We start from the raw sequence: 57671 nt of genomic DNA, 5'->3' as shown, positions 1-57671 counted from the left end.
GTTTTATTTGTTTGATAAGTGCTTGTTCATCTTTAAGATCAAGCACATGTATTAATAAGTAGCGTTGCGTTGGCTCTTCACCCTCAAGTAACGATTCAGCAATTGGGTAAACCTCTGCACTCACAGTACCAGGTGTAAGCGATACACAACTGGCCAATATAGTAATTGGCATATCATGGGTTAAATCTATCGGTACTTTTATAAAGGCCGGACGCAAATTTTTAGATGGCCCAAGTATAAGTAAAGCCACTTGTAAATTTGCTACAACAATATCGTACAGCACAATAAGCAACTGCTTGAGAGCCAAGCCCGGCTTTAAAATTAGCGGCTGAGGCTCGCGAAGCGAAAAACTTAATATCGGGATAAGTATTGCAAAAATAGTCGCTAATACTAAGTGCCCTACCGACACGCTATTATTTAACAATAGCCAAACCATAAACAAAAATAAGCTACGAAATGGCGTTGGTAACCAACGAAAACGGGCTTGTAATCTCATCACATGCCTCCTTTAAGTACAGCATTAATGCCGCCGCTTATGTCATGTAACTGCACAGCAGCACCCAACATATATTCACTAATGGACCCGCCAAAAATTACTAATAATGGTGAACACGCAAGTAAACCTATAATTACAATTACTTGCAATGGGTTCGCATTTACACACTCAGCATTTTCGCTATTTTTACTTTTATGCTCCCAGAACAAGGTTGTGCCAGCGCGCGAAAGCGCTACTAACAACGCAAAACTTGTTACTAAATATACTGGCCAAAATAGTAAAGCTTGCTCACTGTTTAATGTCGCTTTAAGTATCCAAATTTTACCTACAAAGCCTGATAGTGGCGGCATACCAACTACCGTTAAAGCCGCAATAATAAAGCACACACCTAATAAAAATGGCTGTTTAACAGAGCGACCCGCCACAAGCCTATCGCCAACTTTACCGCGCTGGATTGAAACTAAGTCTGCTAGTAAAAATAGAGCGGCACTAACAAGTGTTGAATGCACTAAATAATATAAAAGTGCAGCAGTGGCATTTACATTTTGCAATGCAATTAGCGCAACCAACGTACCTACCGATACTAATACTAAGTTAGCCGTTAGTTTACGTAAGTCTTGCGCTGCCATAACACCAATGGCACCCACTATAATGGTGGCAATTGCTAAGCCCCAAAGCCAAGGCTGCGCCATATGTTCAAGCGCTCCGGCTTGTTCGCCAAATATCACAGTGTAAACTCTAAGCATGGCGTAAACGCCTACTTTGGTCATAATCGCAAACAATGCAGCAACCACAGGTTTAGCACTTGCATACGTATTTGGAAGCCATAAATGCAGAGGTAATAGTGCGCCCTTTAAAGCAAATACAATGAGTAATAATAAACCACCTGCTTTTGCTAGGTATACATCATCGCCCGAAAGCTCCGATACCTTTTGCGCCATATCTGCAATATTGAGCGTACCAAGTACACCGTACAAAATACCCAAACCGATTAAAAATACGCTTGAGCCAACTAAATTTAATATCACATATTGCAGCGCAGCACGGGTGTTTTGTTTATCACCTGCGTGCATTAACAATGCATATGATGCAATCAGTAATACTTCAAAAAATACAAATAGGTTAAATAAATCGCCAGTTAAAAACGCGCCATTTACACCCAATATTAAAAAGTGAACAAGTGGGTGATAAAAACTGCCTTTTTCATCATCGCCAGCACTACCATATAAAATAGCGCCCAAACCTAAAAGTGAAGTTAACGTAACCAATAAGGTAGACAACATATCGGCTACTAAGACGATTCCAAATGGTGCAGACCAATTACCAATAGCGTAAACGTTAATACCCGTATTATTAATATGTACAAGTAAAAATACACTAATGGCAAAAGTAGCTATTGCCATTACAATTGAAACTAAGCGGCGTATTTTAACGCTTTTACCACATGGTGGCAGTAATAAAATAACGGCCGTAAGCATAGGTAATAAAATAGGGAGCGAAGCTAAATGTTGGATCATTTTTGCTCCTTGTTATCTGCTGAGGTATTAGGCACATAACCATCAACATGGTCGCTACCTAAATCGGCGCGTCCACGTATTGCCAAAATAACCACGAATGCGGTCATCGCAAAACCAATAACAATAGCTGTAAGCACTAAAGCTTGAGGTAGAGGATCGGCGTATTCTGTGCCAGTACCAAGTACTACCGCTTTATTAATAGTAAGACGACCTGCTGAAAACAAAAATAAGTTAACAGCATATGAAATCATAGTAAGCCCAAGTACTACAGGGAACGTACGAGCTCTTAGCAGTAAAAACACACCGCAACTGACCAATACTCCAACGCAAGATGCGTACAATAATTCCATTAAATATTTACCTCTTTTTTCTGGGTATCTGCCGTCATATTACCTAAGCTTGCTAAAATCATTAGCGTAGCGCCTACAACCGTTAAGTAAACACCTAGGTCAAATGCAATCGCGCTGGCAAGCTCTGTTTTACCGACAAACGGAATATCAAAGTAGTCAAACCAAGTTGTTAAAAATGGCTTATCAAAGAACCAGCTACCCACACCTGTAAACAGTGAAATACCAATGCCTGAAGCTATGATTTTACGATAATTAACATCAAAACGTTCGTTTATCCATGCCGTACCATGCGCCATATATTGTAAAATAAACGCGATTGACGTTACCAGTCCTGCAATAAAGCCACCACCAGGTAAGTTATGCCCTCGTAAGAAAATATACGCCGACACCAACAACGCAAGCGGTAATAAACTTTGTGAAATACTCGCCAATAATATTGGATGACGTTCTTTAGCCCATGGGCGGCCTTCGCTGTCACTTGCAGGCATAAATAATGGAATTCGAGAAAGTACTTTAAATATACCTAATGCGGCAATGCCTAATACGGTAATTTCTCCAAGCGTATCAAAGCCCCTAAAGTCGACCAAAATAACGTTAACTACGTTAGTACCACCGCCACCAATTTTAGCGTTAGCAATAAAGAAGTCTGAGATTGAATCTAATGGGCGTGTGAGTAACGCGTAACAAATACTTGCTATAACTACACCTAACGTAGAGGCTATTGCTAAATCTCGAAGTACACGTAATGAACTTGATTCTTTTGGCGTATGTTGGGGCAAGAAAAACAATGCCAGCATAAGTAAAATAATAGTAACCACTTCAACGGTTAGCTGCGTAAGCGCTAAATCTGGAGCAGAAAAACGTGTAAATACAACCGACACCATTAACCCCACAATTGAGAGCATTAACAACGATACCATTCGAGAGCGATGCCAAATAACGGTGGCAAGAGCACCAATAATCAATAAGCCTGCACCAATTGCATTGTGCACATCAACAGGCGTAAGTGGCATGCTACCGGCAAGTTGTTGCATTTCAAATAATGGCCAACCCGCACACAGTAATACTACCGCTAACATAATTACAAGGTAGCGCTGCAGCGATCCATTTTCTGTACTGCTTACCTTTGACTGACACCAAGCAATAACGCTTAATATTACACGTTCAAACGTTTTTTTAGCGTTTAGAGGTGGTAACGATGCTTGAAATTGAAATAGATATTTACGATTAACATAAATAAATAAGCCGCCAACAACAGCCATTGCACTCATAAGTAAAGGTAAGTTAAATCCATGCCAAATAGCTAATTCGTAATGTGGCATCTTTTGCCCTAATACAGCTAAGGATGCCGCAGATAAGATGCCATCAATTGCAAAGTGCGGAAACATCCCTACTAATAAACAAATGACAACGAGTATCTCTATTGGTACACGCATATAACGTGGTGGTTCATGAGGTATTCGTGGTAAATTAATTGGATCACCGTTAAAAAACACATCGTGAATAAAGCGTGCGGAATACGCAACCGCAAATGCGCCTGCAACAGTTGCCAGTACTGGTATTAGCCACGACATAGAACCAAGTACTTGCTGATGCAGCGTTTCTGCAAAAAACATTTCTTTAGATAAAAACCCATTAAGTAATGGTACACCCGCCATTGCAGCCGCCGCGACCATCGCAAGCGTTGCAGTGTATGGTAAGTATCGCCACATACCATTTAATTTACGCATATCGCGCGTGCCTGTTTCGTGATCAATAATACCAACGGCCATAAATAACGACGCTTTAAACGTGGCATGGTTAATGATGTGGAATATTGCCGCAACAGTTGCAAGCTCAGTATCAAGCCCGAGTAACAGCGTTATTAAACCCAAATGGCTTATTGTTGAATAGGCTAACAAGCCTTTTAAGTCATGTTTGAATAATGCTATATAAGCACCAAACAACAGCGTAGCTAAACCCGTTAACCCAACGAGCAAGAACCACGTATCGGTGCCGGCTAAAGCAGGGTGAAAACGTGCTAACAAAAATATGCCGGCTTTTACCATAGTTGCAGAATGTAAATACGCGCTCACTGGCGTAGGTGCAGCCATTGCATGAGGAAGCCAAAAATGAAATGGAAATTGTGCCGATTTAGTAAATGCACCCAATAGCACCAATACCAATGCTACTTCGTATAAATCGTGAGATTGAATTATTGCTTTACTCGCTAGAATAACATCTAAGTCATAACTACCAACAATATCACTCAATAACATTAAGCCAGCAAGTAATGCTAAACCGCCAGCACCAGTCACAGCAAGCGCCATGCGCGCGCCCTTGCGTGCTTCGGACTTATGCCACCAAAAGCTAATTAATAAAAATGAGCTGATGCTGGTTAATTCCCAAAACAACCACAGTTGAATGACGTTGTTAGACATAACAATACCAAGCATTGCAGTCATAAATAGCATTAAGTAACTATATAACTTGGCCATTGAATCGTTAGCGCTTAGGTAGTAACGCGTGTAGAGGATAACGAGCAAGCCTATGCCTAAAATCATAAACATAAACAATAAACTGAGGCCATCTAACCGCAGAGATAAATCGAGTCCTATTGACGGGATCCAAGCTAATGAATAACGAATGGTTTCGCCCGCTAAAACTGCAGGTGCATGGTATAGAGTAATCCCCAAAGCCGTCAAAGGCGCGAGAGCCGTTAAACTAGTGCTTAAATTGCGGGATAACTTACCTGTGCATGCAGAAATAACACTGCCAATTAAGGATAACAAGGGTATCCAGAGCAAAGTCATAATGTAGGGCCTTTTATAATCATAAGTTTATCAGGGCGTCACTCTTTTAGGATTAAGTGATGCTTTTACTGCCTGTTTTTTAACGACATTAATAGTTATAGTTATACTGAAAAACACTAATTTTGTCTATATAAAGCGGGGTTATATGAATGTTTTCAAAACAAAAACTAACAATTTTTTCAAGCTAAAAAATCAATATAGCATTGCTGACGATTGTTAATTTAATATAGCCTTATTTATAGACGTAAGCTCATCTGAGTGACGATAGAAGTCCCCTTTAGTCATATCTAAATACTTCAACCAAAGTTCCCTGTATTGCGTTGAGAGCCCTAATTGTTGATACTGCATAATAGACCACTTTTCACTTGGCTTATAAGCAATACCTCCTTGTTGACAACTTTCACTTTTATGCCAACCTTCTGGTGCAGGTTCACCATGTGTAATATATAAATTTGGTGCTACAAACCCACTTCGTGCGCACAACCATGCTTGTTTTGATATAGGCAAAGTATACTCATCCTCAAAACGGTTAAAGTGCATAAGTTCGTGTAAAAATATACTGTAGTTTGCCTGTGAGTTAATAAGCATTTTGCCTTTACTGACATTTGCAGTGCCATGCTTTGGCATCATTACTAAAAAATCATAATTGCTAAAAAGCTCATTTTTAAATCTAGAGGCCTGCCAATCACATTGCGCAGCATTATTGATATTGCTTTTACAATTGAGCGCAGTCGCAACATACACGGGCTTTGAAAAACAAAATATATTTTCGCGTGGCTCTGGCTGCCGATTGTATGTAGTTATAAAGTCACCTAATTTATATAAACCATTTCGGTGATCGCTCATTACAATTACATTAAACATACAGTGCTTTTTAGGCTCATCAATATCCTCTAAAAAAGAAAAGCCCAAATTTTGTATAAATTCACGCGGTATATTATTTTCCGCTATAGATAAATGCAACCTGAGGTGATTAAAAACATCCCCTTCTGGTAACTGCTTTATATCGGCTAAAAGCTTTAAATCATCCCAACGTGATTGAGCTAATAACTGAACAGCTAACTCTTTACGCTCAATTGCATTTAATTTATTTATACCTGCCAACCAAAATTGTTTAGCCGTATCACTGTCGTTATTATTTAAAAGTCTTATTGAATAAGCATATTGTGCAGAGGGAATGTGATTTCTAGCCAATATAGCTAGGGAGGTATCTGGTAGTTGCGGTAAATGAACCGCAAAATAATTAGGGAAGCGTCTATAGACTTTTAACACACTGGCCTTTGTGTTCAAAACATGCCAAAAGCCAATCGCGTCAAGGTGATTACCAGAGCCTGTTATTAAAAGGCTACACAGTAATACACCTGCCAATTTTAATGCCTTAACTTGCGTCGTCACCAGCCATTAACTCAAGTTCTAAACGTGCATATTTATACTCAATAAACTCATGTACATTAGTTGCTAGAGCTAATCTAAAATAATCAGCGGCTAAGTATTTATCACCAGCAGCCTGATGCAATTTAGCTAAGTAAAAATAAGCTTCACATAAACGCTGAGCATATTCTTGTTCCGACTTAACACCCTCACTAATGCCAGATAAAAAAGCATGCTCGCTCATATCACCTGCAAAAAGCGAAATTAGTTGAAACGCCCATTGTGAATCGTCAAGTGCTGTTGCATTGGTTTTAAGTTCAACAAGAGCTTGCTCCTTATTTACCTTAGCATCAGCTAAATAAACCCATAATACACGATAAGGGTCATTTGGAGAGCGAGCTAAAAATGCACTAAAATCGGTTTTAGCAATACCAGACCTATCACCATAATAAAGTGCAATACCTCGATTTAAATAAGCATATTCATGATCTTCATCAAGCTCAAGAGCCGAATCGAAAAATTCATAGGCTTTTTCATATTGTTGCATTAGCGTATGTTGAATACCCAAAAAATTATATACTTCAGCTAAATCAGGCTTAAGTTTTACAGCGCGGTTAAAATCAATACGCGAAAGCGTAGTCATGCCTAAGCTATCAAATAACACACCACGGTCATAATATAACTTCGCTTGTTGATCAGGGCTTAAATCTGCTCTATTCAATAACTCTGAGTAGCGTGCAATAGCAATTTCACTTCTAAAGTCAGAGGCTAAAGGTGCAGTAAATGGCACATTAACAATCGGGGTTGGTTCTGATTCTGTTGTAGTTTGGCAAGCGCTTAAAGACAAAATAGCGAAAGATGCCAAAGCTAAATGTTTGAGTATCATTAAAATCCTTAATACCAAGATAGGTAGCAATATGACAGACGATGTTTCAATAGGTTCATAGCAATTGATGAACTATTATTGCTCTAGATAAACTGCTCAGTAATTAGGTAAAATTATGTTGTGAGTTTGTCACTTTTAAATTTGAACACTATTTATGAGTAATTTAGCTTCCTTGAATAATCTTTGTTTAAATTTAATTAGCCTCATTAAAGCATAAAAAAAGGGGCTAAACAGCCCCTCTTTTATATTATCCAGTAAATATCTGGATGAAGTATTAGCAATTACGCGTCAGTTGGCGCGTCAGCTGCAGGTGCTGCTGATTCCATTGCTTCTTTAATACTTAGACGTACACGGCCTTGGCGATCTACTTCTAGTACTTTAACTTTAACTTCTTGACCTTCAGAAAGGTGATCAGCCACGTTATTAACGCGCTCAGTACTAATTTGAGAAATATGTACTAGACCATCTTTACCAGGAAGAATGTTTACAAACGCACCGAAGTCTACGATACGTACAACTTTACCTTCGTAGATAGTACCTACTTCAAGTTCAGCTGTTAATTGCTCAATACGGCTAATCGCATTAGCTGCACTTTCGCCATCAGTAGCGGCAATTTTAATTGTACCGTCGTCACCGATTTCAATCGTTGTGCCAGTTTCTTCAGTAAGCTGACGAATAGTTGCGCCACCTTTACCAATAACTTCAGCGATTTTCTTCTGTGGGATTTTCATTGTGTATATGCGAGGAGCAAACATTGATAGCTCTTCAGAAGGAGCAGAAATCGCTTCATCCATCACTTCTAAGATATGTAAACGTGCAGCTTTTGCTTGTTTAAGCGCAATTTGCATGATTTCTTGAGTGATACCTTCGATTTTGATATCCATTTGAAGTGCAGTAATACCCGCAGCAGTACCGGCAACTTTAAAGTCCATGTCACCTAAGTGATCTTCATCACCTAAAATGTCAGAAAGAACAACGAATTTATCGTCTTCTTTAACTAGACCCATCGCAATACCGGCAACAGATGCTTTAATTGGTACACCCGCGTTCATAAGTGCTAGAGAAGTACCACAAACAGACGCCATTGAAGAAGAACCGTTTGATTCAGTAATTTCAGATACTACACGGATTGAGTAAGGGAACTCAGTAAGTGTAGGCATTACAGCTGAAATACCACGCTTAGCAAGGTTACCATGGCCGATTTCACGACGCTTAGGAGAACCAACAAAACCAGTTTCACCAACACAGAATGGAGGGAAGTTATAGTTAAGCATAAAGTGGTTTTTATGAGTACCCGTTAAATCGTCGATTAACTGTGAATCACGTTCTGTACCAAGTGTCGCTGTTACTAACGCCTGAGTTTCGCCACGAGTAAAGATAGCAGAACCGTGAGTACGCGGTAATACGCCAGTCATTACGTCTAGTGCACGAATCATATCTGGTTCACGACCATCGATACGTTTTTCGCCAGCAGCGATACGGCCACGAACGATTTTCTTCTCAAGTGAACCGAAGATTTTGCCAATTTCTTGCTTGTCTAAAGACTCGCCTTCAGCAAGTTCAGCTGTTAATACTGCAACAACTTCATCTTTAGCTTCACCAAGTGCTTCTTTACGCGCTACTTTATCAGTGATTAAGTAAGCTGCGCCTACTTTATCAGCAGCAATAGTTGCTACTTTATCTTCAAGTGCAACATTTTTCTCAGGTGCAGTCCAATCCCAAGTAGGCTTGCCTGCTTGCGCTTTAAATTCTTCGATTGCAGTGATGATCGCTTGAGATTGCTCATGACCGTATACAACAGCACCAAGCATTACGTCTTCAGCAAGTACGTTAGCTTCTGACTCAACCATAAGTACCGCTTTATCAGTACCGGCTACCACTAAATCAAGTTGGCTTTCTTCAAGCTCTTTTAATGTAGGGTTAAGTACGTATTCGCCGTTGATGTAACCAACGCGAGCTGCACCAATTGGGCCACTGAACGGGATACCAGAGATAGCAAGTGCTGCTGAAGTACCAATCATCGCAACCATATCTGGTTGGATTTCAGGGTTAACAGAAACAACAGTTGCAATAACTTGTACTTCGTTTACAAAACCGCTTGGGAAAAGTGGACGAATTGGACGGTCAATAAGACGTGCAATAAGTGTTTCGCCATCGTTAGGACGACCTTCACGCTTTAAGAAACCACCTGGGATACGACCAGCAGCGTACATACGCTCTTGGTAGTTTACCGTTAATGGGAAAAAGTCTTGACCTGGTTGTGCTTCACGCTTGCCTACAACAGTTACTAAAACTGAAGTATCGCCAATGCTTACTAGTACTGCGCCGTCGGCTTGACGAGCGATTGCACCAGTTTCTAGTGTCACTGTGTGTTGACCTAGTTGAAATTCTTTAATAATTGCTTGCACTTAAAATATTCCTTAAATGTATTCTAATAAGTTGTCATCAAAGTACCAATTACAGTACATAATTGTATTCAGTTGGAAATCAATTAAGTACTACAATTGGCAATGATGTGGATAAGCGTAGATAAACCTTTTTATCTACGCGCATAGTATATACCAAAGCTACTTCAAAATGCGAGTCTAGGGTGTGTTGTTCTTTGCGGATTGAAATTTGTTCAATCTAACTACTCGATTTCAGCTGGGCTTATTTAGCGGTTAAATACAATAGCTCTTGGTAAGCTATGAAATGGGGGTTTTATATTGCAATTCAATAGGTTTAAGAATTTTCTTAATTTAAAAACACAAATTTCAGGCACAAAAAAAGGAGCTAAAAAGCTCCTTTTTCTATAATCTAGTTCTTAGCGACGTAGGCCAAGTTCTTTGATTAGTGCAGTATAACTAGTGATATCTTTACCTTTAAGGTAATCAAGTAGTTTACGGCGAGTGCTTACTTTACGAAGCAGACCACGACGTGAGTGGAAGTCATGCTTGTGATCAGCAAAGTGACCTTGAAGCTTGTTGATATCATAAGTAAGTAATGCTACTTGTACTTCTGATGAACCTGTATCGCCTTCTGCACGTGCAAATTTAGCAATGATATCGATTTTTTCTTGATTGCTTAGTGACATAGTAACTCCAAAAATTAAATTTAAAAGGTGTCTTAGCCGATCACTAATTCAGCCAAAACGATTAAGCGGGCGTATTCTACCAACTGTGGGAATAACTACAAGTTAATTATCCCCATCTACAACTAATAAGCCACTACTGGGCACATTAGTTGCTTATTCAGGCTTTACGTAATCATCTTGCTGGCTAGCAAGACCACGTTTAACCTTTAAATGTCCATTTGAGTTGCGCTCACCAGTACCAATAAATATATTATCCGCAACAACTTTAATTGCACCATCAGGTAAAGCGATTGGTAATTCTACAGCTTGCCCGTGACTAAAAACTCCCCCTTGTTCTTTTGTGATTTCAACAACGGGTAAATCAGTTAAAGCAGTGTCTATAGGTAATAACAACGAGTCTAAATAAGTTGAAGGCGCAAGCTCTTCTTCTTTCGCTTTAGCAAGTAATGCTTCAATTTCATCAAGCGATACCATTTTATCTGCCGGATACTGACCAACAGCGGTTCTGTGGAGCATAATAACGTGTGCACCGCAGCCTAGGTTTTCGCCTAAATCGTCAACGATTGTACGAATGTACGTCCCTTTAGATACATGAGCCGTCATTTGTAATACGTTGTTTTGTTCATCAAATTCGTCAAACGATAAGCTAAACACGTTTATTTTTCTGCATTTGCGAGGTACTTCAATACCTTCGCGAGCGTACTTATATAACGGTCTACCTTGATACTTAAGTGCCGAGTACATTGACGGATATTGATCAGACTCACCAACAAAAGCAGCAATTTCTTTTGTTAGCTGTTCACGCGTTACGTTCACATCTTTAGTGCTAACAATTTCGCCATCAGAATCTGATGTTGTTGTACGCTCACCCAGTTGTGCACGAACGATATAGGTTTTATCTGTATCGAGTAAAAACTGCGTAAACTTAGTCGCTTCACCAAAACAAATTGGCAGCATACCTGTAGCAAGTGGATCTAAAGCACCTGTGTGCCCAGCTTTTTGCGCAAAATAAACACCTTTTGCTTGCTGCAGAGCTTTATTTGATGAAATGCCTTGCGGTTTGTTTAACAACAAAATACCGTCAACTGCACGGCCTTTACTGCGCTTTGCCATCTGTATCAGTGCCTTCTTCGCTATCTGTATCGTCTACGTGCTCAGTACTTTCTTCGCTATCTAAAACTTCATCAGCATCAACACTTTCTACGTCTTCATCAACATGCTTTGCGTTATCTTCGCGGATAATAGAATCCACTAAATTAGAAATACGCATACCTTCCATTAATGAGTTATCAACAACAAACTTTAACTCAGGCATTATACGTGCACGAATACGCTTACCAAGTAACGAGCGAATATAACCCGTTGCTTCATTTAGTACTTTTGCGCTTTGCTTTGCTGCATCTTCATCTTGTGTGTTAAACACAGTAATGAAAATTTTGGCATAAGATAAATCGCGCGATACTTCTACCGCTGACACTGTCACCATACCTAAGCGTGGATCTTTAATTTCGCGTTGTAAAATTACAGCAATTTCTTTTTGGATTTGCTGTGCAACACGATCAGTGCGAGAAAATTCTCTCATTATACTTGTCCTAAAATAATAACTTATTGAAATTAAATAATAAGTTAACTAAATAATGGATATGCAAATGGGGGCTAAGCCCCCATTTAAAATCTTAGCGTAGAGCGTGTAGAACGCCCGGGCGTTAACCTTAAGCGTTCAATACACCCTAGTAACAATTATAGAGTACGTTGTACTTCAACTGTTTCAAATACTTCGATTTGGTCACCAACACGTACGTCATTGTAGTTCTTAACGCCGATACCACATTCCATGCCGTTACGAACATCAGCAACATCGTCTTTAAAGCGACGAAGTGACTCAAGCTCACCTTCATAGATAACCACGTTTTCACGTAGTACACGGATTGGAGCGCTACGTTTGATAACACCTTCAGTAACCATACAACCAGCAATTGCGCCAATTTTTGGAGACTTAAATACGTCACGAACTTGAGCAAGACCAATGATTTCTTGTTTAAACTCTGGCGCTAGCATACCTGACATGGCTTGCTTAACTTCTTCGATTAAGGCATAAATTACGCTGTAATAACGAAGGTCTAAGTTTTCAGTATCAATCACTTTACGAGCAGAAGCATCAGCACGAACGTTAAAGCCAACTACAATTGCGTTAGACGCTGCAGCTAGAGTTGCATCGGTCTCAGTAATACCACCAACACCTGAACCAACAATCTTCACTTTTACTTCATCAGTAGAAAGCTTAGTTAGTGAATCAGAGATTGCTTCGATAGAACCTTGAACGTCTGCTTTAAGTACCACGTTAACTTCAGAAACATCGCCTTCAGTCATGTTAGTAAACATGTTTTCAAGCTTAGCTTTTTGCTGACGTGCTAGCTTAACATCGCGGAACTTACCTTGACGGTATAAAGCAACTTCACGCGCTTTACGCTCATCTTTAACAACAGTCGCTTCGTCGCCCGCAGCTGGAATACCAGAAAGACCTAAAATCTCAACTGGAATAGATGGACCAGCAGATTTAATGTCTTTACCGTTTTCATCGCGCATTGCACGAACACGGCCATACTCAAGACCACATAATACAATGTCACCTTGGTTAAGCGTACCAGATTGAACAAGTACTGATGCTACTGGACCACGGCCTTTATCAAGACGAGATTCAATAACAACACCTGCAGCCATACCTTCAGTAGGTGCAGTTAATTCTAAAAGCTCAGATTGCATAAGCACAGCTTCAAGAAGGTCGTCAATACCTAAACCAGTTTTAGCTGAGATATGAACATACTGCGTATCGCCGCCCCACTCTTCTGGAATAACGTCAAGTACAGCTAGTTCGTTTTTAACGCGATCTGGATCTGCGCCTTCTTTATCCATTTTGTTTACAGCAATGATTAAAGGAACGCCAGCTGCACGTGCGTGCTGTACCGCTTCTTTAGTCTGTGGCATAACGCCATCATCTGCTGCAACCACTAGGATTACGATATCTGTCGCTTTAGCACCACGAGCACGCATTGATGTAAATGCAGCATGTCCTGGTGTATCTAGGAACGTGATCATATTGCCGTTTACATCAACATGGTATGCACCAATATGCTGTGTAATACCACCGGCTTCGCCTGAAGCAACTTTTGCAGAGCGAATATAATCAAGAGTCGATGTTTTACCGTGGTCAACGTGACCCATAACAGTTACTACTGGAGCACGTGGCTCTGACTTACCATCTTCATGGCGGTCATTAAGTACTGTTTGCTCTAATTCGTTTTCTTTAACAATGATAACCTTGTGACCCATTTCTTCTGCAACTAATTGTGCAGCTTCTTGGTCAATCACTTGGTTAATGGTAACCATGTCACCCATTTTCATCATTGTTTTTACAACTTCAGCGCCTTTAACAGCCATGCGTGATGCAAGCTCAGCTACTGTAATTGTTTCGCTAATACGCACTTCGTTTTTAACATCAACAGTTGGTTTTTGGAAACCATGCTGCAGCGATGCTGGTGCTTTTAACTTAGACTTGTTACGGCCTCTTGACGCTGCAAATTTATCTTTTGCTGGCGCTTTTTTCTTTTTCTTAGCACGGCGTGTACCTTGCTCATCACGAGCATCGGCAACATCTTCTGCTTCACGTGCGTAAGTAGAAGTCGTAAGATGGTGATCCGCTGTTTCTTCGCGTTTCTTACGCTCTTCTTCTTCTTTCTTCCAGCGTGCCGAGTTTTCTTCAGCTAGCTTTCTTGCTTCTTCTGCTTGACGTTTCGCTTCTTCTTCAGCTTTCTTCAATGCGGCCTCTTCTGCTTCTTTTTGCAGACGCTCAGCTTCTATGCGATCTTTCTCAGACTTAGCACTTTGCTCTGGGGTCATCTGCTTTTGTTTCGCTTTACGCTCTGCATCTGCTTTGCGTTTAGCTTCTTCTTTGGCTTTACGGTCAGCGTCTTCTTTCGCTTTGCGCTCTGCCTCTTGTTTCGCTTTTAATTCTGCGGCTTCTTGCTCAGCTTTTTGCTGCTCTTCAAGACGTACTTTTTCTTCAGCGGCTAGGCGTGCTTGCTCTTGCTCTTGTTCCATTGCGCTTTTTTTCACGTACGTACGTGTTTTGCGAACTTCAACTTGAACAGCTTTAGCTTTACCCGTAGAGCCAGTCACACTTAATGTGCTTTTGCTCTTACGTTGTAAAGTCATACGCGCTGGACCATCTGAACCTGTACCGCCATGATGCTTGCTTAAATGATCAAGTAACGTTGCTTTTTCAGCTTCTGTTACATTATCAGTTGCTTGCTTAGTGATACCTGCTTGTGAAAACTGCTGTAGCAATTTATCAACAGTTGTACCTATATCGCCGGCTAGTTTTTCAACATTTACTTCTGCCATAGTGTGTAATACCTCCGTTAATAAATTACTCGTCTGCAAACCAACAAATGTTTCGTGCAGCCATAATTAGTTCACCCGCTTTTTCAGATGAAAGTTCTGTAATATCAACTAATTCGTCAATACCTTGCTCTGCCAAGTCTTCAAGTGTAACAACACCCTTGCTTGCCATAACAAATGCTAAGTGACGCTCTAAGCCTTCAAGCGCAAGTAAGTCTTCAGCCGGCTCTGCGCCTTCTAAGCTTTCTTCCGTTTTAAGTGCTTTAGTTGTTAATGCATCTTTTGCACGTGAGCGCAGCAGATCAACTGTTTCTTCGTCTAAGCCATCAATTTCTAAAAATTCAGATGCTGGTACGTACGCTACTTCTTCAAGTGTCGAGAAACCTTCATTTATAAGTAATGATGCAAACTCATCATCAATTTCTAAATTTTCAGTGAATAAGTTAAGCAACTTATCTGATTCAGCTTCATTTTTAGTACGCATGTCTTCAACAGTCATTACGTTTAGTTCCCAACCTGTTAGTTGGCTTGCTAAACGAACATTTTGACCATTACGACCAATCGCTTGTGCTAGGTTATCTGCATCAACTGCAATATCCATTGAGTGAGTGTCTTCATCCATTACGATTGAAGCAACTTCTGCAGGTGACATTGCATTAATAACAAACTGCGCTGGATTATCGTCATAAAGAACGATATCAACACGCTCGCCGCCAAGTTCTGACGATACAGCCTGAACACGTGCGCCACGCATACCGACACATGCACCAATTGGGTCAATGCGTTTGTCGTTAGATTTAACTGCAATTTTAGCGCGAGAACCTGGATCACGCGCAGCTGCACGTAACTCAATCATTTCTTCGCCAATTTCTGGCACCTCAATGCGGAATAGCTCCATTAGCATTTCAGGCTTAGAACGCGTTACAAATAATTGTGCGCCGCGAGCTTCAGGCTTAACTTCGTATAAAAGGCCACGGATACGGTCACCCGGGCGGAAGTTTTCACGTGGAAGCATATCATCACGGTAGATAACAGCTTCAGCGTTATTGCCTAAATCAAGAACGATAGAATCACGTGTTGCTTTTTTAACAACACCGGTTACTAACTCACCAACTTGATCTTTGTATGCATCGACTACTAAAGCACGCTCAGCTTCACGTACTTTTTGTACGATTACTTGCTTAGCCATTTGCGTAGTTATACGGTCAAATTTAATTGAATCTATTTGCTCTTCAACGTAATCGCCCATCTGCAAATCAGGTTCTTCAACCTGCGCAGCTTCTAACGTAATTTCGCTGTATGGGTTCTCTAAAGAACCATCTTCTAATACTGCTGCAATCTGCCAACGACGGAACGTATCGTAATCGCCGGTCTTACGGTCAATTGCTACACGTACTTCAATTTCGCCATCATGCTTTTTCTTTGTCGCTGTCGCTAATGCGAACTCTAAAGCTTCAAAAATCTTTTCTTTTGGAACCGCTTTCTCATTGGAAACGGCTTCAGCAACCAATAATATCTCTTTTGCCATGGGTAATGCCTCGCTTGCCCTATTCCTTCGCACTCGAATTTAAAACTTAGCGATTAAATTCGCACGTTCGATGTTACTAAGCATGATTAGATGCTCTGCACCATCACTAGATAGTGTGATCATATCGCTGCTAACTGCTACTAAGTCGCCCTTAAAATTACGGCGACCATCCTGTGGAAGTTTGGTACGCACGCGTACTTCCTCTCCTTGCGCCTGCTCGTAATGATCTTGTTTGAATAATAGACGATCAACACCAGGAGACGATACTTCCAAATCATATTCATTTGTAATTGGGTCTTCGACGTCTAAAATCGCACTAATTTGGCGACTTGCATCCGCACAGTTATCAACTGAGATCCCATCCTCATGAGCAATATACACTCTTAAGGTAGAATGGCGACCCGCTTGTACAAACTCAAGACCATGTAATTCAAAGCCTAACATTTCTACCGCTGGCGATAACATGGTTACTAAATCTTGTTCAAGTTTTGTCACGAAAATCCTCCATACAAACAAAAAAAGGGCTTATAGCCCTAAAATACTGAGTTTAAGTTTTGATTTGATGACAAAAGCCATAAATCGAAAGGTGCAGATACAACAACGCCCCGAACCAAGCGGGGCGTCACACCAATAAAGCATAAAACTGTGTGGCCGAGGGCCGAGCTTGGTTGCGAGTCAGTAACTGACCAAATTAAACTACATTAGCCTAAACGCAAAACGCGCATTACTTAGAATGCGCGATATAAATTAATAAGCTTACACTTATTAGTAGAATTGGTTGCGGGAGCCGGATTTGAACCGACGACCTTCGGGTTATGAGCCCGACGAGCTACCAGACTGCTCCATCCCGCGCCAATAGATATTAAATCTTAATTTAATATCGCTGTTAGCGGTTATACAACACACTAAACAATGGCGGCTATTATAAGGATGTGCGGGATAATTAGCAACCATAATAACTAATAAGTTTATAAAATTTGCAATTCGTCAAGTTGTTAATTTAATGTATTACAAATTAACATTTGTTGTAATAACCTTTAGGGCCTCATTATCTTGCGAGCCTAAATTTAAAGCACCCGTTTAGCTTCTACACAAGGCTGTGTCGATCATGTGTGGTTATTCCTCACAAATAAGCGATAGCACAGCATAAATGCCAAACATACGCTGTCCTCAGGTAAAACAGATTTAATCCTCAAAGATCAATAACCCCAATCGTAGCATTGAAGTAAATATTAAACAGCCATCCCAATGAATAGATAATCAATCTCATTAACAAAAACAAAATAAATAAAATCAGTGACTTATTAATTAAACCCTCTATTTAAGCCAATAAACCCGTGCGGTTTCAACTTCTCTAGCTATAATAAAAGCAACGAAAGCAATAACAATCACAATCACACTTAATGCAAAGAGGCATTTAATGAACACAAACCAATCAGTATTATTAAAAAGCCTACAGATTGTTAAGCCGAATTTCCATGCTTTTACAGCACGCTTTCATCGTAAATTAGCAGAATCAGGTATTGTAATGAATTACCCAACTGCAAATCAATTCAACGAAAAAAGTTATACGTTTTACTGCGTGCTAGAGCGCATAATTAAACATTTAGATAATCCATCTTCTGTCACTCCTTTTTTAACACATTATTTAGAACACCTAAATAAACGTAATATTCAGCAAACTGATATTAAAATATTGTGTGATATTTTTTACGCTACTTTAGAAGCTCATCTTGGTCAGCATTTTTGCTTACAAAGCCAAACCGCATGGCAAGAATTTCTAACCTTTTTTGAAAACTGCACTAACAGTTCACTTTTCAATATAAGTAACGTTATTTCACTTCAACAACGAATAAGCAAAACAAAAAATAATACCAATTAGAACCTGTATTTATTGATCATTCTTTTATAACAAATGCGCTTATATATAAGTAGGTATTGAAATACATATAAGCTAAGCATAACAACACTCAAGTTTATAATGAGCCGGTTAAGCTTCATTAAGTAGTAAAAAAACAGCCCCTTATAAAACCAGCAAAGCTCAATACCTTTTTAGAATTAGCTCATCGAGCATTAAAAACACCAGCTATTGTAAAACTCCACGCATAATTAAGCGGTACTACAACACCTTTAAAAGATCGTTTTACGACACTTTGGCGTACTAAACATATTTGGTTCTAAGTATGAAACACTATAAAACACTCAGGCTTATTTTGGGCGACCAACTAAACCCATCGCATTCTTGGTTTAAACAAAAAGATAATGAGACCCTTTATATTATTGCTGAACTTGCACAAGAAACTCATTATGTTAAACACCATATCCAAAAATTATGTGCTTTTTTCCATGCTATGGAAAACTTTGCTTCAGCGTTAAGCCAGGCTGGTTTTAATGTATTGCATTTAACCTTAGATGAGACTTGTAACGACAACAATTTACCCGATTTGCTTAACCGTATTGCAAAACAATACCAATGCTCGGTAATAGAGTATCAATACCCTGATGAATTTAGACTTCACTCGCAATTAGAACAATTTAAAAAAACGCATATGCTAAGTGTGAGGGCTGTGGATAGCGAACATTTTTTGTTCCCCTTTTCACAAATTAAAAAACGCTTTGTAAAAAATAAACATGTAACGATGGAGCATTTTTATCGCGATATGCGCAAGCAGTTTGATATTTTAATGGACTCCGGTAAGCCTGAAGGAGGTAAATGGAATTTTGATAGTAACAACAGAAATAAATTTTCTAAGAACGACATACACGACATCCCCTCTCCAAAGCTATTTACTAATGATGTAAAGTCAATTATATCTCGCTTAAACAAACATAAAGTCGCTTATTTTGGCAGTATAGATAATCAACTCACTTGGCCAACAACGCGAAAGCAAGCAATTAGTAGCCTTGATTACTTTTGTGAATATTTGCTCGTTAATTTTGGCAAATTTCAAGATGCTATGACTGACCAGAGTAAGCATAATACTAGCCTTTACCATAGCCGTTTATCATTTGCTTTAAATACAAAAATACTACACCCGCTTTATGTAATTAAACGCGTAATTACTGAATATAAACAAAGACCCAGCGAAATATCCATTTCACAAGTCGAAGGTTTTATAAGGCAAATACTGGGTTGGAGAGAATACGTACGCGCCATCTATTGGGTTAACATGCCCGACTACGCAACTAAAAATCAACTACAAGCCAATAATAAGATGCCATCCTATTTTTGGACTGGCTCTACTAAAATGAATTGTTTAAGCCACGCACTTACACAAAGTTTAGAAACCTCATACGCGCATCATATTCAGCGCTTAATGGTTATTGGAAACTTTTGTATGCTCACGGGAATTAATCCTGATGACGTAGATAATTGGTATTTAGGTGTCTATATAGATGCAATAGAGTGGGTAGAAATGCCTAATACTCGAGGAATGAGCCAATTTGCCGATGATGGCATTATTGCTACAAAACCCTACGCAGCAAGCGGAAACTATATTAATAAAATGAGCGATTATTGCAAGCGTTGCCAATACGATGTTAAACAAAAAGTGGGAGAAAAAGCATGCCCCCTTAATAGTCTGTACTGGAACTTTATGCACACCCACCGCAGTAAATTAGAGAAAAACCCGCGTATAGGAATGGTTTATAAAAACTGGGACCGACAAACCGAAGAGCAAAAAACAGTGCTATTAAAACAAGCTGCTGCGCATTTAATTGATTTAGAAAGTTTGTGATATATAAAACAGGTAAAATTGTTAATTAAATGTTTAATTCTTCTGTCATTGTAATGTAATAGCGCTATCTTTTAATAGCGTTAATTTTTAAATATAGCAATGAGATAAAAATGAAAAAAATATTAACGTCGGCAATTATATTACTTACAAGTATCAACCAAGCACACGCATTTAGCCAAGAAACCCATAAGCGGATTGTTATTGACGCTGTAAGTTATATGGAGCAAAACCCACAATCAACGCAATATGCAGCACTGTCGCAATATGCTTTACAAAATAAAATGTCAGTCTCACAACTGGCTGAGCTACTAGGGCAAGCAGCCTATGATGTTGATGATTTTGAAGATACTTTTTTATGTGGTGCCATTACAGGCTCTTGTGTCCAAGCTCCTCTTTGGGGCGCGGCTGAAAGCATTGTAAAATATACTAGCTATTGGCACTTTCAAAACCATACGCAAGGCGCTGATCAGCATGGTAATGATTTTGGCGGCTATAACTACGACAAACTCACTGTATGGGGCACCATTGATAGCTTAGCTGCGGCTTGGTTAAAAGGAGACTATTTAGATGATGGAAAGGGAAGAGAAACGGGCTGGTTTAATGCTGACTCTTCAAAATATAATAGTTATGACATTACCGAAGCTCATTACCGAATTGATAGTCAATCAAACTATAGTATGTATAATGATTTTGAAAAAATCCCTTTTCAACCAATCGATAACTTAGGCCAATACTGGTTTCAAAGCTATTTAGACAGTGGTAATCCACAGGTACTGGGCTTTGTATTTCATACAACTGATTTACTTCAGCCGCATCACACATGGACAACTTCAGATTTAAATCACTCTAGCTGGGAAGGCTGGATAAAGGATTATTATGATCAAGAACAACTCAATGATCCTAGCTTAATACGTCAAGCAATAAATACCTTTTCACCGTTAGATAAAGCCTCAACGGATGTACGTCCATTGCTAACCCAAGGCGGCTCTTTTTCGTACGCTCAAGGAGGTATTGTGCTTAATTCGGAAGATCATTACGACCGTGTTGATACCGCAAAACAAGTTATCCCTCATGCTATTGCAATGGTTGTACATTTATTAAATCATGCCATGGTTGCCCGCTAATGAGGTATTTAGTCTACCTATGTGTAGTAATGTTTGGGCTGCTTTACAGCAGCCAAGCATTTACGAGTGTTGAAAAGTACACACCCGCTGAAATACAGTTGATGCATCAAATATATCAACAGCAAAATAGTGACATTAGTCTTTCGCAAACACGCTATCGTTTATACGAAAACCAATTTTTACTAAGTGAAGCAAAACGCCTAATGCCCAACAAGGTAGCGCGTTTGTCTGATGTCGGTTTTACCACCGGTTACCATGTAGAGCGCTACCTAAATAACCTTTTTATAAATCAACTACATTTACCACCGAGCATCGAAGCTTCTAATAATGTTAAACATTTTACGGCCAGCTGGCTTACAAACACATTAGGTGAATATCCTGCAAATGGACAATATTCTGAAACGAAAAAAAACACATTAAATTTAGTAAAACTTGAAAATTTTGCGTTTCCTGCAATGTCTGTTTATGACTTCATTAAACCACTTTCTATGCAAATACGGTTTAGATTGCATCAAGGCGATAACCAGTTATTTCATACAGAAATAGCTAAAAAGCATCAATATTTTATAAATTTAGAAAAAGCGACCAACGCGTTTAAAGCAAAAGATATCAACATTGATAATTTAATAAGCATTGCTCAAGGTGACATCTTGCGCCCTTCGATTCAAAGCTGGCTTGGCGTAAAAGACATGATGCATGGACAAAGCCCGATACTCGAACAATTAGAAAAACAAGTTTCCGAACAACAAATAAATCAGTATTACCAAAAGAATAAAAGTCGCTTCAAATATTTATACCAAATAACAGCCCAAGGTGCTGAATTTAAAAACAGAAATGACGCGGTTAAATTTAAAAATGAAGTGGCAAAGAGTACTTTCAAAGTTGCTTTAAAAGCGGCTAATATGAATGATATTTATAGTAAATTTAATAATAATATCAATCGAGAGCATAAAAAAGAGTGGGTAGTACAACTTGCATTTACGCAAAATGAGAATGAGCTTTCTGAAGTCATTCGTTCGCCAACGGGATTATGGGTTGTGGTGTTAACTAGTGACTATGAATATAAATATTTTGCAGCAACGGGCCAAACAGTTCGCTATCAAGCGATTAAGTCTGTGGCGTTACAAAATGCGCATCAGCAATACCAGCAAAAGTGGGCTGCGTGGCACACACAAAATGAGATTAAGTTATGAAAATAAAGCTCCCGGCACTCATTATAATGTCTTTAGGCATCACCCTCATATACTACTTATCTGGCTCCACCGAGCAGAAAAAAATGGTACTAGCGACTAAACAACCAACAGATGAGCGTCCTACAATAAAGCAAACAGTACACACCGTAAAAAAAATTGAAGATGTACATTCTTCAAATATTAAAAAAAGTACCTTGAATGAGCATGCTCAACAGGCAATTACCGAACCGAATTACTTACCCCCACTAAATAAAAGTAAACTAAGCAGTGTTCAATACAAGGGGGATTTAGACGACTATAAAGCCTACGAACAATTTCAACAAGAGAAGCGGCGCGCACTAGAAAGTAGCTTTGTAAGTGCTGTTAATAGCAAAGTAGCAACGCTAGAAAACTTACTTGCTAAAGGGCGTAAACAAGGAATGAAGCAAGAGCAGCTTCAAGAAGCGATTGATAAAATTGCTCTGCTGAAAAAAACACAAAAGCACTTAATTAGCCTGAACTCTGGTCAAGATATTTACTAACGTATTGAATAATAGTGATATTTAAATTTATTTTCTCTAGCAAGAGATTTTCAGTGAAAACAAGGCGAATTTACGCGTCAATAGCTAGCCTATTGCCAGTAAATTCAACGTAGTTAGCGCTGAAAATAGCTGCTTGAGATAGATTTATTATCCAGAGTTCAGGTTAATTAGCCAAGACTAAGAGAACGCTCTAGATTCAAGACCATTTAAAACTCTATTGCATAAAAAAAGCCGTCTCAAGCGAGACGGCTAAACAATCAGGGGAAACTAAGGTTAAACAGGGTTTATTTATCTTCGATTAAATGACCTTGCCCTATCTGAATTTTACGAGGTTTAAGTGCTTCTGGGATTTCACGCTGAAGCTCTATGCTCAATAAGCCGTTAGCTAAATCTGCACCAAGTACTTTTACATGATCGCCAAGCTGAAATTTACGCTCAAAGTTACGCTCCGCTATACCTTGATGAATAAACTTACGTTCATTATTCTCATCTTTATTAGCCTTAGTACCGGCGACTTTCAACGTGTTGTTTTCTGACTCAATGGTCAACTCGTTATCACTAAAACCAGCAACGGCCATAGTAATTCTGTATTTGTCTTTATCGAGCGCTTCAATGTTATAAGGAGGAAAACTTGGCTGTTTGTCTGTACTTGCTGCCGCATCCATAAGTGATGCTAAATGTTCGAAGCCGATAAATGAACGATAAAGTGGTGATAAATCTACTGTACGCATAATAATATCCTCATATTTAAGCGATATTTTGCATGTGCTTTTCTATTGAACAAGCTCAAGCAAAGTATAATTAATAATATAAATTTCAATTGTTTAAGTTTAATTTAGGACCCATCAGGCGTCCTACTTAACTATATATGGACGGTAAAATTGTTTTCAAGTAAATTTATTAAAAAATAAAATATAAATTTAAGCGCGCTATTAAACACGCCTAAATTTATGCATAACAACTTAAGAAAATGTTCCTCTAATAGGGTAATCATTTTCGCGTGTATATTGAATACCTGAAAGTAACTGCTGCATATCAGGGCGTGAAAACGGGCTGTTTGATTTATCTAAAACTTGCACTTGATTTTGCTCGTTTAGGACAATAATTGCAGGCTCTGCAAACGGATGATCTGTCTCAGTGTTACTTCTTGGCTCACTGATATACAAACCTAATTCAGTCATTTGCTCAAGCGTTAAATTATAATAAAGAGGAAAATTAACGTCTAGCTTTTCAAAGTGCGCTTCCAACTGAGCATGGCTATCACCACTTACAGCAACAACTTCAACACCAATATCTTTAAAATCTTGAGTCATTTTAGCCAAAGCATTTAATTGCTTCGTACACATAGGGCAATGCTGACCTCGATAAACAACTATCATTTTCCATGGAGCATCTGTTATACGCTGCGTAATATCAACCTGTTCTCGCTCTGTATTACTTACAATCAGCTCAGAGAGTTTTGATGCGGGTTTTACTGTGTTATTACTCATAATGTTCTCCTTAAGAAATGTTATAAACCATTTACCAAATAGAGCTTAGGGCAGATAACTAATTTTCAAGAGGATAAATTGTAACCAAGATTGAATTATCGACTCTAATAACATCAATACATACATAATCTATTTAAATAAACTTAGCTAAACGCATTATAAAAATACCTCTGAAGCTTTGCAGCTAATTCAAAACATTTTCTGCATCGTGTAATTAATTATGCTTATGGCACGCTTTATAAAGCTTCAAATATAGCCATTAATGGTAAAGCTAAAAGAAAGGTTGGTATTAGACCCAAAGGTCGTTTTATTGGTAAGCAGATTTATTTTTGGTAACAAATTTATGACGATTTTTAATGCGCAATATGTCATTTTATTTTGTACGCTAAAATTAACGATTGAAATTTTGGTAAACTGTAACTTTATGTCAGCTTATTCGGATTCATTGGGCTAAAGCTAATCAAGTGAAGTATATGCCGGCATAAAGTTACAAACAAAGCTTTACAAAGTTAGATTCCTGAAAGCACAATCGACTGGTACGGACTGCGCTATGCACCATGAGAGGACGTTGGCAATGTTAATTGCTTGTTATATGCCCATCGGTATAGGCTTTAACTTAGCTGATAAATACAAAGGATGAGCAGGCTCCCCTGATTTATTTAATTTTAAATAATTTAAGTTAGGCATTAGTTCCAAAATTTGTTTAGAACGCTTTAAAAAAGAACCGTCATTACCCCATGCACCAATAACTAATTGTGCATCATTGGATAATTTTGTAAGCCAAGCGTCATTATTTGAACCAATAGGATCTTTAGCTGATTTCATATCTCGTGGTTCGGTTGCTCTGTATGCAAATAAATTAGACATGCATACACCACCGTAACCCCAAAATTTAGCAAAATTTATACAACGAATTAGTGTTGGATCATCATTATTTTCATCTGCCGTCGATGGATTTAAACCAATAAACATAACTATTGGTTTTGTTGTATCCCATGTTCTCCATAGTGCATATCTGTATTTACGGCATTCAGAAAGTTCAGCAGTATTCTTCATGTCTGGAACCTCTAAGGGTATATAACGAGGCTGTAGAATAACTCCAACAGCAAAATCCAATTAAAAATCGAGTTCCTGTAATTAACGCTAAGCGCTTTTAAAGCATTAGGTAATCATATGGAAACCATAAAACAGGCTTTTTTCTTAAAAAGAGTAATTCTACAGCCTCCATTGGCATTTAAGTGGATACGAATCCTATTTAGATGCTGGAAAACACATACGCCCTAAGATGAATCAACTTACTTAACCGCATTGAAAAGTAAGGGATCATCGCTGTTAAAATTTGCGGTGGAAAGTGAGCTTTAGCGCTTGCTGTCCACCTCAGGGCGTGTTGTTAGTTTTTTATTAACGCTTCAATATCAAAGTCTTCAGAAAAATAATCTTTATAGACTTGAACTTCAGCTTCGGTAAAACCAAATTCATAAATGAATTTCTCTGCTATTTTTTCAGGATTAGGGTCTAATATTTTAATTTTTGGTTTGTTAACTCTTTTCATGAATGACTGTATAAAAAGCTGAGTACTCTTTATATCTGTTTTAGGAAATGAATAGCCAATAAGAATTATCTCATCAGCCTTTTGAATTGCTTCTGATGTTTTAGACCAAAGTGAACCAAACAACTCTCCATATTGATCATATTTCTTTTGTTTAACAGGAGGAATAATCAATGGAATTGTCGGCACGCCATCTCGAGGTGCTTTCCCTTTTTCGAAGTGCGGTTTAGGTTGGCTAACAAATTCAATTTTTTGCCCATCTGGATCATATGCGACCATATCTAAATTTACAGGATAATACCCATAAGAAAAACGTCCATAACCTCCCATAAAGCGTCCTCGGTGGCATGGATAAGGCTCCTCTGTCGACTCATATACATATACGTCTTCGGGTTTCACAAGTCGATTTAGAGTTGTAAAACCATCAAGCATATTTGGATGAATTGTTAACCAATTTGTTGACCCATGAAGTTTTAACAATTGAACCATTTCATTGTTTGATCTGTTAACTGAGTCGTCCCAACCGTTCCTATAAACAGATTTAGGACTGAAGCTATACCCTTGATTCACATTCCAATTTGATGTGTGCTCTAGAGCTCGTTCAATTAATGTATCCCAGTTAAATGTAGCTATCACGTCATTTTTGGAAACTGATTCTACTAGTTTTAAATGAGGCTTTGAAATAGGTCCATTTTGAATCTCATTAATCACAAATGAAAATAAATAAATTAACTCATTATAAGACATTTGGTGAAACATTGATTCATTTTTGTTTCCTGCATCAAGTTCAATTTGTATATCTTCTTCAATAGATGAATGAAAATCTTCTATATCTATACCTTTACGAAGATAAGAATATGGATCAATACCATACTTATTCGTAATATATAAATGAATTTGCCCCTGTAATACCCATAAATTATTTGGTATCTCTAGCTTGTCATATGTTTCAAAAAAATCACAAGCAATTGGCATTCTTATTCCTGTTTTAGAGTCTCCATACGCTTTGGAAGCACCAGCACCTAATATAAAAAGTTTCACTATAAACTCCCAAAAAAACTAACGAGCCTGTAGATTAACTCGTTTTTTATTTATTTTTATTGATAAATAGACCATAGCTGAGTTCCTATTTTGGTTCAATTGATTACTGTATTTTTACGTAACATATAAAAAAGTGTTTGGTGTTGTTTTAATTGGCGTTTTGGACGGGATTACGGGTGTTTTAGTGGCTTTATTTTGGGTTAAAAGGGCTTCCCCTTCTTAATGCATCGTGTTTTGCAGCTTTTCTATATTATGAACAAGGTAATACAGTTGCCGCAGCGTAAACTAAAGGCATTCACTTTCATTTGACCCCGCAAGGTCAATTTATTCATCCCTTTATTTACTGTAATATTCCGCTTTTTATTCAAAGGAAAGTCGATTCAATACAGCCGAGTCGTTTGCTATTCTTTAATAAACAGCTATCGTCGTCCAATTGGGCTGTCTATTTTTACTTTCATTTTGTCTACATAGCTCAGCTTTTTACGTGATTCGTTATTTATAAAAATACACTCTTCATACTGTTTTTGTTGGCTTTTTTCGCAATAATTAGGATGGGTATCATCCTAATTATTTGTGGTATCACCAGTAAAGGCCCTTGTAAAAAGCTCAAAAAAAAGAAATTAACATTGCGCTAGGCAATGACTACTTAGCTTCACAAGGTATAGCGTCATTGAGAGATATTTGGATCGGTATTCATTACTGGAGATGAACCGCTCATTGCGGACCCGCATGATGGGAGGTGTGGGCGCTGGAGGTTAGAGACCTCCGGCTACCCGATTATAAGCGAAACCATTTTATTTGCATATTTTTTCAACCTCTTCGTATGCAACAACAAAGTCTGGTGAAATTACAACCTTTTTAAGCAAATTATCCTCGCTTAAATAAGACCAAAGTATGTGATTACTGTCTTCAGATTTTTGAGTAATACTATCTTTATTTTCTCTCAAGTCTTCACAAGAGGGAATATTAGAATACTTATTAAGCAAGATTATTTCTCTTTTTATTATATCTTCATTGCGATCGTCAGATATGCTAGTTGCATATAAATATCCAACAGTTCCGCCAAAGAGAACTCCTAGAGTTAGATAAATTAGTGCTTTCATAGATTATAACTCCTAAGCCATATCAACAAATACCGGAGTATTCATAGGTGACCAACTAAATAATTTTTTTGCATCATCTTCACTTAGGCGAACACAACCATGAGATCCTAATGATTCAATACCAACGACTTTTAAAAAGGATGTAACACTTACAGCATTTGATTGATGGATAGCTTTACCATCATTTGTAAAAAACATCGCATAATCCATTTGTGCATTATATGCACGGCTTCTGTATTTTTGATGCTTTCTGAATATATGGTGTAAAGAAGGCTTTATTGCCGTAGGGTGTTTTTTATCGCCAGAGGCGCAATGAAATTCATGTATTTTCTTTTTTCCATCGTAAGCGTAAAGATTTTGATCATCCAAATCAACGATAATATGTTTCCCTGTAAGTCTTACACCACCAAGGTATAAAATAGTAGAGCCACTTGGACTAACTACTCCATCAGCCTTATTTCTTCCCTGTATACTGGCTTGAAAGTCTGAAATACACTGTGTTAACTCCTGAATAATATTTGGGGAGCAGGAGTTTGGAATTTTTAATCGAAGAAGTTTTTCTCGGTAGTACGGATCTTTTTTTCTATTTTCTAATAATGAAATGACACTCCTTAAGTCTGTATTGCTGTTAGTTCCTCCCTTACCAACTTTGTTGAAAATATAGTTAGCTGTTCCTATATCATGTTTTTTTTTGGGTGTTGCACAGTTACCTTGTGACACTTTACTTCATCCTTGTATGAGTTAAAAAATAATCGAATGTATACTAACAGTTACATAAAATAATTACTGCCAGTAACGGAGCTTATAACGAGCCTGTAAATTAACTCGTTTTTAAATTTATTTTTATTGATAAATAGACCATAGCTGAGTTCCTATTTTGGTTCAATCGATTACTGTGTTTTTCATAGAATATAAAAGCTGGTTTGGTATTGTTTCAATTGGTGTTTTGGAAGAGATTACGGGTGTTTGAGTGGCTTTTATTTAGGGTGAAAAGGCTTGCACTTCTTAATACATCGCTTTTTGCAGCTTTTCTATTTATGAACAAGGCAATACAATTGCCGCAGCGTAAACTAAAGGCATTCACTTTCATTTGACCCCGTAAGGTCAATTTATTCATCCCTTTATTTACTGTAATATTGCACTTTTTACCTAAAGGAAAGCCGCTCCAATACAGCCAAGTCGTTTGCCATTCTTTAATAAACAGCTATCGTCGACCTATGGGGTTGTCTATTTTTACTTTAATTTAACAAACTAACAAAAATATGCCACTAAATTTATTTTTAGGTTCAGAGTCTGTTTCTTTTTGTACAGGGTTAATTCCCCCGACACATTTATAAATAAAATGTTCGTCTCACACGCTTTGGCAATTCGGCGGCTACTGATCAAACCATGTGCATAGCCCAGTAAAATAATCTTTAGCATTACCGAAGGCGGATACGCGGCAGGCCCGTTTTGTCGTTGTTATACCACGTGTCAAATCCCGATAAATCGAGTTTATTTTCGACGATATAACAAAGGGCATATTCAAAGGTACCTGGCAGAATTTGCTCAGCGAAATTGATAGGAATGAATTTGTTTTGACAGGATAAGTCAGGCTTGACTTATCACCAAAAAAAAGTGCCATAACAGTTTACCATGGGTGAATAATGCCTATTAGATCACAGCGAACAGAGGGATTGAAGGTTAAAAAACATTCAATTAAAAATAGTGGTATACGTTCCTAAAAAGAGTAACTCTACCACGTCCGATGCAGTAACTTGTTATGTGTTTTTTCAACTAGATAGTCAAGAAATAGCCTTATAATTGGATTTTTATATATACCTTGTTTATATACAGCATAAACGCTACCACTAGACTGCTCATTAAGAAGCGGCTCCCAATCTCGTAAGCAAACCACAAGCTGCCCACTTTTCACATAGTCAGATACTATCCAGTTTGAAAGCTGAACGACACCAAGACCACACAAGGCTGCCTCCAATAAGGGTGTGCCGCCTTTTGATTTAAGATTACCACTAACTAAGACCTTAGTCTTACGACGATTTTTTTTAAAATGCCAGTAAGTTCTTCGCCTCTCTTGATTGAGTAATAAGCAATTATGTAATGACAAATCTTCAGGTTTTTCAATATTGTCATTTTTTGACAAGTAATCTGGTGACGCACAAACAAAGGTATGATTTGGGATAATGTTACAAAATTTTAAACTCGAATCTTTCGGTGTTCCTATACAAATTGCCAAATCAATATTTTCCCCTGCTAGATCAACCACCTTATTCTCTAGCTCAATTTCAATTGCTATCTTTGGGTATTTTTTCAAGAATTCAGGGATTATGGGACAAACACTTAACCGACCAAAACTCTCAAACACTGAAACCCTCAAATTTCCTTCAGGCTCTTTATGACTGTCAGTCATAGACATAAGTATAGAATCACAATTAGAGACCAGATTAGAGGCTCCCTCTAAAAAAATATAGCCCTTATCTGTCAGTAATAATTGGCGCGTGCTACGTTTAAATAGCTCGGATTTCAGCTCATATTCAAGATTATCAATGGCACGAGTAACTGATGACGGAGCCATATTTAATACTTTGGCAGCTTTAGAAAAGCTACCCAACTCAACGACCTTTAAAAATATACGAACAGACTTTAACATAATAACCTTTGCGTTTTATGCAAGATTGTTTGGCTTATAGCATATATTCTAATCATTATTTGATAGGCATACAATGTATCGCGTCACTCATTTACACAAGCGAGAAAAAATATGCCGAGAGTACCTTTTGAAAATATACCCGAGAATTTAATGAACTGCATGATGCAAACAGAGAAATACATCAAGAGCTTAAACATTATTGATGAGTCTTTTATGGAGGTGTTGAGATACAGGGTCTCAGTGATAAACCAGTGCGCTTACTGCATTGAAATGCACTTTAAAGAAGCTATTGCTGCGGGTGAAAGTGAATTGCGTATTTACTCATCGTCGGCATGGAAAGAAACGAACTTTTATAACGAATCAGAGCAAGCATTACTGGAATGGACTGAGTCTGTCACAAAGCTCAATGACTCTACAGACCAAAGGCAACAATCGTTTACTAACTTGAAAAAATATTTCAGCCAAGATGATATTTCAAATTTAACCTTATCAATCGTACAAATTAATTCTTGGAATCGTTTGGCAAAATCTTTTGGCTTTGAGGCCGGTAATTATCAAGTTGGACAACATTAGTAGATTCACTATTCGGCGTCATTAATCGCTGCCTGACACATAACACTTTAGTATTTATGCAACACGCAGTTTGTGTTGCATAATCGCTTGTTGGGCTGAGGCGCTACCTGCTCGGTGTGTCAGAGCAGGTGTTGTTTATGCTATGGGAATTTGCTTTTTATGGCCTAACCAATATCTAGCCAATTTAATTGGCGTGTCCATCGCATCTAAGCTGTCCCTGCACTGCTCAGCGTTTGTTATGTCGTTATTACACTTAAATTTGGCTTGATAAGCAACCACTGTAAATTATTTCAGTTTTGACTTGTTCAATGAGTGTATTCATGGCTTACCTTCAAGTAATGGGTGGCCAAAATCACTGTACCACTACAATGTGCTATTTGCAGACGGTCAGGAGCTTCAGGAGCTTCAGGAGCTATAACGTCTAAAGTCTGGATTTGTCTGGCTTTCTGAAAATTCGCAATATTTTGCATAGTATTTTCCATTCGATTTCAGTTTATATAACAGTCATAAGCTTTTATGACATATTTATTGGAGCGTGTTAATAGTCGTTTGCCTATTAGCGGTAATGTATTTTGCTAAGTCTTCCACTGCCTCATTCGAATTTATTACTTGGTTCGACAAATAAACATCTGGTTCGATAGGTTGCTGACAATGCTCTTTTCCAGATGGGCGAGTAAAGATAAGTGTCGGCATGGTTAGTTCTAAATTAGAACCAGACAAAACATGAGTTTCTATACGCCCAGTAGTGCAAGACCTTACATTTGAGTGACCCGCAATGACAGCTTGTCGAGAGTCCTGTAGTGAGGTTAAAAAAAAAATAGTGGATGAATAACTGAGCGGCCCCATTAGTAAATATGCCCGTCCAGGTATCTTTAAACCCTTATGCGCGTCGACAGGCACTAATTGATTAAATGTGCCTTCAATAATCTCACCTTGTTTACCCTGAATAGGTCCTAGTTTAATATTTCGTTCCGTCATACGAATTTTAAAGTTTGACAGAAATGGAAATGGCTTGCTCGCAATGTAAGGTGCAATACCTTGCTGCCAATAGTGATCGGTCCCCCCCGGGTTGTGGCGAACGTCGATAATCACATCTTTGACGTTCGCATCTTTAAACGCCTGCCATGTTTCATCTAGAAATGTGAAAAAAGGTTGTTCTTGTTCTTGAGAATAAAAAAAGCGATCGACACGCAAATACCCTATGTCATTGTCTAGTATTCGACTTTGGACAAATTCCCTCACACCACCATTGTGATTTTCTGGGTCATCACTGACACCCATTATAGATAATTGCTTGCGCTTATTTTTATGCATAAACTCAATTTGATAATCTTTGCTACTACCAAACAGTAACCAGTACATTTTGTTAAATCGACTGGCAGTAAAAGCAGCCCTAAACTCTAATGAGTCGCCATACATTCTTGCCAACATAGTTTCAATTATTTTTGATGCCCTAACTCCGTTGACTGAGGTAATCTCATCACCGATTTTAATATCTGAATAGCCCTCAAGAGTTTCCGCCACAAGCAAACGTTGGGATGCATCTATCATTACGTCAAATGGAAATAGACGACCACCTTTCTGAATGTGGCTCTTAAATTGCTCATCAAGCTGTGGCGAAGCAATTAGCATGTGTCCATCTTTAAAGTAAGGATTCAGCTGAGAGAAGTATTTCCATGCTTCATAATGTGTCATGGGTGAAGTTATACCTTCTGACAAGGATTCTATCTGCGATTTAACTTCAGATACATCCATAGTAAAGCCCGGATCTGGGTGGATCGTATCAAGGCGTTCACTTAGCTCAGTCAGGTTGCTTTTTAATGCCTTAATGCTCACTATCTTGCCAGATGAAGACAGGTTAGTCTGAGTATTACCTTCTTGCGTTATTGTGTTTTTTGCAAATGGCTTTGGTTCATTCAAGCTAGTGCAGCCAACTACAAACGCAATAAGCAAAATTAAAATTATATTCTTCAATTTTTTGTCCTCATTTCTCTTTTCCACTATATAAATCGACTGATGAACCTTGTTATCCACTTGCAAATAATTTTCAAGTTTGCTTGATACAGCGGCAAAAGTAGCTACTCGTACCCGAGGTTAATAAATATTCACCAAACGTTTTATCCACGGCGATTAGGAGCTGTATTAAAGAGGTGTTCATGAGAAAAAGCGTCTGATTTTGACGAGTTGGACGTGCGATTCGGTCGGTTCGCACTTATTCACTATCGAGTTTCAGTTGTTTCCTATACTGGCTTGGGGTCATTCCTTTGAATTGCTTGAAAACGGCATTAAAGGTACTTTTTGAGGAAAACCCAGCAGATAGAGCTAGATCAATAAGTCTCTCTTTTGGATTAGAAGAGATTTGAGAACAGACTGTTTTTATTCTGTATTCGTTAACAAATTGATAAAAGTTCTTATTTGCTTGCTGATTGAGGATTTCAGATAAGTGATGACTACTAAGGTTGGTATATCTTGCTAGCGCATCTAAGGTAAGTTCACTTTCTAGATAAGGTTGCTCTTCTTCCATATATTGAACAATGTTTTCTAATAATTTAGCTCTAGTATTAGAGTCGAAGCATTGTGCCTTGGTTGTCGAGTTGAGTGCTTCCGCTGGAGTTTCACCCAAGTTATCAATGACAAATAAGTTTGGCTCACGCCACTGAGCCATCGAAACGCTGTATATCAAAGTAAAGGCAATGAGATCACTAGCAATAGCCAAAGTAGAATTTGCACCGATTATTGTGCTGACAGCTTCTGTCAGCAACATTCCTGCGTACAAATTTAATACTATCCATAACAAGGTAAATATTTTGGGATTAAAGTTGGAAAGCGTATCACGCGCATGGCGTCCACTTTTAGTTATCAGTTTGACACTCAATGCTAAATAAAAAAATGCCTGTACGAACATAATAATCTGAGTCAGCAGTTGGATATTTTCTTTGTGAAAAGCGTTATTAGCGATGTTGATTTTTTCAGTCGGGGTAGAAAATAAAAAATCTATATTTAAGAGAAGACAAAGTAATAACGGCGTAGCGTGAATACCATCCTTTAAATGGAATGACTTTTTAATTATCGCTGACCGAAAATATAAATATAAAAATGCACCAAAGCTGGCGGGAACAAAGTAGCCCCATCCAATTAAATTGGCAAAAACAGTATCCTCAGCATGCACTACAATCAAAGGGCTGCAGAAATAAAATGCTTGAAAAAGACACCAAACGCCCATTATGCGCCCAGTATTGTTAACGCCAGCACTAAACAAAAGCATTGCTGCTAATAAAATGCCTTGGAATGTTCCGATGGCATGAAGATATTGCATTGGCAAGGAAGTAAACAGCATGGGGATAGTTGTAAATAGAAATTAGGTAGATGTTTAATGTTGCTAGGTTAGCAGATTGCTAAACTTATTGTTAGCTGTGTCTGACATTTTATTCAGTTTGAGCTGTAGAGGTGATTCCAGAAAACAGAGCCAACGAGATCAAATCTTGACTTCATACTTTGCAATTCTTGACCGTCCGCCGATCGCTCTAAATCGACCATTAATTACTATACAAAGACACTGATTGTATTGAATGCTAACTTGCTACGCTTAATTGCTTTTACAGTATGTTATTTAAGTAGAACTTGCTGAGTTTATTTTAAAGTGTGTGATGGCATGGGTAATGAAATAAAAAATAAATTTTTATTAATGTGCTTTAGGTTAAATTATATAAGAGGTTTAACACCCAAATGAGGAATTTGGGTGGCAGTCTTACCAGCCACATCTCGGCACACACGTCACAAACTGTGGCTGCTCCCTTCCGGGCCTGACCAGGTTCGCCTGCTAGTGTTGCGAGAGGACCAATAAGACTACCATTGAGGGCCTTGGTTGGCGCGGGGGGATTATCTCTACTTTTGCTCTGTTATTCAAGGGGTAATCTAAAAAGAAAGTGCGATTGCATACTTCATATACAATCGCGGTGCATTTAGCTGTTTTAATGCGTATTAATTGCTCTCTAACTGAGTTTTAATATTACGTAATGCTGCTTTTACTTTTTTCATGTTCTCAGGGCCCATGCGTAAAAGTTGTTTTTGTGCAGCTGGTAATTGCTCCCACTCTGAAAATGCATATTGATATGTTACTGAATTACGAAGTAATGGTAAGTCGCCCTCAGGTTCTGGCGTATCAAGTAACAAATCAATTGCATCGGTTAGGGTTTGATTAAACTCATCATCGCCGTAACCTATTTCAGTGTATGCACTATTAATAAGCGGTTTATATTCTTCGTACATACGCACTGCTTGAGCTGCACTCATACTGGTGAATACTTTTACATACGGTGTATAACGCTCATAGCTATTAGGATCAATCGTTAAAATATCTCCTTCTGTTACGCTAAAACTCTCTTCTGGCTTAATAACAGGTGTATGCTTTTTGGCGATTTTGCCTTGGGCAATGTTATCTATAAATACAACACCACGGCGAATCACATCGTCGGTTATCATTAAGCTCATCACAGAATCACTTAAGTACTCATCCATTTTAGCAACAACCACCGTGTCACTTTCGTCAAGCGTCACTAATGGTTCTACTTTTGGGGCAGGCTCAACAGCGCGTTGTGTTGGCACTTCAAGTTCTTTAGGTTCCTCTGGTTTTACTGCAGAAGGAGTATCAATAATAGGAGCAATTTCTGGTTTAAGCTCCATTATTGGCTGCTCTTTAACTGGCGGCTCTACCTCTGTGCGTGTTACTTTTTCATCACTTGGTTTAAGTAATACGAAGGCAGCCGCGCATGCTACGACTATTAAAATAATAACGGCAAAAAGAAGATTGTTATTAGGTGGACGTTTTTGAACATCTGACACTTCTGGTTTATCTGACATACGAACTCCATAAAAAATTAAAATGCGATATCACTTAGAATACGCTAAGTGGATTAAATTCATTCTGACACACATACTATGACATTTAATAACACGGCAATAATAGCTCAAAGGTTAAGCGCTAAATTGTAAAGTTAAATAATGTAATGAGTATAAGGGCAGTTATCCTTTGATTCTTCTAGCTTAAAGACTTACAGTGAATAAATAAAGCAAAGACGTAGAACAGTTTAACCACCAATATGAAAATCAAGCAAGTTGATCCCAAAAAACCTAAAATAGCCTTGTTACTTACAGGTGGTGGCGCACGTGCTGCTTACCAAGTGGGCGTACTAAAAGCACTCGCTCATAGCATGCCGCGTACAGCTCCATTACCATTTAGGGTAATAAATGGCACCTCAGCTGGGGCAATTAATTCTGCAGCGTTAGCATGTTACGCCTCGTGTGCGCATTTGGCTGTACGAAAGCTCGAATCTGTTTGGAAAAACTTTTCAACCTCTATGGTGTACAAAAGCGACTTTTTAAGTGTGTTTGGTCATATTGCGCGTAATATTTTAACAAGCTTTCAGTCGGAGCATATTAATCACCCGCCTGCTAGCTTGCTAAATAATCGCCCTCTTCGTAGTTTATTAAACGAAATTTTAGATTTACACCGCATTGAACGCAATTTACATCGTAATTATTTAGATGCGCTGTCTATTACGGCCTCAAGTTATACAACGGGTGACTCGGTTGCATTTTTTCAATCTAATACGCAAACATCTTGGCAGCGTGCTAAACGCGAGGGTCGTGCTACGCGCATTAATGTTGAGCATTTAATGGCGTCGAGTGCCATTCCGATGGTATTTCCTAGCGTAAATATTTATAACCATTACTTTGGTGATGGCTCTATACATCAGCTTTCACCGCTTAGTCCATCGATTCACTTAGGCGCTGAAAAAATATTTATTATTGGGGTCGATCAACCTAAAGAATTACACCCACCGGGTTACTCTGCGCATTACCCAGGGCTTTCTGCTGTTGCAGGGCATTTACTCGACAGTGTATTTACCGACACTATGCAATCGGATTTAGAACGTTTGGACCGTATTAACCGAACCCTAGGGCTATTACCTGCACGCGATAAACATCAAGAGCTTAAACAAATTGATACGTTTGTAATTAACCCTTCGCAAAATTTTAATGCCATTGCAGCGCAGTATTACAACGATATGCCATGGGCTATTAAAGTATTGCTACGTACCATAGGTGTAAAAAAGCATTCGCAATCGAGCTTAACCAGTTATCTATTGTTTGAAAAACGCTACACCCAGCATTTAATGCAAATTGGCTATGAAGACGGTATGAAAAAATTACCGGAGATACGCAAGTTTTTAGAACTAGATTAAGCCCAAACAGAAACGTTATTCTATTCCGTCGAGCAGGTAGTGCTCTACTCGCTCAACGCGCCTTGGTTTTCCTTGCAGTACTAATATATCGTTAGCCAGTAATAAGGTTTGATCCGATGGAGCGTCTATTTCGCGATCTTGCCTGCGTAACGCTTTTATAAACACTCTTCGTTTTGTTAAATTAAGCTCACTAATACTTTTATTTACAGCAAACGCTTTATCGGGCAAAGCTATAACATGCAGGTATTCTAATCTATCGCTATTATTTTCATCGCTATCAATGTGCTCACCGGAAAAAAAGCTTTGCAAAAATTTATAGCGATTACGGCGCTCTTTACTTACACGCCTAACAATTCGGCTCATGGGTACACCCGACATAGATAAAACATGCGACACTAACATTAAACTTGCTTCTAAAGTTTCGGGCACAACTTCGGTTACCCCCAATTCTTTTAACTTTTCGAGCTGACTGTCATCTCGCGTGCGTACAAGTATTTTAACGTCGGGCGCTATTTGCTTTATAGCGTCTATTACTATTTGTGTTTGCTCAAATTCAGTAAAGGTAATAATGACTAAGCGTGCACGCTCTACCCCTGCACATTTTAAAATGTCTTTTTGTTTAACGTGTCCAAATATTACGGGTTCTCCAGCGGCTTTACCTTCTTGAACGAGTATTGGGTTACTCTCAATAGCGACATATTCTATTGCCTCTGGTTTTAAAAACCGCGCAATGGTTTGCCCAACTCTTGAAAAGCCACAAATAACAACATGATTACTGTAAAGCGCGCTACTTTTAGGTTCATTTTCCCATCCCATACTTGCGCGTTTTAATACGCCTAAACGTTTTAAAATAAGCGGTGTTTTATCAATTAAAAATGGTGTAAAGGCCATTGAAAGTACACCCAATGCAATTAAAAATGAGGTTTGATCACTCGTTAATAATTGCTGTTGTCCACTTAAGGCAATAAGTACAAAACCAAACTCCCCCATTTGCCAAAGCATAATTGCACAAGCCAATGCATCTTGTCTTCGCTCACCCATAAACTGCGCGCTTATTGCAACAACGGTTATTTTTAAAATTAATAAGCCAAGTAACGCACCAATTATAAATAAGCCATTACTAAACACATATAATAAATCAAGCTGCATGCCGACAGTTACAAAAAAAAGGCCCATTAAAATATCGCGAAAGGGCCTTATATCAGCCTCTAGTTGGTGTCTGTAATGACTCTCGCCCAACATCATACCGGCTAAAAAAGCGCCAAGAGCCATTGATAGACCAAACATATATGTTAGCAACGCGGCAAATAACGCAACCAGTAATGTTGTAAGCACAAATAACTCATCAGTGCGTACTAGCGCTATTTCGTTAAATACTTTAGGCAGTATCCATTTGCCTATAGCCCATAACAATAGGCAAACAAATGCGCCTTTAGTTAATGCAAAAGCAAGCGCCCAACTAATGCTTTGTGAATCGCTAGATGCTAATAAAGGAAGGATAATAAGCAAGGGAACAACCGCTATATCTTGAAATAACAATACACCAACGGCTAGTTGTCCACGACGCTGGTTTAGCTCGCCGGTTTCTTTTAATAACTTAACCACCACGGCAGTGGATGAAAGCGCCATAATGATACTAATAGCAAAGCTAGTTAATAAGCTGAAATTTAAGCAATATAAAACAACAATAAGTATCAGGCTGGTCACAACTACTTGTAGTGACCCAAGGCCAAACACAATATTGCGCATTGCCATTAAACGTGAAATAGAAAACTCTAACCCTAAGCTAAATAACAAAAATACAATACCAAGCTCTGCCACAAAGTCGATTTCGTGCGTGTGTGCCATCCAACCAATACCATGGCTGCCAGCTAAAACCCCTGTTGCTAGATACGCCAAAATAGGCGGCAATCCAATGCGCTTAAAAAACCATACAAAAAGTACTGCAACAACTAATAAGCCAAAAAATTGAACATTAATACTCTGCAAACTGAACCTCACGCTTGAATTAAACCAAGGGACTTACATTAAATATAGCAACCATCTGTTTTTCGGCCAGTTTTAAAATATGGCATAGAAATAGCTTAGTAATTGTAAAGCAACACCCTCGGGGGAGAATTTAATGGAAAACGTCCATATTTTGACACAACGTGTATCAGGTCGCGGTGATTTTTTGCCGTTCTCGGCAGAACACACACGTGTAGATGAACCAACTGAAACACACGAACTTGTTACTGAACTACAAACTAGTTTAGTTATTGAAGATGTTTTAGCTATGTATGCTAAGTTCGCAAAACAATTGCTAAACTTTTCGGGTATACAGTTTCAATCGACGCTTGGCACAGCGCAAACATCAGATAGTGATACAAACAATACACCCTATATTTTTGACTTAACAATAGCAGCAGAACACTTAGGGCAACTAATTTACTTTAGTAAATATCCTCTTAGTGCTGTAATTGAAAAAAAATTACGCGTTTTACATACCGCATTAATTTACCCACTTCGAAATGCGATGATGTATAGCCGAGTATTAAAACTTGCGACAAAAGATACCTTAACGGGATTAAATAACCGTAGTCAATTTAATGATATTTTGTCGCAAAAACTCGAAAATTGTCGCCGCTACCAACGTCCTTTTAGCTTAATGCTGCTCGACTTAGATAACTTTAAACAAGTTAACGATAACTTTGGTCATAAAGTGGGCGACGATACATTGAAAGAATTCGCTAAAGTTTTATGTAGCAGTATTCGTGGTACAGACTCAGTATTTAGGTTTGGCGGCGATGAGTTCTCAATTTTAATCGAAGACCCTGAGTTTACAACTAACAAAGTAGTTGCTGAACGGATCATGCGCCTTGTTAGAGAATCAAGTTTAATGTCGCAATATGGCGTAACAACCAGCATAGGTTTTACCTTAGCAAGCAGTCAAGATTGTGATAATGAGATATTTTCTCGCGCAGATAAAGGGCTGTATAAAGCAAAGGCCTCGGGCAGAAACTGTGCTAAAGCATATTAAAATTTAAAAATACATTTAAAATAAAAGAGTCTAACTTCCCCCGTTAGGCTTTTTTATTTTGCTGTATTGTCCTGTTTAAAACTCAGGACAACACACTAAAAAGCATGACTTAACGCTCTGACTTTATTGGTAAAAATCCATATATAACAAGCACTAAGCAAAAACCAAAAAAGAAACCACTCACTAAGTTAAGTAATGCAGCACTCTTTGCAATTGGCGTGAATAAAACTAAAATTAACGGCGTACTCACTCCTAAAACAAAAAACAGCCCACCTTTACCTAACCAATAAGCCAGTAATAATGCACCACATAATATTCCACCAGCAATAGCGTGACCCAAAGTAATTAGGTTAAGCGAAAACAAGGCATTAGCTAATACCGCGACGATAGCTGTAACTAACATCCCCAGTGGTGCTTTGTTTACTAGTGACAAGCCTACATGTGGTTGTTCTGTCATTATTTACACTCCCAAAAAATACCTGTTTCGTCAAGATGATTGGCACTCATAAAGTAGCCAACCACTTGAACCAATTCGTCATTATAAAAAATTAATGGCACATTAGCACGTAACCAAGGGGCTACTTTTGCATCTTTAAACCAATGTTTTAATGTATTACCACCTGGTTTTTTTTCCGGTTTGATCCGCGCATTGTTACAGTTAAAACGCACAGTAACTTTTTCATGCTTAAACGGCGGTCGAATACCCTTGCCATTTTTTTTTATTAGCAAACGGTCATCATTAAACTTAAGCTCATCACTTACAAGCATTTGATCTTGTAAGATTTGATATGGATTCACAAAATACAAATAGCCTTGATGGCGACGTACTTGCCCACCAGCCAAATCAATAAGCATTTGCGAATCGCTCTTAGCGCACATAGCTTGATTAATAATTTGCTCAAGTTGTTTTTGAGATGGCATAATTTGTGTAAATAATGCAAGCCACGCACGCACTATATTTGCAATGCGCGCAGTGCTGTATTCGCTTATTTTATTAATACACAATGCTTGATGCTGGTTAATACACTTATTTAAATCAAGCTGAGTATATTCATCTAGTAATGTTTGTTGTTGCTGCAGTAGCTCAATACTTCGCGCTGTACATTGCTCAAACCCATTAAAGCGTTCGGCTAATAATGGAATAACTTTGGAACGTAAGAAGTTTCGATCAAAGCGCTCATCTGTATTAGAGTCATCAGTAATATGCTTAATATTAAACTGCGCCGCAAACGCTTCTATATCGCTTCGCTTTACGTTTAACAATGGCCTAAAACATACACGGCCACTTTGCAGCAAACGCACTTGGTGCATGGCGCCAAGCCCTTTTAAACCCGAGCCACGCTTTAAGCGTAGTAAAAACGTTTCTACTTGGTCGTTTAAATGTTGGCCCAATAAAACAATGCTGCCTTGTGGGCTTAGCTCATCAAGTGCTTTGTAACGTGCATCGCGAGCTTGGGCTTCAAGGCTCGTACGCGACTGCTGCTCAATTACAACTTTTGCGGCTTTAAAAGGCACATCAAGCTCAATACATACGTTTTTGCAAAAGCGTTGCCAGTCATCGGCATACTGGCTCAAGCCATGGTGAACATAAATAGCCGATACATCAATTGCAGGGTTATCGGCTCTTAAAGCACGCATTAAATGCAGCAACACCACAGAATCAACACCACCAGAAAGCGCCACAGTAAAAACAGTGTTACCTTGCTCAATATAGCTATTTAGTGATTTTTTTAATTGCTGATAAATTGCTGTTGTATGCATATGGCCGCACTTTTATATAAAAACTCTGAACATTTTAAAGCAAAAAAGCCGCATAAGCGGCTTTTTTTTAACAATTAATGTGTTTAGCAATAACCAAACGACATTAAACGTTTGTAACGTTGATCAAGCATTTCTTCAAGCGTAAGCGCTTGTAAGTCTGCTAGGTCACGCTTAAGGCGTACTTTTAAGTTACGTGCCATAGCATCGTAATTACGATGTGCACCACCTAGAGGCTCATCAACTAAGTTGTTGATTAAGTCTAGCTCTTTAACGCGCTCTGCAGTTACACCCATTGCTTCTGCTGCAAGCGGTGCTTTGTCAGCGCTTTTCCAAAGAATAGACGCACAACCTTCAGGCGAAATTACAGAATAAGTGCTGTACTGCAACATGTTAACTCTGTCGCCAACACCAATTGCTAATGCACCACCTGAACCGCCTTCACCAATAACCGTACATATTGTCGGCACTTTAAGTGACGCCATTACTTTTAAGTTACGTGCGATTGCTTCAGATTGACCACGTTCTTCAGCGCCAACACCTGGGTATGCACCTGGTGTGTCAATAAAGGTCATGATTGGCATTTTAAAACGCTCAGCCATTTCCATTAAGCGTAATGCTTTACGGTAACCTTCTGGCTTTGGCATACCAAAGTTACGTTTAATTTTTTCAGCAGTATCACGACCTTTTTGTTGGCCAATAACCATTACTGGTTCGCCATCTAAACGCGCAATGCCACCTAAAATAGCTGGATCGTTAGCAAAAGTACGATCGCCAGCAAACTCGTCAAATTCCGTGAAAATGCGCTCGATATAATCTCGAGTGTAAGGACGCAACGGATGACGTGCTAACTGTGATACTTGCCAAGCGCCTAAATTAGAAAAAATCTCCTGTTTTTGTTTGGCACTTTTTTCTTTTAATTTGCTGACTTCCTCTTCTAACTCAAGGTCTAATTCGCCAGCGCGGCTGATACTTTGTAATTCTTCAATTTTTGCTTCTAATTCTGCAATTGGAAGCTCAAAATCAAGATAATTGAGGCTCATGCTCTAAACTACCTAATTAGTTAAATTCTAGTTCTACATCTTGCGCAGCCATTAGTGATAACTTATGGATTAAGTCGTCACTTGGCGTAACACACCATTCGATCCCAAGAGTTAATTGCGCCAACGCATCTGGACGTTGGTAATAAACCTTGATCGGACACGTTCCCATTTTATAGGGTTCGAGTACTTTTTGTAATTTATCGAAGAAACCTGCCTCGATTTGCACCATGTTCAGCGTCATTTTAATCGCTTTAATACGCTTTTCACGCGCTTGAGCAATGGTGTTTATTTCTCTGGCGGTCATTGTAATACCACCGGAGAAGTTATCAAAGCTGACCTGTCCAGATATTACCAAGATATTGTTAACTTGGAGCATATCTTGGTACTTTTCAAACTCGTCTGAATACAAGCGTACATCAATCCGTGCACTCTTGTCATCTAAAGTTACTAAGGCCCAACGATTTCCTTTTTTATTAATTAATACCCTAGAAGCAATAACTAAACCAGCGGCCGTTGCAAACACATCACGATTAGTTGGCTGTAAATCAACTATTTTTCCGCTAGTGTAATGCCTAAGCTCACGGCGGTACTGATTTATTGGATGCCCAGTTAAATAAAGGCCTAGCGTCTCTTTTTCGCCATCTAACCACTCGTTATCAGTAAGCCCTGTGGCTTTAATAAAAGCTTGTTCAACTTCATCAGGCTCAGTGGCTAATAAACCAAATAAGTCACTTTGTCCTAATTGCTCAGCTTTGTTGTGTTGATCGGCCGCACGCATAGCATCTTTTAAACTGGCTAGTAATGTAGCACGCCCAGATTGGGTTTTCTCTGGTCCTAATTGATCCAAAGCACCTGCGTAAATTAATTTTTCAGTAACACGTTTATTTAAGCGTTTTAAATCAACACGAGCACAAAAATCAAATAAATCTTTAAATGGGCCGCCTTTTGCACGCGCTTCTAAAATTGCTTCAACCGGTGCCTCACCCACACCTTTTATCGCGCCAATGCCGTAAACAATTTCACCTTCAAGGTTTACTGTAAACTTAAACTCACCTGCATTTACGTCTGGTGGTAATAAGGTGAGCTTCATGTTTTCACATTCATCCACTAAAATAACTATTTTGTCGGTGTTATCCATATCGGCCGACATTACCGCAGCCATAAACTCTGCAGGGTGATGCGTTTTCATCCACAATGTTTGATACGATACGAGTGCGTAAGCTGCTGAGTGAGATTTGTTAAAACCGTAACCTGCGAACTTTTCTACCAAGTCGAAGATTTTTATCGCAAGCTCGCCGTCAATGCCGTTATTTCTTGCGCCATCTTCAAACGTTGAACGCTGCTTTGCCATTTCTTCGGGTTTTTTCTTACCCATTGCACGACGCAGCATGTCGGCGCCACCTAGCGTGTAACCTGCCAGTACTTGCGCAATTTGCATTACTTGTTCTTGATACAAAATAATGCCGTAGGTTGGATCAAGTATTGGTTTTAAGCTTTCGTGCTGATACTGCGCATCTGGGTATGAGATTTCTTCTCGGCCCAGTTTTCGGTCGATAAAGTTATCTACCATGCCTGATTGCAGCGGACCTGGGCGGAACAAGGCCACAAGTGCAATCATATCTTCAAAGCAGTCGGGCTTAAGGCGGCGTACTAAGTCTTTCATACCACGCGACTCTAGCTGGAATACAGCTGTCGTTTCGGCTCGAAGTAGCAACTCAATACTTTTTTTATCATCCAGTGGAATGGTGTTTATATCAACGGGGTCTTTACCTTGGCGCTTCATGCGCACATTGGTCATATCGACCGCCCACTGCAATATAGTCAGTGTACGTAAACCCAAGAAATCGAACTTAACTAAGCCGGCTGTTTCTACATCGTTTTTATCAAACTGTGTTACTGGAAACTTACCTTCGTCATCGCAATAAAGCGCAGCGAAGTCGGTAATAGTGGTTGGCGATATTACTACGCCACCCGCATGCTTACCGGCATTACGTGTACACCCTTCAAGGATGCGACACATGTCGATTAAATCTTTTACCTCATTGTCGCCATCGTAGGCTTCTTGCAAGCGTGGTTCTACATCAAACGCTTTGGCAAGTGTCATACCGGGGTCACCCGGAATCAATTTTGAAATTCGATCAACAAACCCGTAAGGATGGCCAAGCACTCGCCCTACATCGCGTATTACCGCTTTTGCAGCCATGGTACCAAAGGTAATAATTTGCGAAACCGCATCTCGACCATACAAAGCCGACACGTGATCAATTACTTCGTCTCGTCTATCCATACAAAAATCGACGTCGAAATCGGGCATTGATACACGTTCAGGGTTTAAGAATCGCTCAAAGAGTAAGTCAAACTCAAGTGGATCAAGGTCGGTAATTTTAAGTGCGTACGCAACTAACGAACCCGCACCTGAACCACGACCAGGTCCAACTGGAATATTATTATCTTTACTCCACTGAATAAACTCCATTACGATTAAGAAGTAACCTGGGAATCCCATTTGGTTGATTACACCGAGTTCAATTGCAAGACGCTCATCGTATTCAACACGTTTTACTTTTCTATCTTCTTCGTCGGGGAATAAAAACTGTAGTCGCTCTTCTAGGCCGTCTTGTGACACTTTAACTAAAAAGTCTTCAATTTTAAGCGAGCCGGTTGGGTAATCAGGTAAAAAGTAAGTACCTAATTGCACAGTTACATTACAACGCTTAGCGATTTCTACGGTATTTTGTAGGGCTTCTGGAATATCGCTAAAAAGCTCAGCCATTTGCTCTGGTGTTTTTAGATATTGTTCTTCAGAGAACCGTTTAGGGCGGCGCTTATCATCGAGCGTGTAACCATCAAAAATAGCAACACGAATTTCGTGCGCTTCAAAGTTTTCGGGCTTTAAAAACACCACTTCGTTGGTCGCTACAACCGGTAGCTGCTCTATAGCAGCAAGCTCTACCGCCATGTGTAAGTAATCTTCTTCAAGCGGTCGATTGGTGCGAACAAGCTCTAGGTAGTAGTTATCGCTAAAATGCTGCTTATAAAAACTAACAACCGATTCAATTACAGTCGGATTATTTTTTAATAACGCTTTACCTAAGTCACCGTCTTTAGCGCCTGAGAGAATAATTAAGCCTGCTTTTAGCTCAACTAACCACTCGCGGTCAATCACAGGGCGATGAAATACATGCCCACGCTGATACGCTTTAGATATCAGCAAGGTAATATTTTTATAGCCGTCGTTGTCTTTGGCTAATATGGTTAAGCGGCTTGGCTCGTCAGGAAATTCTGGGCTACGAACCCAAAAGTCAGCACCCACTATAGGTTTAATACCTGCATTATGCGTGGCGCCATAAAAACGCACTAAACCACAAAAGTTCATTTGATCAGTAATTGCAATGGCTGGCATTTGCAGCTCTTGCGCTTTTGCGACTATTGGCTTTGTTTTAGCAAGGCCATCAACCATCGAAAAGTCTGAATGAACTCTTAAATGAACAAAATCAGGAGCAGCCATGCTTAGCCCTCACCATTGACTTGCGCCAAAACCCGCTGCACAGGTTTAAAGCTTTTACGATGCTCGTCAATTGCACCGTATTGTTCAAGTGCTGCAAAGTGCGCTTTAGTGGGATACCCTTTGTGCCCTGCAAAACCATATTCTGGGTGGCGTTTATCAAGTTCAAGCATTTCGTCATCGCGTGCTACTTTAGCTAAAATAGACGCCGCTGAAATTTCGGCCACTAAGCTATCACCTTTAACAACAGCTTGTGCTGGCATAGTGAGTTTTGGCAATCGATTACCATCTATAAATACAAATTCAGGTTGTGTGCTTAATGCCTCTACTGCGCGAGTCATGGCAAGCATCGTTGCGTGTAGAATATTTAACTCGTCAATTTCTGTTGGACTGCAGCGTCCATACGCGTAGCACAATGCTTTTTCTTTTATTTCAACTACAAGTGCTTGGCGTTTTTTATCCGTTAACTTTTTAGAATCTGCTAAGCCTGCAATTGGTTTAGTGGGATCTAAAATAACGGCGGCAGTGACTACATCACCAACAAGTGGGCCGCGCCCTACTTCATCTACACCAGCAATTAAGGATACATTGGGTCTATCAATCTGCATTTATTAACTCCGCCACAGCATTGGCTGCTTGTTCACTGGCATTTAATCTGATTTTTTCGTGAATAGCTAAAAAGCGTGCTTTTAGCTCTTTGTTATCTGTGTTGAGCATAGGGGTAAGTGCGTTTGTTAGGTTAGTCACATTACACTCGGTTTGTAAAAACTCAGGCACTAGCTCTTCGTCGGCTAATAAATTAGGCAGCGAAAAGTACTTAATATTAAACGTAAATAAAGTTTTAAAAATCCAATAGCTCAAAGGCTTTATTTTATAGCCCACAACCATTGGTTTTTTATAAAGCATACCTTCAAGTGTTGCTGTGCCCGAGGCTAATAAAATAGCATCAGCAGCTTGCATCGCTAATTTTGATTGCCCATCAAGCAGGTTAACATTAAGGTTTGGTGCGGTAGCGTTTAATATATCACTAAACTGCGCTTTGCGTTTTTCGTTAACTAACGGCACCACAATTTTAAGATTGGGGTTTTTAGCTTGCAACTCTGCGGCTGTTTTAATGTAAGTCTCGCTTAGCAAACCAACTTCAGAGCCTCGACTACCAGGTAGCAGCGCCAGTACTTTGTCATCAAGGCTTAAGCCGAGTTCTTCTCGTGCTTTAGTATCGTCGTGCTCAAGTGCTATGTCGTCAGCCAAGGTATGCCCCACAAATGTACATGGGACTTGGTGCTTATCGTAGAACTCTTTTTCAAATGGTAATAATGCTAACACTAAGTTAGTGGCTGCACTTATTGTATGAATGCGCTTTTCGCGCCACGCCCAAACAGACGGACTTACATACTGTACGGTTTTAATACCCGCATCTTTAAGTGGCTTTTCTACACGTAAGTTAAAATCCGGTGCATCTATACCTATAAATACATCAGGTGGGTTATCTACAAAATGCTGCACGAGTTGTTTACGTATTTTAAGCAAACGTGGTAAACGCCCTAGCACCTCAACAAGCCCCATTACCGAAAGCTCATCCATGTCGTAAAGTGTTTTACAGCCCTGCGCTTGCATTTTAGGTCCTGCTATTCCTTCAAAAATAGCGTCCGGAAAGTGTTTCTTAAGGGCTTTAATTAAGCCTTCACCTAAAATATCGCCCGACAGTTCACCTGCCACAATACCAATACGTAGTTGTTTTTTATCTTTATTCATTTGATTTTATTTCACAAGTAAACCAGGCGTTCATGCTTGTTAGTTTACCGTGTTTTACTGTTTGGTTAAACGCTTTAAATAACTGGTTTTTTATTACCTAAGTTAAGGCTTTATGTTGTTTGTTTTTAATACTGATGTAGCATAGGAAATATATATTACGCTTTACTAATATGTATGTTGACAAAGATTGCACAAACGTAAATACTATTACAAACTTTCAGTAATTACTGAAAGTTCATTAAATTTTAACTTTGCCAATAAAATGTTGCCCTGTTAATCCGTCACTCTCAAGGAGCCAATAATGATAGATGAAACCTTTGTGGATCTATCGCGATTACAGTTTGCTGTTACCGCTCTCTTTCATTTCTTATTCGTACCGTTAACGATAGGTATGACCTGGATTTTAGTTATTATGGAATCGGTTTATGTTATGACCGGTCGCGAAATTTATCGTGATATGACTAAGTTTTGGGGAAAATTGTTTGGTATTAACTTTGCTATTGGTGTGGCAACAGGCCTTACCATGGAATTTGAGTTTGGTACTAACTGGTCTTATTACTCCCATTATGTAGGTGATGTTTTTGGGGCTCCCCTGGCTATTGAAGGTTTAATGGCATTCTTTTTAGAATCGACCTTTGTGGGTATGTTCTTTTTAGGCTGGGACAGGCTTTCTAAACGCCAACATTTAGGCGCGACCTTTTTAATGGCCATTGGTACTAACATGTCGGCGCTGTGGATTTTAATTGCCAACGGTTGGATGCAAAACCCAGTAGGCGCTGAATTTAACTATCAAACCATGCGCATGGAAATGACCAGTTTTGCAGAGCTTGTGTTTAACCCTGTAGCCCAAGTTAAGTTTATTCATACTGTATCGGCAGGTTATGTAGCAGCGTCTATGTTTGTGCTTGGTATTAGTAGCTGGTACATATTGAAGGGTCGTGATTTAGCATTTGCTAAACGCTCTTTTTCAGTCGCTTCGGGCTTTGGTTTAGCGTCAATTTTATGTGTAATTTTACTCGGTGACGAATCAGGCTACGAAGTAGGCGAAGTCCAAAAAGTGAAACTTGCCACAATTGAAGCCGAATGGCACACAGAAGAAGCTCCGGCTGCGTTTACCGCATTTGGTTTTCCTGATTCAGAAGAGCAAGTAACACATGCGGCGGTTAAAATACCTTACGCACTTGGGTTAATTGCTACGCGCTCACTAGATGAGCAAGTAACGGGTATTAACGACCTAGAAAAACAACATGAAGTACGTATTCGCAACGGTATGATTGCTTATGAATACCTTACAAAACTCAGAAACGGTGAAGATACGCCAGATAATATTGCCAAATTTAATACTCTAAAAGATGATTTAGGTTATGGCTTGCTACTTAAGCGCTACACACCAGATGTTGTAGATGCTACTGAAGAACAAATTCAAAAAGCTGTTAAAGACTCTTTTCCTAAAGTAGGCCCTATGTTTTGGTCATTTAGGATTATGGTTGCCTGTGGTGTGGCCATGCTAGGTGTATTTATATTGGCATTTTACTACAACGCACACCGCGTTATTGAGCAAAAACGCTGGTTGTTATGGGCTGCCGTATTGAGTATTCCACTACCTTGGATAGCGATTGAGTTTGGCTGGATTGTTGCCGAGTATGGTCGTCAACCTTGGGCTATATCTGAAATACTGCCGACCTTTTTAGCCACGTCGTCACTAACAGTAAACGATATTTTAATTAGCTTAACTGGGTTTATTGTTTTCTATACTGGTTTAGCCATTGTGGAAGGCTGGCTGATGATCCGCTTTGTTAAGCAAGGGCCAAGCTCGCTACATACTGGTAAGTATCATTTTGAATTACCAAACAAAGCTGATAAAACTGAAGGAGAGCAATCATGATTTTTGATTATGAAACATTAAAAATGCTTTGGTGGTTGATCATTGGTGTACTGCTTATTGGTTTTGCTATTACCGATGGTATGGATATGGGCGTTGCTATGTTGCTTCGCCTCGTTGGTAAAACAGATTCAGAGCGCCGCACAGTAATAAACACAATTGGCCCGCATTGGGATGGTAACCAAGTATGGTTTATAACTGCAGGCGGCGCGTTATTTGCGGCGTGGCCTATGGTTTATGCTGCTGCATTTTCGGGCTTTTACTTTGCCATGATGCTAGTACTCTTTGCTTTGTTTTTTAGACCACTTGGATTTGATTACCGCAGTAAAGTTGACTCAAAACGCTGGCGCAATAACTGGGATTGGGGCTTGCTTGCAGGCAGCGCAATTCCAGCATTAGTATTTGGTGTTGCGTTTGGTAATTTATTTTTAGGCGTACCGTTTAATATTGATAACCTTATGCGTGTTAGCTACCAAGGATCATTTTTTGGCTTGCTTAACCCATTTGGATTACTTGCAGGTTTAGTGAGTATTACCATGTTAGTTGCGCATGCGGGTATGTGGTTACAACTTCGTACAGCAAGTGTGGTCGCAGAGCGTTCGGGTCAATATGGTCGCTATTCTCTTATTGTGTTTATCGTGTTATTTGCTGCAGCTGGTTTTTGGGTGGCTAACTTAACGGGTTACCAAGTTGTATCTATGGCTGATACACAAAGCCATGCAGATCCATTAGCTAAAGTAGTAACAACAGCCCAAGGCGCGTGGCTTAGCAATTACAGCACCCGTCCGTGGACTATGACCTTTCCTATTTTAGCGTTTGTAATGGCACTAAGTGCGCTATTGTTTTCTAAATTGGATAAACCAGCACTTGGACTTATTTCAACAAGCTTAATGTTAATTGGCGTGATTATGACGGCCGGTGTTTCTCTGTTCCCATTTATTATGCCATCAAGTAATAACCCTAATATTAGCTTAACAATTTGGGATGCGGTATCGAGCCATAAAACGCTCAATATAATGTTTGTTGCAGTGTGTATTTTTGTACCACTAATTTTGTCCTACACCACTTGGTGTTACGTAAAAATGTGGCGCAGAGTAACGGTAGAAGAAATTGAAAACAACACTCATGGTAGCTACTAAGGAGACTAAACAATGTGGTATTTCGCTTGGATTTTAGGTGTACTTTTGGCCTGTACCTTAGGTGTAATAAATGTAATGTGGTACGAATTTCATCAAAATAAAAACAGCATTGCTGATGATGAACAAGCCATGCACGATTTATTAAATGATGCTAACAACACAAAAGATGACGACTAACCCCCGACCAGATCGCGCGCAGCAGCAATCACTGCGCGCTTTTTTAAAGCGTCAAAGTAAACCCGCTGCAGTGTGGTTAAAGTTAAGCATTGCACTGGGTACTTTTAACGCATTACTGATGATTGCAGGTGCTTATTTACTGGCTCAAGCTATTCATAATGTAATGTTTGAAGGTGATAACTTAGCCCAGGTCACTCATTTATTATGGCCCTTAGCAGGTATTATTTTATTGCGCGCGGTGTTTTTAGCGTTAAGTGAGCGCTTAAGTGCATTTGCTGCGCTTAAAATAAAATCGGCTATGCGCCAAACACTTCTCCATAAGCTCAGCTTACTTGGGCCTAGTTATATAGAACAACACGGCCAAGGCGCTACATTAAACACCCTGCATAATGGCGTTGAAGCACTTCACGACTATTATGCTAAATACTTGCCAGGTGTTGCTTACAGCGCACTTATTCCGCTGGCAATATTGGTTGTTATTTTTCCGACAGATTATAAAGCTGGGCTGATATTTTTATTAACCGCCCCGCTCATTCCTTTTTTCATGATTTTAGTAGGCTCTAAAGCCGAGGCTTTAAACCAAAAACGCTGGAAGCAACTTGCTGTACTGGGCAATTACTTTTTTGACCGCGTACAAGGTTTAACTCAACTCAAGCTATTTAATGCAACACGTACCGAACTTAAGCAAATAGCTAAAATTTCAGACGACTTTAGACACGCGACACTCGATGTTTTAAAAATCGCGTTTTTATCATCATTTGCACTTGAGTTTTTAGCCACCATTAGCGTGGCACTCGTTGCCGTAATTATTGGTTTTAGACTATTTTTTGGCACTCTTGATTTTGCCACTGGCTTTGTGGTGCTACTTTTAGCGCCTGAATTTTATTTACCACTGCGCCAGCTTGGTAGCCATTACCATGCACGTTTACAAGGTATTAGTGCGGCGGCCGATATGGTTGCAATTTTAAATGCACCACTGCCAAGTGACGTAAATGCGCCAGTAACTACAAGCACGCCTGAAAACAATTTAACTTTAAATACAATTAACTCAATAAGTATTACCGATCTTAATTTTATATACCCAGATAGTAACGAAGGCATTAAAAATATAAATTTAACACTGCCAAATAAAGGCTTAATTGCCGTTGTGGGCAGTAGTGGCTCAGGTAAAAGTACGTTGTTTGATTGTCTATTAGGGTTTCACCCTGAAGTGATTAACAACCTATCTATTAATGATCAGAGTTTAAGTACAACCGATATTACTTACTTGCAAAATAATATTGCATGGATACCACAAAAAGCGACGCTATTTTACGACACCATTGCTGCCAACATTAAATTGGCCAAACCCACTGCCACACAGCAAGAGCTTGAACACGCGGCAAAGCAAGCTGGTGTGCTTGAATTTATTAATACCCTACCCGGTGGTTTTAACACGCTGATAGGTGAGCAAGGCGAAGGGCTTTCTGGCGGTCAAAAGCAACGTATTGCACTGGCTCGTGCATTCATAAAACAAGCACCAGTCTTAGTGCTTGATGAGCCCACAGCGCACCTTGATAGCCAAACAGAGCTGCTTATTCAAGATGCTATTAATGAATATGCTAAAAACAACTTAGTGTTAGTTATTGCCCATAGATTAAATACGGTTAAACATGCCAGCAATATCATTGTGATGCACGATGGAAAAATAGCTGAGCAAGGTCACTTTGAAACACTTGCAGCGCAAAATGGTGCATTTGCTGACTTACTAAAAACGGCTGAACAAGGGGTGGCGCATGCGTAATTTTATTCGCTTATTAAAGCTTTGTGCTCCTCATTACAAAGCTATGCTATTGGGTACATTTTTAGCAACGATTACGGTATTAGCTAATGTGGGCCTGTTGGCTATATCTGGCTGGTTTTTAGCATCAATGGCCGCTGCTGGTATTGCGGGCGTACAAATGAATTATTTTACTCCTGCCGGCACGATTCGTTTTTTAGCAATTGTGCGAACAGCATCGCGCTATGGCGAACGACTAGTTACTCATAACGCCACGTTTTTATTACTAAGTGAAATACGTACTAATGTATTTGCAACGTTAAGCAAGCTTAACAATGTTGATCTAGCAATGAGCCGCAGCGCTGATTTAGTTAACCGATTACAAAACGACGTAGACGCACTCGACAAATTTTATTTAAACGTTTTACTTCCTATGCTGGTCGCTCTTTTAAGTGTGCCAATCATCATGCTGTTTATGTCGGCCTATAATGGCAACGTCGCCCTTATTTGCTTTACTGGCATTATACTTATTGGTGTGGTTATACCTGCCCTACTCAGCGCAAAGCTCACTAAAAACAGCCACAAAGAAACACAACTGAGTGCACAACTTCGCTCTGAGCTTTCAGATACACTTACAGGCCTTAGAGAGCTTAGTATTTATCAAGCCCGTTCGCAGCAACTTAATAAGTGCGACGAATTAAGCGAGCAGTACAATCAGCAATTATTTATTCGCCACAAAGCACTGGCAAACTCAGATGGATTAAGCTTGTTGGTTGTTCAATTAGCCATGCTTGCTAGCATAGTAACCATTGTGCCGCTGGTTTACGCAAGCAGTATGGTAAATGTAGAACTTGCTATGTTAAGTTTATTTGTACTGGCAAGCTTTGAAAGCGTATTACTACTACCCAACGCGTTTATAGAGCTTCCAAGTGTTTTAAAAGCAGCAGAGCGATTGTTTACACTTGAAGATAAAGCAGCTAGTTCGCAAATTGAAAGTAAACATATAGACATTGATGAAAACTTTAGCGCGCAAAATCACACATTGCTACTTAACAATATTAGCTACCAATATGGTGAACAAACAGCGCTAACTAATATCAGTTTTGAACTAATGCCTCAGCAAAAAGTAGCGATTGTAGGTAGAAGCGGCAGCGGTAAAACGACGCTTGTAAATTTACTTACTGGTTTATGGCCTTTGCAACAAGGCAGCATAACGCTAAACAATCAAAATAGCGTTGTTGACTTACATTCGCTAAATAATGATATACGCGCAAATGTTATAAATATACTCGCCCAGCAGCACCATATTTTTGATGGCACATTAAGTGAAAACTTACGTTATGCCGCGCCAAATGCAACCAAAGAGCAAATGATTGAAGCGCTCGCATTAGCTCAATTGAGCCCATGGTTTAATGAGCTAAAAGAAGGTTTAAAAACACGATTAGGCACTGGCGGGCGTAACGTTTCGCAAGGTCAATCTAGGCGTATAGCCATTGCCCAAGCATTACTTAAAAACCCTGCTATTTTAGTTCTTGATGAACCAACAGAAGGTCTTGATAATCAATCTAAGCAAGGGGTAATGCAAGCAATAATGCATGTTATGAATAACGCCAGCGTGCTCACAATTACGCACGACCCCGCTCTACTTGCTCAAATGGATAATGTTGTATGGTTAGAAGGCGGCAAAGTAGTTGCGCAAGGCTCTCATAAAGAGCTCAGTGGCACTTATCCCAACTATGTGGCACTCACTACTCGGTTTTAGTTAAAGTCACCTGAACTTTGGAAAATAAATCCTTTAACCAGGGTTCAGGTTGAATAAATCCCTACATCTGCACTATTTTAACATCAGAAAATAAAAGGCAATTTCACTAAGTAACCTGAACTCTGGATAATAAATTTAAATATCACCATGACTCAATACGTTAGTAAACTTCTTAACCAGAGTTCAGATTAAGTAACAATTCCATTTTTAGTTTTTTCAGTTAAACAGTACTGCTTAAACCAACCTGCATAAATTTTTGAGCAATTTAACAAATTAAATTGCTCCTGGGCAAAACCGTACGGGCAGCGCATGTTTGGCATTTATTCTACGTTATCGCCTATTTATGGAGAATAACCACACTACATAGGCCCTGTCTTGTCTAAACACCAAGCTTACTGCTTCAAGTTCAGCCTCGAAAGATAAACAGGCCCAAAATGAAGTATTTCTTAATCGATTACAAAAAAAATACTGTGATTACAAATATACACACTTTCTTAAATGCATGATATTTATATGTTATTTTATTGTAAATCAATTATTGCAAAAAAGATCGCTCCATCTAATCCTTTTTACTTATTGTTATTATTATTATTTAAAGTGAATATGCCACCGGTGGCATTTGTAGTTCAAGAATAAAACTTGTTAATGATCACTGCAGTCTTAAATACAAAAGTTTTTACACTGAAAACCATTTTAATTGGAGTTAAAATGAAAAAAACTAATATTTTAAAATACTCTTTACACACAACTGCAATATTAGCCGCGATTTATGGCGGCAGTGCCCTAGCTGCAAATGCATCTGGATATGCTTCAACAAACGGTAATACAACAGGTGGTGCCGGTGGTGATGTAGTATATGCAACAACAGGAACCCAAATACACCAAGCTTTATGTAATCGTGCATCGAGTGATACACCAATTATCATTCAAGTTGAAGGCACAATTAATCATGGTAATACAAGCAAGGTATCTGGTGATAGCTGTAACACTGGTCCTGACTTAATTGAACTAAAAGAAATTAGTAACGTTTCTATTATTGGTGTTGGCAGTGGTGCTTTATTTGACCAACTCGGTATCCATATTCGTTCTTCGTCAAACATTATTATTCAAAATGTTCATGTACGAAATGTAAAAAAATCAGGCTCACCAATCTCAAACGGAGGTGATGCAATTGGTATGGAATCTAATGTTCGAAATGTATGGGTTGACCATGTAACACTTGAAGCAAGTGGTGGTGAAAGCAGTGGCTATGATGCACTTTTTGATATGAAAAATAATACAAAATACGTAACTTTATCTTATAGCATTTTGCGTAATTCAGGTCGAGGTGGTTTGGTTGGCTCGAGCGACAGCGATGATGCTAATGGCCCTGTAACATTCCATCATAACTACTATCAAAATATAAATTCACGAACACCCTTACTCAGACATGCAACAGCCCATGCTTATAATAACTACTATAGTGGCATACAGTCATCTGGGATGAATCCACGCATAGGTGGTAAAATACGTGCAGAAAATAACTACTTTCAAGACTCTAAAGACCCACTAGGTACTTTTTACACTAACGATATGGGATATTGGCAAGTAAGCGGTAATATCTGGGACAATATTGATTGGTCTGAAGATGAAAGTAAGCTTCACCCAGCAGGCCCAAATCCTTCATCAACTACTTCTATTAGCATACCTTATAACTATCAACTGGATAATACTCAGTGTGTTCCTGCAATTATTGCAGCAACCGCAGGTGCAAATAAGGGCTTAAAAGAGTCCAATGGTGAATGTGGTACAACTGAGCCCACAGATCCAACTGAGCCTACTGATCCAACAAATCCACCTGAGCCGACTCCTTCAGGGGAAAATCTTGCTTTGGCTGCAGGTGTAGATGGCAGCTCTAAAGCCAGCGGTACAAGTTATGGTAATGTTAAAGATGGAGATACATCCACTTACTGGTCGCCAAATTCATCTACTGGCACAATAAATATTAAAAACTTAAATACGACAATTAATGCTGTAAAGATTATTGAAGCGTCAGGTGCTCAAGGAAATATTACTTCATGGTCGCTGGTTAATTACGATACAGGCACAACGCTCGCTAATGGCGGGGCTGTACCTAATGTAATCACCTTTTCGAGTGTAAATTTGTCAAAAGTCAGTTTTGTTATTAACTCTTCAAACTCAACACCGAGAGTTGCTGAATTTGAGGTTTACAATGGCTATAACGACTCAGGTAGT

General features: G+C 39.1%; 44 protein-coding genes, 1 tRNA gene, 1 other RNA gene and 3 pseudogenes (2 of these 49 cut by a window edge). 15 read left to right on the top strand and 34 right to left on the bottom strand.

Annotation, left to right across the window (positions count from 1 at the left end; all coding sequences use genetic code 11):
* The 14 genes from DO88_RS07485 to DO88_RS07550 form a co-directional block, all read right to left on the bottom strand.
* On the bottom strand, positions 1-496 hold the 5' portion of the coding sequence (locus tag DO88_RS07485; protein WP_008134633.1) for a Na+/H+ antiporter subunit E. It extends 41 nt beyond the left edge of the window; only the first 496 of its 537 coding nucleotides appear in the window; it begins with the start codon at positions 494-496; its stop codon lies beyond the left edge, outside the window.
* Complete coding sequence (locus tag DO88_RS07490; protein ID WP_033039734.1) at positions 496-2013, bottom strand: monovalent cation/H+ antiporter subunit D; 1518 nt, start codon at positions 2011-2013, stop codon at positions 496-498. Before DO88_RS07490 ends, DO88_RS07485 begins: the two co-directional genes overlap by 1 nt.
* Positions 2010-2363: a Na+/H+ antiporter subunit C gene (locus DO88_RS07495; protein ID WP_010554685.1), complete on the bottom strand. Its 354-nt coding sequence runs from the start codon at positions 2361-2363 to the stop codon at positions 2010-2012. The genes DO88_RS07490 and DO88_RS07495 overlap by 4 nt, the downstream gene beginning before the upstream one ends.
* Positions 2363-5155: a monovalent cation/H+ antiporter subunit A gene (locus tag DO88_RS07500; RefSeq protein ID WP_007378497.1), complete on the bottom strand. Its 2793-nt coding sequence runs from the start codon at positions 5153-5155 to the stop codon at positions 2363-2365. Before DO88_RS07500 ends, DO88_RS07495 begins: the two co-directional genes overlap by 1 nt.
* A 216-nt stretch (positions 5156-5371) precedes the next feature.
* Positions 5372-6523, bottom strand: coding sequence for a hypothetical protein (locus DO88_RS07505; RefSeq protein WP_033039733.1), 1152 nt, complete (start codon positions 6521-6523; stop codon positions 5372-5374).
* A 10-nt stretch (positions 6524-6533) separates the two neighbouring features.
* On the bottom strand, positions 6534-7412 hold the full coding sequence (gene nlpI, locus DO88_RS07510) for a lipoprotein NlpI (RefSeq protein WP_007378499.1): 879 nt from the start codon (positions 7410-7412) through the stop codon (positions 6534-6536).
* Between the two features lie 281 nt (positions 7413-7693).
* Positions 7694-9820: a polyribonucleotide nucleotidyltransferase gene (gene pnp / locus DO88_RS07515; protein ID WP_008134625.1), complete on the bottom strand. Its 2127-nt coding sequence runs from the start codon at positions 9818-9820 to the stop codon at positions 7694-7696.
* A 395-nt stretch (positions 9821-10215) separates the two neighbouring features.
* Positions 10216-10485, bottom strand: coding sequence for a 30S ribosomal protein S15 (gene rpsO / locus DO88_RS07520; protein ID WP_002958490.1), 270 nt, complete (start codon positions 10483-10485; stop codon positions 10216-10218).
* A 153-nt stretch (positions 10486-10638) separates the two neighbouring features.
* Positions 10639-11598, bottom strand: coding sequence for a tRNA pseudouridine(55) synthase TruB (truB, locus tag DO88_RS07525; RefSeq protein WP_007378501.1), 960 nt, complete (start codon positions 11596-11598; stop codon positions 10639-10641).
* A complete protein-coding gene (rbfA, locus tag DO88_RS07530; protein WP_007378502.1) occupies positions 11582-12067 on the bottom strand; it encodes a 30S ribosome-binding factor RbfA in 486 nt (161 codons plus the stop codon). Before rbfA ends, truB begins: the two co-directional genes overlap by 17 nt.
* A gap of 158 nt (positions 12068-12225) precedes the next feature.
* Positions 12226-14886, bottom strand: a complete 2661-nt coding sequence (gene infB, locus DO88_RS07535) for a translation initiation factor IF-2 (protein ID WP_007378503.1) — start codon at positions 14884-14886, stop codon at positions 12226-12228.
* A gap of 25 nt (positions 14887-14911) precedes the next feature.
* Positions 14912-16411, bottom strand: a complete 1500-nt coding sequence (nusA, locus tag DO88_RS07540) for a transcription termination factor NusA (protein ID WP_007378504.1) — start codon at positions 16409-16411, stop codon at positions 14912-14914.
* Between the two features lie 39 nt (positions 16412-16450).
* Positions 16451-16906 carry a ribosome maturation factor RimP gene (gene rimP, locus DO88_RS07545; protein ID WP_007378505.1) on the bottom strand — a complete coding sequence of 152 codons (456 nt, stop codon included), beginning with the start codon at positions 16904-16906 and terminating at the stop codon, positions 16451-16453.
* 280 nt (positions 16907-17186) lie between these two features.
* Positions 17187-17263: transfer RNA gene (locus DO88_RS07550), tRNA-Met, on the bottom strand.
* A 568-nt stretch (positions 17264-17831) separates the two neighbouring features.
* Here DO88_RS07550 and DO88_RS07555 point away from each other — a divergent pair.
* From DO88_RS07555 to DO88_RS07575, 5 genes are all read left to right on the top strand, one after another.
* Positions 17832-18293: a globin gene (locus DO88_RS07555; RefSeq protein ID WP_007378506.1), complete on the top strand. Its 462-nt coding sequence runs from the start codon at positions 17832-17834 to the stop codon at positions 18291-18293.
* 301 nt (positions 18294-18594) lie between these two features.
* Positions 18595-20148, top strand: a complete 1554-nt coding sequence (locus tag DO88_RS07560) for a cryptochrome/photolyase family protein (RefSeq protein WP_033039732.1) — start codon at positions 18595-18597, stop codon at positions 20146-20148.
* Between the two features lie 110 nt (positions 20149-20258).
* On the top strand, positions 20259-21272 hold the full coding sequence (locus DO88_RS07565) for a hypothetical protein (protein WP_007378508.1): 1014 nt from the start codon (positions 20259-20261) through the stop codon (positions 21270-21272).
* A gap of 29 nt (positions 21273-21301) precedes the next feature.
* Positions 21302-22465, top strand: a complete 1164-nt coding sequence (locus DO88_RS07570) for a peptidyl-prolyl cis-trans isomerase (RefSeq protein ID WP_033039731.1) — start codon at positions 21302-21304, stop codon at positions 22463-22465.
* Positions 22462-22986 (top strand): hypothetical protein, encoded by a 525-nt coding sequence (locus DO88_RS07575; RefSeq protein ID WP_232224807.1) that lies wholly within the window; start codon positions 22462-22464, stop codon positions 22984-22986. The genes DO88_RS07570 and DO88_RS07575 overlap by 4 nt, the downstream gene beginning before the upstream one ends.
* A gap of 284 nt (positions 22987-23270) precedes the next feature.
* Here the strand turns inward: DO88_RS07575 and DO88_RS07580 are convergent, their stop codons facing one another.
* The 3 genes from DO88_RS07580 to DO88_RS07595 all read right to left on the bottom strand — a co-directional run bounded on the left by DO88_RS07580 (position 23271) and on the right by DO88_RS07595 (position 25532).
* Positions 23271-23717 carry an Hsp20 family protein gene (locus DO88_RS07580; protein WP_007378511.1) on the bottom strand — a complete coding sequence of 149 codons (447 nt, stop codon included), beginning with the start codon at positions 23715-23717 and terminating at the stop codon, positions 23271-23273.
* A 231-nt stretch (positions 23718-23948) separates the two neighbouring features.
* On the bottom strand, positions 23949-24476 hold the full coding sequence (locus DO88_RS07585) for a redoxin domain-containing protein (protein ID WP_033028534.1): 528 nt from the start codon (positions 24474-24476) through the stop codon (positions 23949-23951).
* Positions 24477-25064: 588 nt separating this feature from the next.
* Positions 25065-25532 (bottom strand): DUF1643 domain-containing protein, encoded by a 468-nt coding sequence (locus tag DO88_RS07595; protein WP_008133942.1) that lies wholly within the window; start codon positions 25530-25532, stop codon positions 25065-25067.
* A 171-nt stretch (positions 25533-25703) separates the two neighbouring features.
* On the opposite strand from DO88_RS07595, the pseudogene DO88_RS19120 reads away from it, so the two are divergent.
* Positions 25704-25838: pseudogene (locus tag DO88_RS19120) on the top strand (IS110 family transposase); the annotation flags it as partial.
* A gap of 28 nt (positions 25839-25866) precedes the next feature.
* Here the strand turns inward: DO88_RS19120 and DO88_RS07600 are convergent.
* From DO88_RS07600 to DO88_RS07610, 6 genes and pseudogenes are all read right to left on the bottom strand, one after another.
* Positions 25867-27066 carry a hypothetical protein gene (locus DO88_RS07600; RefSeq protein ID WP_033039728.1) on the bottom strand — a complete coding sequence of 400 codons (1200 nt, stop codon included), beginning with the start codon at positions 27064-27066 and terminating at the stop codon, positions 25867-25869.
* A gap of 219 nt (positions 27067-27285) precedes the next feature.
* Positions 27286-27569 (bottom strand): annotated as a pseudogene (locus DO88_RS19250) (hypothetical protein); the annotation flags it as partial.
* A gap of 291 nt (positions 27570-27860) precedes the next feature.
* On the bottom strand, positions 27861-28169 hold the full coding sequence (locus tag DO88_RS07605) for a hypothetical protein (RefSeq protein WP_033014984.1): 309 nt from the start codon (positions 28167-28169) through the stop codon (positions 27861-27863).
* 12 nt (positions 28170-28181) lie between these two features.
* Positions 28182-28889 (bottom strand): L,D-transpeptidase, encoded by a 708-nt coding sequence (locus DO88_RS18585; protein WP_050482447.1) that lies wholly within the window; start codon positions 28887-28889, stop codon positions 28182-28184.
* 594 nt (positions 28890-29483) lie between these two features.
* Positions 29484-29737, bottom strand: a pseudogene (locus DO88_RS19245) (transposase); the annotation flags it as partial.
* Between the two features lie 167 nt (positions 29738-29904).
* Positions 29905-30819 carry a LysR family transcriptional regulator gene (locus DO88_RS07610; protein WP_033039727.1) on the bottom strand — a complete coding sequence of 305 codons (915 nt, stop codon included), beginning with the start codon at positions 30817-30819 and terminating at the stop codon, positions 29905-29907.
* Positions 30820-30930: 111 nt separating this feature from the next.
* On the opposite strand from DO88_RS07610, the gene DO88_RS07615 reads away from it, so the two are divergent.
* Entirely contained in the window at positions 30931-31392 is a 462-nt protein-coding gene (locus DO88_RS07615) for a carboxymuconolactone decarboxylase family protein (protein ID WP_033039725.1), read from the top strand.
* Positions 31393-31917: 525 nt separating this feature from the next.
* On the opposite strand, the gene DO88_RS07620 is transcribed toward DO88_RS07615, so the two are convergent.
* From DO88_RS07620 to DO88_RS07630, 4 genes are all read right to left on the bottom strand, one after another.
* The gene (locus DO88_RS07620; RefSeq protein WP_033039766.1) at positions 31918-33366 is read right to left on the bottom strand and encodes a S41 family peptidase; all 1449 of its coding nucleotides are present in this window, start codon (positions 33364-33366) and stop codon (positions 31918-31920) included.
* Between the two features lie 238 nt (positions 33367-33604).
* On the bottom strand, positions 33605-34729 hold the full coding sequence (locus DO88_RS07625; RefSeq protein ID WP_007376788.1) for a helix-turn-helix domain-containing protein: 1125 nt from the start codon (positions 34727-34729) through the stop codon (positions 33605-33607).
* Between the two features lie 409 nt (positions 34730-35138).
* Positions 35139-35235, bottom strand: an RNA gene (gene ffs, locus DO88_RS18755) — signal recognition particle sRNA small type.
* Between the two features lie 138 nt (positions 35236-35373).
* Positions 35374-36252, bottom strand: coding sequence for a DUF3014 domain-containing protein (locus tag DO88_RS07630; RefSeq protein ID WP_033039724.1), 879 nt, complete (start codon positions 36250-36252; stop codon positions 35374-35376).
* Positions 36253-36491: 239 nt separating this feature from the next.
* Here DO88_RS07630 and DO88_RS07635 point away from each other — a divergent pair, with 239 nt between their 5' ends.
* The gene (locus DO88_RS07635) at positions 36492-37637 is read left to right on the top strand and encodes a patatin-like phospholipase family protein (RefSeq protein WP_007376790.1); all 1146 of its coding nucleotides are present in this window, start codon (positions 36492-36494) and stop codon (positions 37635-37637) included.
* A 15-nt stretch (positions 37638-37652) separates the two neighbouring features.
* Here the strand turns inward: DO88_RS07635 and DO88_RS07640 are convergent, their stop codons facing one another.
* Positions 37653-39626: a monovalent cation:proton antiporter-2 (CPA2) family protein gene (locus DO88_RS07640; protein ID WP_033039722.1), complete on the bottom strand. Its 1974-nt coding sequence runs from the start codon at positions 39624-39626 to the stop codon at positions 37653-37655.
* Positions 39627-39759: 133 nt separating this feature from the next.
* Between DO88_RS07640 and DO88_RS07645 the strand changes: the two genes are divergently transcribed.
* The gene (locus DO88_RS07645; RefSeq protein ID WP_033028546.1) at positions 39760-40656 is read left to right on the top strand and encodes a GGDEF domain-containing protein; all 897 of its coding nucleotides are present in this window, start codon (positions 39760-39762) and stop codon (positions 40654-40656) included.
* Positions 40657-40765: 109 nt separating this feature from the next.
* On the opposite strand, the gene DO88_RS07650 is transcribed toward DO88_RS07645, so the two are convergent.
* The 6 genes from DO88_RS07650 to lpxB form a co-directional block, all read right to left on the bottom strand.
* Positions 40766-41113, bottom strand: a complete 348-nt coding sequence (locus tag DO88_RS07650; protein ID WP_033039717.1) for a hypothetical protein — start codon at positions 41111-41113, stop codon at positions 40766-40768.
* Positions 41113-42417 carry a tRNA lysidine(34) synthetase TilS gene (tilS, locus tag DO88_RS07655; RefSeq protein ID WP_033039715.1) on the bottom strand — a complete coding sequence of 435 codons (1305 nt, stop codon included), beginning with the start codon at positions 42415-42417 and terminating at the stop codon, positions 41113-41115. Before tilS ends, DO88_RS07650 begins: the two co-directional genes overlap by 1 nt.
* An 83-nt stretch (positions 42418-42500) precedes the next feature.
* Positions 42501-43457 carry an acetyl-CoA carboxylase carboxyl transferase subunit alpha gene (gene accA / locus DO88_RS07660; RefSeq protein WP_002958297.1) on the bottom strand — a complete coding sequence of 319 codons (957 nt, stop codon included), beginning with the start codon at positions 43455-43457 and terminating at the stop codon, positions 42501-42503.
* A gap of 16 nt (positions 43458-43473) precedes the next feature.
* A complete protein-coding gene (dnaE, locus tag DO88_RS07665; RefSeq protein WP_033039712.1) occupies positions 43474-46965 on the bottom strand; it encodes a DNA polymerase III subunit alpha in 3492 nt (1163 codons plus the stop codon).
* Positions 46966-46967: 2 nt separating this feature from the next.
* Positions 46968-47570 (bottom strand): ribonuclease HII, encoded by a 603-nt coding sequence (rnhB, locus tag DO88_RS07670; protein ID WP_033039709.1) that lies wholly within the window; start codon positions 47568-47570, stop codon positions 46968-46970.
* Positions 47560-48717, bottom strand: coding sequence for a lipid-A-disaccharide synthase (gene lpxB, locus DO88_RS07675; RefSeq protein WP_033039707.1), 1158 nt, complete (start codon positions 48715-48717; stop codon positions 47560-47562). Before lpxB ends, rnhB begins: the two co-directional genes overlap by 11 nt.
* Before the next feature lie 301 nt (positions 48718-49018).
* Here lpxB and DO88_RS07680 point away from each other — a divergent pair, with 301 nt between their 5' ends.
* The 6 genes from DO88_RS07680 to DO88_RS07705 form a co-directional block, all read left to right on the top strand.
* A complete protein-coding gene (locus DO88_RS07680) occupies positions 49019-50602 on the top strand; it encodes a cytochrome ubiquinol oxidase subunit I (RefSeq protein WP_002958301.1) in 1584 nt (527 codons plus the stop codon).
* The gene (gene cydB, locus DO88_RS07685; protein ID WP_033039704.1) at positions 50599-51738 is read left to right on the top strand and encodes a cytochrome d ubiquinol oxidase subunit II; all 1140 of its coding nucleotides are present in this window, start codon (positions 50599-50601) and stop codon (positions 51736-51738) included. Before DO88_RS07680 ends, cydB begins: the two co-directional genes overlap by 4 nt.
* A gap of 12 nt (positions 51739-51750) precedes the next feature.
* Positions 51751-51915, top strand: a complete 165-nt coding sequence (cydX, locus tag DO88_RS07690) for a cytochrome bd-I oxidase subunit CydX (protein ID WP_002958303.1) — start codon at positions 51751-51753, stop codon at positions 51913-51915.
* The gene (gene cydD, locus DO88_RS07695; RefSeq protein ID WP_033039702.1) at positions 51905-53698 is read left to right on the top strand and encodes a thiol reductant ABC exporter subunit CydD; all 1794 of its coding nucleotides are present in this window, start codon (positions 51905-51907) and stop codon (positions 53696-53698) included. The genes cydX and cydD overlap by 11 nt, the downstream gene beginning before the upstream one ends.
* Positions 53691-55436 carry a thiol reductant ABC exporter subunit CydC gene (cydC, locus tag DO88_RS07700; protein ID WP_033039700.1) on the top strand — a complete coding sequence of 582 codons (1746 nt, stop codon included), beginning with the start codon at positions 53691-53693 and terminating at the stop codon, positions 55434-55436. Before cydD ends, cydC begins: the two co-directional genes overlap by 8 nt.
* 708 nt (positions 55437-56144) lie before the next feature.
* Positions 56145-57671, top strand: the 5' portion of a protein-coding gene (locus DO88_RS07705; protein ID WP_033028554.1) for a pectate lyase family protein. It continues 450 nt past the right edge of the window; the window shows 1527 of its 1977 coding nt (coding positions 1-1527); its start codon is at positions 56145-56147; its stop codon lies off the right edge, out of view.

This window comes from Pseudoalteromonas sp. S3431, assembly GCF_000690035.1.
GTDB classification, from domain to species: Bacteria; Pseudomonadota; Gammaproteobacteria; order Enterobacterales; family Alteromonadaceae; genus Pseudoalteromonas; species Pseudoalteromonas fuliginea.
Note: the sequence above shows the minus strand (reverse complement) of the source record. Positions and strands in the feature narration are given on the sequence as shown.

Excerpts from the sequence above, each read along its gene's own strand:
- DO88_RS07595 (WP_008133942.1), bottom strand. The coding sequence starts at position 25,532 with ATGAAGAATACTGCTGAACTTTCTGAATGCCGTAAATACAGATATGCA.
- cydX (WP_002958303.1), top strand. The coding sequence starts at position 51,751 with ATGTGGTATTTCGCTTGGATTTTAGGTGTACTTTTGGCCTGTACCTTA.
- DO88_RS07630 (WP_033039724.1), bottom strand. The coding sequence starts at position 36,252 with ATGTCAGATAAACCAGAAGTGTCAGATGTTCAAAAACGTCCACCTAAT.
- nlpI (WP_007378499.1), bottom strand. The coding sequence starts at position 7,412 with ATGATACTCAAACATTTAGCTTTGGCATCTTTCGCTATTTTGTCTTTA.
- tilS (WP_033039715.1), bottom strand. The coding sequence starts at position 42,417 with ATGCATACAACAGCAATTTATCAGCAATTAAAAAAATCACTAAATAGC.
- DO88_RS07625 (WP_007376788.1), bottom strand. The coding sequence starts at position 34,729 with ATGCTGTTTACTTCCTTGCCAATGCAATATCTTCATGCCATCGGAACA.
- DO88_RS07580 (WP_007378511.1), bottom strand. The coding sequence starts at position 23,717 with ATGCGTACAGTAGATTTATCACCACTTTATCGTTCATTTATCGGCTTC.
- DO88_RS07635 (WP_007376790.1), top strand. The coding sequence starts at position 36,492 with ATGAAAATCAAGCAAGTTGATCCCAAAAAACCTAAAATAGCCTTGTTA.
- DO88_RS07605 (WP_033014984.1), bottom strand. The coding sequence starts at position 28,169 with ATGAAAGCACTAATTTATCTAACTCTAGGAGTTCTCTTTGGCGGAACT.
- dnaE (WP_033039712.1), bottom strand. The coding sequence starts at position 46,965 with ATGGCTGCTCCTGATTTTGTTCATTTAAGAGTTCATTCAGACTTTTCG.
- DO88_RS07490 (WP_033039734.1), bottom strand. The coding sequence starts at position 2,013 with ATGATCCAACATTTAGCTTCGCTCCCTATTTTATTACCTATGCTTACG.
- DO88_RS07610 (WP_033039727.1), bottom strand. The coding sequence starts at position 30,819 with ATGTTAAAGTCTGTTCGTATATTTTTAAAGGTCGTTGAGTTGGGTAGC.
- DO88_RS07585 (WP_033028534.1), bottom strand. The coding sequence starts at position 24,476 with ATGAGTAATAACACAGTAAAACCCGCATCAAAACTCTCTGAGCTGATT.
- DO88_RS07565 (WP_007378508.1), top strand. The coding sequence starts at position 20,259 with ATGAAAAAAATATTAACGTCGGCAATTATATTACTTACAAGTATCAAC.
- infB (WP_007378503.1), bottom strand. The coding sequence starts at position 14,886 with ATGGCAGAAGTAAATGTTGAAAAACTAGCCGGCGATATAGGTACAACT.
- DO88_RS07615 (WP_033039725.1), top strand. The coding sequence starts at position 30,931 with ATGCCGAGAGTACCTTTTGAAAATATACCCGAGAATTTAATGAACTGC.
- cydD (WP_033039702.1), top strand. The coding sequence starts at position 51,905 with ATGACGACTAACCCCCGACCAGATCGCGCGCAGCAGCAATCACTGCGC.
- DO88_RS07680 (WP_002958301.1), top strand. The coding sequence starts at position 49,019 with ATGATAGATGAAACCTTTGTGGATCTATCGCGATTACAGTTTGCTGTT.
- rnhB (WP_033039709.1), bottom strand. The coding sequence starts at position 47,570 with ATGCAGATTGATAGACCCAATGTATCCTTAATTGCTGGTGTAGATGAA.
- accA (WP_002958297.1), bottom strand. The coding sequence starts at position 43,457 with ATGAGCCTCAATTATCTTGATTTTGAGCTTCCAATTGCAGAATTAGAA.
- rbfA (WP_007378502.1), bottom strand. The coding sequence starts at position 12,067 with ATGAGAGAATTTTCTCGCACTGATCGTGTTGCACAGCAAATCCAAAAA.
- DO88_RS07500 (WP_007378497.1), bottom strand. The coding sequence starts at position 5,155 with ATGACTTTGCTCTGGATACCCTTGTTATCCTTAATTGGCAGTGTTATT.
- cydB (WP_033039704.1), top strand. The coding sequence starts at position 50,599 with ATGATTTTTGATTATGAAACATTAAAAATGCTTTGGTGGTTGATCATT.
- DO88_RS07570 (WP_033039731.1), top strand. The coding sequence starts at position 21,302 with ATGTTTGGGCTGCTTTACAGCAGCCAAGCATTTACGAGTGTTGAAAAG.
- DO88_RS07645 (WP_033028546.1), top strand. The coding sequence starts at position 39,760 with ATGGAAAACGTCCATATTTTGACACAACGTGTATCAGGTCGCGGTGAT.
- DO88_RS07555 (WP_007378506.1), top strand. The coding sequence starts at position 17,832 with ATGAACACAAACCAATCAGTATTATTAAAAAGCCTACAGATTGTTAAG.
- truB (WP_007378501.1), bottom strand. The coding sequence starts at position 11,598 with ATGGCAAAGCGCAGTAAAGGCCGTGCAGTTGACGGTATTTTGTTGTTA.
- lpxB (WP_033039707.1), bottom strand. The coding sequence starts at position 48,717 with ATGAATAAAGATAAAAAACAACTACGTATTGGTATTGTGGCAGGTGAA.
- DO88_RS07495 (WP_010554685.1), bottom strand. The coding sequence starts at position 2,363 with ATGGAATTATTGTACGCATCTTGCGTTGGAGTATTGGTCAGTTGCGGT.
- DO88_RS07650 (WP_033039717.1), bottom strand. The coding sequence starts at position 41,113 with ATGACAGAACAACCACATGTAGGCTTGTCACTAGTAAACAAAGCACCA.
- DO88_RS07575 (WP_232224807.1), top strand. The coding sequence starts at position 22,462 with ATGAAAATAAAGCTCCCGGCACTCATTATAATGTCTTTAGGCATCACC.
- nusA (WP_007378504.1), bottom strand. The coding sequence starts at position 16,411 with ATGGCAAAAGAGATATTATTGGTTGCTGAAGCCGTTTCCAATGAGAAA.
- cydC (WP_033039700.1), top strand. The coding sequence starts at position 53,691 with ATGCGTAATTTTATTCGCTTATTAAAGCTTTGTGCTCCTCATTACAAA.
- rpsO (WP_002958490.1), bottom strand. The coding sequence starts at position 10,485 with ATGTCACTAAGCAATCAAGAAAAAATCGATATCATTGCTAAATTTGCA.
- DO88_RS07560 (WP_033039732.1), top strand. The coding sequence starts at position 18,595 with ATGAAACACTATAAAACACTCAGGCTTATTTTGGGCGACCAACTAAAC.